This window comes from Nocardia veterana NBRC 100344, from assembly GCF_000308855.1.
Classification (GTDB): domain Bacteria; phylum Actinomycetota; class Actinomycetes; order Mycobacteriales; family Mycobacteriaceae; genus Nocardia; species Nocardia veterana.
In genome coordinates this window covers 1-54527 of the sequence record NZ_BAGM01000065.1, presented here as the reverse complement: position 1 = coordinate 54527, position 54527 = coordinate 1, and the positions used below count along the sequence as shown (strand labels likewise).

The following is a 54527-nucleotide window of genomic DNA, read 5'->3' as shown; positions in this document are numbered from 1 at the left end:
ACATCTCCCCGGCCGGAGCGCGGGCGCTGCCGTATCGGTCCAATATTCCGAAGCTGGCCGAATTCGCGTTCATCCGTATCGATCCGGACTATCCCCGGAAGGCGACCGAGATCGCCGCCACCACGGGTCATGTGATCGTCGGGGGCGACAACTACGGCCAGGGATCCTCACGCGAACACGCCGCGATCGCTCCACGTTATCTCGGGCTGCGGGCGGTCGTCGCGAAATCGTATGCCCGCATCCATTGGCAGAATCTGGCGAATTTCGGGATCGTGGCCCTGGAATTCGCCGATCCGGCCGATTACGACCGCCTCGGTGTCGGCGACATCCTGCGTATCGACGGCTTGCGCGCTGCGCTCGCCGCCGGCGATACGGTGATCGCGCGGAATACGGGTACCGATGTGGAAATCCCCCTGCGGCACCGGCTTTCCGAACGACAGGTCCAGGACGTGTTGGCCGGCGGCATCATCGCGCGACTGGCCGCGGGCCACCGGGACTGATCACTTCACCAGGTTCTCGCTCCGCAACCAGTCGTAGGCGACATCGGCGGGATCCTCGCCGTCGATATCGACGCGGCCGTTGAGCTCCTGCATCAGATCGTTGGTCAGACGTTCGGAGATGGTGCCCAGCAGCGTCCGCAGCTGCGGGTAGCGGTCGATGATCTCGCCGCGCACCACGGCCGCGCCGCTGTAGGGGAGGAAGAACTTCTTGTCGTCGTCGAGCACGACGAGATGCAGATTCTTCACTCGGCCGTCGGTGGTGTACACCATGCCGAAGTTGCAGGGCGCGCTCTTGGCGGTCGCCGTGTACACGACGCCGGCGTCCATCCGGGTGACGTTACCGGCCGGCACGCCGTTCGGATCGTTGTAGGGAATTCCGTACTTCTGCAGCATCGGGATGAAACCGTCGGCGCGGCTGAAGAATTCGTCGTCCACGCAGAAGGTGCGATCCCGCACCGGCAGGGCGGCCACATCCGACAGCGTCCGCACGCCGAGCCGTTGCGCGGTCGGGCCCGCCGCCGCGAAGGCGTAGGTGTCGTTGAAGTTCGCGGGCGGCAACCACTCCAGGTCGTAGTCGTGCTTCTCCACATCGTGCACGCGTTGCCAGAGCTGGTGAGGATCGGCGATCGTCTCGGTTTCGTTGTGGTAGTTGACCCAGCCGGTGCCGGTGTATTCCCACAGGATGTCGGCATCGCCGTTGAGCTGGGCCTGCCGCGACGACGCCGAACCCGGCGCCCCGGTCATATCGGTGACTTTCGCGCCGGCCGCCGCCAGATAGGTCGCGGTGATCTTGCCCAGCAACACGCCTTCGGTGAAACTCTTCGATGTCACAACCAGTTTCGCGCCGTCGAGCGGGCGGCTGCCGTCGGGCAGCCGGGCCTCGTGAAAGGTGCCCGACGAACTCACCAGCCCGCAGCCGGGCAGCATCGCCAGCGCGATGAGCGCGGTGAGCAGGGCGGCGACCCGGGTGCCGAACGCGGTCATGACACACCTCGCGGGGTGGCGGCCAATTCGACCAGCCGGCCCAGCCAGTCGATGGTCAACGCCAGCAAGCCCACCAGAATCGCGCCCGAGACGAGCAGTTTCGGCAGGAACAGCGTGACGCCGGTGGTGATGAGGGTGCCCAGGCTGGTCGCACCGATGAATGTGCTCAAGGTGGCGGTGCCGACCAGGATGACCAGCGCGGTGCGCACGCCGTTGAGGATGACCGGCACCGCCAGCGGCAATTCCACCTGCACCAGGGTGCGGGCCGCGGAGAAGCCGATCCCCCGCGAGGCCTCGATCGTGCGGCGGTCCACCTGCCGCAATCCGACGATCGTGTTCTGCAGGATCGGCAGGATCGCGTACACCACCAAACCGACGATCGCGGTCCGGAATCCGGTGCCCAGCCAGAACGTGAACAGCACCAGCAGACCCACCGCCGGAGCGGCCTGGCCGATATTGGCCACGTTCACCGCGATCGGTTCCAGCCGTCGCAGCGACGGCCGGGTGAGCGCGATCCCCAGCGGAATCGCGACGACCACCACGATCACCGTCGCCACCACGGTCAGCTCGATATGGGAGAGGATCGTGGTCCGCAGGTTGGCCCAGCCGAGGGAGGCCCGCTCGGTGGCGGTGAACGTCTGCGCGCGGTACCAGACGAGGTAGCCGATGCCGATCACCGCGATGACGAGCGGTTCGAACCACACATCCATCGGCAGGCGCCGCAGCCGGGTCATGACGGCTCGGCCGATCCGTGTTCGTCCTCGGCGGCCACGACCGGGGTCGGCGCCGGATCGGTGCCGTCGACATACGTTTCGTAGGACGTGTCGTCCTCGTCGGAGCGCACATCGGCGAGTTTGGCCCGGATCACCTCCGTCACCGAGCCGATGCTGAGCGAGCCGACGACCGCGCCCCGGCCGTCGGTGACCAGCGCGGCGCCCTGGCTGGTGGCGAGCATGGTGTCGAGGGCGTCGTTGAGCGTCGAGGAGCGCGCCACCACCGGAAGCCGGCGATCGAGGAAGTCGGAGACTTCGGGTTTGGTGGCGAGTTCGGCCAGTGTCGGCCACGAACGCGGCCGGCCGGCCTCGTCGACGACCACCACCCAGGTGTGACCGGCCGCCTTCGCCCGGGCGATCACCTCCCCCGCCGGCTCGCCGATCCGGGCGGTGACGACCTCGTCGCAGTCGACGTCGCGGACGCGCTGCACGGTCAGATACGCCAGCTTCGCGCCCGAGCCGACGAACTCCTCCACGAACGGCGTGGCGGGGGCGGTGAGAATTTCCTCCGGCCGCGCGTACTGCTCGACGTGGCCGCCCTCGGACAGGATCAGCACCTTGTCACCGAGTTTGGTGGCCTCCTCGAAGTCGTGGGTGACGATCACCACGGTCTTGCCCAGTTCGTGCTGAATGGCGATCAGGCTGTCCTGCAGGCGAATTCGAGTGATCGGATCGACCGCGCCGAACGGTTCGTCCATCAGCAGCACCGGCGGATCGGCCGCCAGCGCGCGGGCCACGCCGACCCGCTGCTGCTGACCGCCCGACATGTCCTTGGGGAGGCGGTCGGCGAAGGCGCCCGGGTCCAGACCCACCAGATCGAGCAGATATTCGGTGCGTTCGGCGATCCGCTTCTTGTCCCAGCCCAGCACACGCGGGATCGCACCGATGTTCTTGCGCACCGACCAGTGCGGAAACAGGCCGCCGGACTGGATGACATATCCGATCGACTGGCGCAGCTTGTCCGGATCCTCGCGGGTCACATCCCGGCCACCGATGAAGATGCGCCCGGACGTCGGCTCGATCAGGCGGTTGATCATCTTGAGCGTGGTGGTCTTCCCGCATCCGGACGGGCCGACGAAGGCGACGATCTGCCCGGCCTCGATCTCGAGATCGAGCCGTTCGACGGCCGGGCGGGGCTGGCCCCGGTACTGCTTGACCACCCCGTCCAGGGTGATGGCCGCCCCGGTCACCTTGCGTTCCGGGGCCGGCGGGGCGGGCCGGCTGCTCACATCGGTCATGACAGTCCCTTTGCGATCGTGAGGCGTCCGAGCAGGACGAGCAGCGCGTCGAACACCAGCGCGACGACGACGATGAGCAGGGTGCCCGTCAGTGCCATCTCGAGCGCGTTGGCGCCGCCGAGACGGGACAGGCCGTTGAAGATCAATGATCCCAGCCCGGGCCCGAGGACGTAGGCGACGATCGCGGCGACACCGACGATCATCTGGGTCGACACCCGGATGCCGGTGAGAATTACCGGCCACGCGATCGGCAGCTCCACGGTCAGCAGGATCCGCCAGCGCGAAAAGCCGATGCCCCGAGCCGATTCCACCACCGAGGCGGGTACCGACCGCAGCCCCACGATCGCATTGCCGATCACCGGCAAGGCCGCGAAGAACGACAGCATCACGAACGACGGGACCACACCCAGACCGAACGGCACCAACAGCAGCGCGAGCAGTGCCAGCGACGGAATGGTCAGCGCGACCCGGCTCGAGGTCAGCGTCAGCTGCGACAGCAGCGGCAGCCGGTAGACCGCGATCGCGATCGCGACCGCCACCACGGTGCCGACCAGAACCGTCTGAAAGGCCAGGGACGCATGCTGATACATGAGAAACGCCAGCACATCCCCCCGTCCTCGGATGTAGTTCCACAGGTTCACGGGACTCCCGTCGTCGGCCACAAGCTGTCAAAGACTAAATGACATGCCGCCACGACGCTGGACGGCACGCGGCCGATGCCGCGCGGGTCACATCGAGAACCCGCCGGTGCGGGCGTGCGGGGGAGCGGGGCGAAGGTCAGCGAGCGGCGGCCACCGCGCCGTCGAGCGCCCGCTGCATCCGCTCGGCGATCAGTCGCGTGATCTGCGCCGGGCGGTCGGGGTAGTCCAGCAGTGGCCGGTCGATGTGGAACGTCGCGCGTGGGCTCGCACCCGTGCCGGAGCCGTAACTCAGGCCGAGGAAGACGAAAGCCGGTGCGGCTCCGGCCTTGCGCGCCCGCGCGGCGATGTGACCGATGCCGGTGCCGATCGTTTGCACCCGAGTCGGATCGGTCTCGTTGCAGGTGCCCTCGGGGAACAGTGCCAGATCGTCGCCGTCGACCATCCGCTGCACGCAGACCTCCATCAACTGCTGGCCGGCGGCGTAGGCGGCGCGGGGACCGTGGTCCTTCCCGCGGAAGACCGGGATCGCGCCCATCGTGTCGATGCGGGCGCGCTGCTCCGGATCGGTGAACAGTTCGTCCTTGGCCAGCACCCGGATGCGGCCGATCCGGGGCCGGAACACGCTGCGCCACGCGCAGGCCGCCACCATCCGTGGATCCGCCACGCTCAGATGATTGATGGCGATGATCAGGCGGCGATCGGCGCGAATCAGCGCCCGGATCGATTCCCGGGCGTCGTCGGCGTAGCCGACGACCGGGCGCTTGCGATAGGCGAGAATCGCGTGCGACAGCTGCGCGCGCAGGCGCGACGGCCGATGCGTGCGGTAGTACTCGTAGACGGCGTCGCGGTTGTCGAAGTCGACCGGCGGGGGCTGAAGGGTGGCGGGCGCCACCGGGGCCGAGGAACTCATGCAACCTACGCTACCGTAGGTTACGGCTCCGTAGGTCGGAAGGTGCCGATTCGCCGGGGCGATCCGGTTCATCACCCTCGAGGCCGGGTACCACCTCGACGCCGTCACCGGAGTCCGGCCGAAGGGAGTGCACTGATGGCGAGCGCACGGCAGCAGGTCCGGATTCGCCGGATCTACGACGACCCCGACCCGGACGACGGCGCCCGGGTGCTGGTCGACCGGATCTGGCCGCGGGGAATGCGCAAGGAACACGCGCACCTCGACGAGTGGTGCAAACAGATCGCGCCGTCGACCGAGTTACGCAAGTGGTACGGCCACGATCCCGACCGATTCGAGGAGTTCGCCCGGCGTTACCACGCGGAGCTGCGCGACCCGGAACACGCCGAGGCGCTGACACATCTGCGCGACCTCGCCGCACAGGGACGGCTCACGCTGCTCTCCGCGACCAAGCGGATCGATATCAGCGCGGCCGCCGTCCTCGCCGACCTGATCGCCGAACTGATCGCCGACGGATCGGGCGGCCGCGGCTGAATCGCATCCCCGCGCTCACATCGACGCCGACGGGCGCAGTGTCCAGGTCGAGCCGCGGCCGTGCAGCGTGGTCACGCCGAGGGGCGCAATGTCGATGCGCCAGAACGATTCCGGTGGGGCGGCGAGAGCGACGAGCACGCTCGCGCGGACCACGGCGGGATGGGTGATCGCGAGTATCCGCCGCCCGTCCCGGAGGTGGTCGTCCAGCCACATCCGGACCCGGTGGATCAGATCGATGATCGATTCGCCGCCGTGCTCGCGGTAGCCGGGGTCCGACAGCCACGCCATGAGCTCGGCCGGGGCGAGCGAATCCATGGACCGCCCCGCCCAGCGACCGCAATCGAGGTCGCGCAGTGCGGGTTCGACCGTCACCGGCAGCTCCCACAGCGCCGCGGTCTGCGCCGTCCGCGCCTCCGGGCCGACCAGCGCGAGGTCGGCGCGCGGCGGCGGCGGGGCGGCGGCGGGCCGCTCGATCGGTTCGTCGACCGGGAATCGGGCGGCCCGCATCGCCTCGGTCATCGCATGGCTGATCAGTGCGAGCCGGGTGACGGATCCGCTCATACCGCCGATGCCGGTGCGGCCGTGCGGGATTCGCCCGACCGATCGAACAGCCGCGGCGCCACCGTCGCGAAGCCGAAGCCGATCACGCCCCACAGCAGGAGCTGCGCGGTGAACGCGTAGGCGCGGAAGTAGTACAGGTCGTCGGCCGGGAAGCCCGGATACACGATGTGCCCGGCCGAATCCGTCAGCGGCCGCGGCGTTTCGGTGGCCGCGTCCGCGAGCGCCCGGTTGGTGGCGAGTTCACCGAGTGCGGGCAGCAGTGCCGCGATCGCTGTCACCACGACCACGAAGGCCAGGCCGGCAACCAGGGTTGCGGACCAATTGCCCAGGCGCGCTTGCAGTCTACGGCCCAGCCAGACCGCCGCCAGTGCGGCACCGCCGGCGATGAGCATCACCGCCAACTGCAGCGCCGTGCGTTCCCCGATGGTGTCGGGATTGCCGATCGACGGCGGATTCGCCGGATACTTGGCGAACGGCACCGCATACAGCACGGCGAACATACCGCCGGCCACACACAGTGCGAGGCCGCGCGGGCTCAACCGGCCGACGCGCCCGAGAAACAGGCAGTACACGACGGCGAAGAGCGCACCCATCGCGGCGCCGAAGACGATCGTGCCGAAGCCCATTCCCGCCGTTGCCTGCACCGACCGGCTGAACAGCTCCGGCTCCGCCGTCCCGGACATCGCGTGCCCGGCCGCCGCGGCGATCTGTGCGTGGGCCTCGTCGCGGCCGCTTTCGTACGCGATGGCACGGTCGATGATGGGTTCGGCGAGAATCCGGGCGAAGACGAACGCCGCGAGGCCGCCGAGCGCGCCGAACAGCACGCCCCGGCCGATGATCCGTTTTTCCATTGTGCCGCTTCGTCCCGCGCTCAGTGGCAGGGGAAGCCGAGGAAATGCCGGGCGTCGTGCACGAATTCGTGGACGTGCATATCACTGCCGAAGATCGAGACCGCGCCCTGATCGATACCGACGAAGTAGTAGGCGAGCAGGGCCACGATCGTGGTTCCGGCCAGCCGCAGCGCGGTCGTGGGAATCGAGAGCCGAACCGACTCGGTACCGGATCGGGGGACGTACGACGTAGCCATGGGAGCACTCCTTCGGGGATTACGCGTCCCCGGTAGACGGTGATTACCGCGCGGCCCGAGTATCCGACTCACACCCGAAACCGGGTTCTCACGGTGGCGCGACCGTCCCGGATTCGCACCGGGTTCCTCGAACCGTCGCTCCCAGTACCTTACGAAACGGCTGGTCGAATGGTCAATCGCCGGCCGGCTCGAGCCCGGATGCGCGCCGGTAGCGACCGCCCCGCCGACGCCGCGGCCTCGCAGCAGGCAGCCAGGCGATCCGCGGCGCGGCGCGGACTCTCCGGCCCGGTTGCGCCGTAGCGCGACCGTTCACGGGTAGTAACTGAAAAGTAGCCCAACTGCGGAAAGGTGGGTTCGATGATCGAGCTGGACAGCAACCGCAGCGCCGTCTCCGGCACCGCTCGGTCGCGCCGCGGCGGCGAACCGCACGGATCGGCCCGGCGATGACCGGCCTGCCGCAGTACGCGGCCATGTCGGCGACCGCCGGGCCGTTGCCCGCGGACAGCGGGTCGTGGGCCTACGAGGTCAAATTCGACGGCATCCGGGCGATCGGCTACGTCGAGCAACAGTTGCGCCTGACCTCCCGCAACGGCAACGACATCACCGCCGCCTGGCCGGAACTGGCCGCTCTGGCCCCCGCGCGACCGCCGATCGTCGTCGACGGCGAGATCGTCGCCTTCACCGCCGACGGCCGGACCTCGTTCTCCGCGCTGCAGCCGCGCATGCATCAGCGCAACCCCGCCACGATCCGGGCGTTGACCAAGACGGTGCCGGCCACCTATCTGATCTTCGATCTGCTCCACATCGGCGATCGCCCGCTGATCGATCTGCCGTACCGGCAGCGGCGTGAACTGCTGGAACAACTCGGGCTGCGCGGACCACACTGGCGGATCCCGCCGCGGCTGCCGGGCACCGGCGCCGACGTGCTCGCCGAATCCGCACGGCTCGGGCTCGAGGGCATCGTCTGTAAACGCCTGGACAGCCCGTATCTGCCCGGCCGGCGCAGCCCGCTGTGGACCAAGGTCAAGAATGTCGACGATCAGGAGGTGGTGATCGTGGGCTGGCGGCCCGGCGCCGGTCGCCGCGCGGGCGGCATCGGTGCGCTGCTGCTCGGCGCCCACGACCAGAACGGCAACCTCGTCTACATCGGCAACGTCGGGACCGGCTTCACCCACGCCATGCTCGACGACCTGCAGGCCCGGCTGGGCCCGCTGCGCCGGACCACACCCACGGTCACCGCCCCGGTCAAGGACGCGGTCTGGGTCGAACCCGAACTCGTCGGCGAGGTTTCGTTCACCGAATGGACCGGTGACGGCCGACTGCGCCACCCCTCGTGGCGTGGCCTGCGCATCGACAAGACGCCGGGGGACGTCACCGTACCTTCCTAGCCATCGAATCCCACCCGGCCCGGGTCCCTGATGAAACCGCCGCCACGGGGAGCGGTTACGAGGACGAAGCCGGGCCGGGCCGCAGGCCGCTAACCGGTCGCTGCCGGACGGGAATTCGCCGTTGTCGCGCGCCGGCGGTGCAGGCCGAAGCGGGTGAGCACACCGGAGGCGGCCAGACCGAAAATTGTTCGCCCACCACCACGCGCCGGCGCGTCCTTCGCGGACGCGAACCAGACTTGGCAGTTCGACGGGTTCATCGGAATCGAGATGTGCTCGTGGGTTATCGCCCAGTTGTCGTCCGAGCGTCGCAAACAGACCGTCTCTCGCACCCAGATCGGCAGCTCGATCCCGCCTCGCCGCTTTCCCGAATCCAGATGCAGCATATTCGCGAAGGCCACGTCAGCACCGGCGACGATGGTCAGGTCGTGGGTTTCCAAGCCGATCGGGCCGACGTACCCGTCGAACCATCGAACGAAGTTGCGGCGCACCTCGTCGGCCCCGGTGAACCGCAGCGGCGCGACCGCGTCGTAATAGACGATGTCGGGTGAATAGCACGACATGAGGCGGTCGATGTCCTTCGACCGCTGTGCGTCGGTCCGGTCTTCCAGAAATGCTCTGATCCGCAACTCGTTCGAGGCCACCCTGTCTCCGTTTCACTCGCCGGGCCGACCCGTCGCCGGTCGCCCACTGGTGTGCTTGCGGTGGTCCGACGACGCAGCACCCGCGAATGTGAGGTGTCACCCGAAATCGTCGCTACGCGAGGCGTGATAGGAGGGTTCGGGCGCGGTGGTGGGGCGGGCACGGGTGATGTGCCTCACTGCGATCCCCAGCGGTCATAGGGATCGCTGCCGCCGACGCCGGATGCGAATTCGCGGCCGCGCAGCCGCCCGCCGGCATCTGCCGCCAGTGGAGGGGTATTGCCGCCGGCGCCGGTGCGCATGCCGGTGAGGACCTCGCGGAGCGCGGACAGGGCGTCGACGCGCGGGCTCCAGCCGAGATCCCGGCGGGCGCGGGCGGTGTCCATGATCGGCAACCGCAGCATCGCGTCGAACAATTCGGGCGGGGCGGGCACCAGATGTAGCCGCCACCCGACCGCCAGCGCGGCCCGCACGATGCCGGGCGGCACCGAAACCGTTGGCGCATCGAGTAATTCACCCAGCTTCGAGCGATCGATGACCGGTTCGGCGGCGAGGTTGAACGCGCCGCGGGCGGTCGGATCGAGCACCGCCAGGCTGTAGGCCTCGCCGATGTCGTCGCTGTGCACGGCCTGCAGGCGTAGCCCGGTGGGGACCGGGAGCACCGGAATCAGCCCGGGCCGCAGCAGCGAACCGGGCACCAGCGGTCCGGCGAACAACCGCCGCTGCTGACTCGCCGAGGCCTGCTGGAAGGTGAAGGCCGGCCGCATCCGCACCACCCGCCGATCCGGGTGGTTGCGCTCGAACAGATCCAGCAGCCGTTCCACATAGGCCTTCTCGCGCATGTAGCCGGCCGGCGCCCAGCCCTCGGTCGGCCAGTCCTCGCCGACCGGATCATCGTGCTGCACAGGGGAATACGCACCCACCGAGGAGGCGTAGATCAGCGTCGGAACAGCGGCCTTCGCCACCGCGTCGAAGACCCGCTCACTGCCGCCCACATTGGCCCGCCACGTCTCCAGCGGGCGGTGGGTGGGCTGGAACAGCCACGCCAGATGGATAACGACGTCGGCGCCGCGGAATATCGCGACCAGATCGTCGGAGCGCACATCGGCGCGTACCCACTCCACCCCGTCGACCGGATCACCGGGCAGCCGGCGGGCCAGCCCGACGATCGAGTCGACCTGCGGCCGCCGGGCCAGCGCCGTGAGGACGGCCGTTCCGACGTTACCCGTGGCACCCGCCACCACGATGCGCATGCGATCACCTCCCCGCCGAAGAGGCTTGCGCGACATGCAATTTCCGCGTCCGCGCCGCCAGATCGATGCCGAAGTTGTCGAATGTGATCGGCAGCGGCGCCCCCGGCTCCGGCCGCGGCCGCGAGGTGAGTTCGAGGTCGAGTTCGCTCAGGAGATGCGCGAGCAGGGTGGTGGTGAGGAACAGCACCAGGTCGCGCCCGGGACAGCGGGCCGGACCGGCGCTGAACGGAACCAGTTGCGGATACTGTTCGGCGCGCCCGTCGAGCCAGATCTCGGGTTCGAAGGAGTGCGCGAACGGCAGGGTCTGCGGATCGCGATGGAAGGCGGGGACCGCGATCAGCACCGCCGCACCCGCGCCGACGGTGAATCGGTCGGCGCCGTGCCCCCAGACGGTGTCCGCGGTGGTGTCACGCAGGATCGCCGGCGTGGTCGGCCACAGGCGCACCGATTCCAGGACGCAGGCGCGCAGATACGGTCGCGGCGTGACCAGATCCGGGTCCTGGGCGTCGAGGCGGGCGCGGCGCAACTGCTCCGGATGGGTTGCCAGGACGGCCAGTGTCCGGATCGTGGCCATCCCGGCCGCGTCGAAAGCGAACAGCCAGTGCGGGATCTGGCCCACCGGATCGACCGCACCGCCACTCGGTACGGATGCCAACGCCACGGCCAGAGTGTCGTCCTCGGCGGCGGCGACGTAGTCGTAGAGCTGTTCGTAGAAGCGCTCGCGCAGCCGCCGGTGCGGCCGGGCGAAATAGGACCAGTTCCCGGCCGCGCGCAGCCGCCACAGCCGATCGGTGATCGAATCGTCCACCCGGGCTCGGCGGCCGAGGGTGACGCGCCGGACCAGCCGCCACCATTCGGTGGTGAAACGCCCGGCGTCCAGGTGGCACTGCTGCACGGCGGTGCGGATCTGTTCGCGCGCCTCGTCGGCGACCACCGCGGCGAACGGTTCGGCCAGGTGATGCAGGGGCCGGTCGGTGTCGAGCGCCTGCTCGTTGACCCGGCGCCGTTGTTCGCGGGTCGTCCCGTCGGAGATGAGGACCCCGTGCGGCTGGAAGGTGCGCAGCGCGGCGATCTTCTCGCGATTGGCGGGGTGGAACGGGTTCGGTGCCGCGGCGAGGATATCCGCCACATCGGCCGGATCGGTGGGCACCAGGACCCGGCGGCCCGGCAGGACGAGTTCGACCGGGCCGGAACCGAATTCGGCGCGCAACCGGTGCATGCGGTCGATCGCGCGCCGGTCGGCGCCCGCTCGTTCCAGCAGACCCATCATGGCGCGCCGCCGGGCGATCACCCCCGCCGCGACCGAGGCCAGACCGAGATCGGCCAGCGCCGCCACGACGCGCGGCCCGGTGAGACGGTGGGCAGGTTCGCTGTGCACATCGGCCTCCTTCTTCTCGACGTCCGCCTACCCGGCACATCGGGGTCGAAACGGGCCGCCGTCGGGGGCCGAATATTCGCCGGCCTCCCGGGTAGTGCGACCCGTGACCGCCGGAACGACGCGCAGGGAGGTGGGGACCGTGGTCCGTGAGGTGAGCACGCGATGGAGTGATCCACCCAGTTTCCGGCGAGCGGCCGGCTTCGTGGTCGGCGTGCTGATCGTGGCCGCGGTGGTCGCCGCGGTGGCGCTGGGCTGGGCCGCCTCCCGGGCGCAGTGCGCCGACGCGGACACCGTGGCCTGTGACACCCCCGCCCGGCTGGCGGTGGGATTGGTCCCCGGAATCGTGTTGTTGCTCGGCGGAATCGGGGCCTTCGTGATCACCGTGCGGCAGTGGCGCGGCGGCCGGCCGTGGCCGGTCTGGCAGGGCGCGGGGTGGTTCCTGTTCGCCGTGATGGTCGTCTATCTGGCGATCGCCGGGGGCATCGGATGACGCCGGCCGCTCCGTTTGGCCGGCGCGGCGGCGGGTAGCACGTGCACGCAAGCAGTCGCCGAGACGATGACTGTCAGCGAGGAAGGAGACAATCGTGGCCAAGTCCTCCACGTCCACCGATCCGATCGCGACGGTGCTGGAGCCGGAGCAGCAACGGATCGCCGGGGATGCGCTGTGCGCGACCGTGGTCGATCTGATCGATCTGAGCCTGATCGGCAAGCAGGCGCACTGGAACGTCATCGGACCTCGTTTCCGCACGGTCCACCTGGCCTTGGACGAGCTGGTCGAGACCGCCCGCGGCTTCACCGATGCCGCCGCCGAACGAGCCACCGCGATCGGGGTCAGCCCGGACGGGCGTGCCCGCACGGTGGCCGAGGGGTCGAGCGCGGAGGATTTCCCCGCCGGCTGGCAGCAGGACGGCGATGTGATCGACGCGATCGTCGCGACCCTGGCCGCGGTCGTGCGCCGGCTCCGGGAACGGATCGACGCCTCGGAGAAGGCCGATCCGGTGACTCAGGATCTGCTCATCGACATCGCGGCGCGGCTCGAGCAGCTGCACTGGATGTGGCAGGCCCAAGCGGCCTGATGTCCGCGCCGCGCCGGTGGCTGATCCCCGTGGCCGCCGCGCTGGCGCCGGCCGGATGTGCCGCACCCGGGACGCGGCTGGAGTCTCCCGACGCCGTGGCCGTCGTGCGTATCGGCGCGGCGGTCCGGGCGCCGGTGTCGGCGGCCGCGAGGGCCGGCCTCGAGGTCATCCGGTTGTACGCGACACGACCGGGCGGCAAGTTCGTCGCCCTGGATCTCCGGCGCGACGGTTCGGGCCTCGAACGCCGAGCAGTTCCAGGTCGCTCCGCGCCGAGGAGCGCTCGGTCGTCATCATCTTCGGGCCACAGCTGAGATCGGCGGAGAAGGTCCGCACACGGCGGGTCGCCGCTGACGGAACCGGTTGTGCCACAGCCTGATCAGAGCGCGCTGCCATGATCCGGATAGGGCGGGAAGCGTCGATCGTTCCCTCGGGTACCGGTCGGGCGGACCGAACGAGCCCGCGCAGCGGCAGTCCGCTCCATTCTTCGATTCCGGACGACCCTGCACGCAGGTGTGCGGGGCACCTTGCGTGCGCGGTTCGCCCAGTGCACGGAGATCGTCCAGGGTCACCGTGCACGCCCGTCAGGCCGAGCATCGAGAGCACACCGGCCGCGGTGGTGGTCTTCGGCAGGTCGACGGCGAGGTAGCGGTGCCCGGGCAGCAGCCGAGCGACCGTCGAGCCGGCCGGTGAATACGTGCGCTCCACCCGGGTAGTGCCTCGACAGGGCGGAAAACCGCCGCCCCGGAACCGACGAAGGGACCATACGATGCCCAAGACCACGCGGCGCGGTGACCCGAAACTGTCCGAATTGCCCAGCACCATCCGCAAATCCGATGAACATGCGCAGCGGATCTTCGCGGAAGTGCACGATTCGGCCCTGGCCGAGTATCAGAGCGAACAGCGCGCGCATCGGGTCGCCTACGCGGCGCTCAAGCACAGTTACGAGAAGGTCGGCGACCACTGGGAGCCCAAGGACCACAAGGGCCCGTCGGACGAGCGCGCCCGCCACGGCGGCCCCGATGCGAGCGGTGCGACGGCCTCGGGCGTGAACGCCAATGCCTCCAAACAACATCTGCTCGATATCGCGAAACGGCTGGACATCAGCGGCCGCTCCCGGATGACGAAGCAGGAACTGATCGAGTCGATCGAGCGGACCAACGAGCGCGCCCGCCGGAAGTGACCGACGAACCGACCCGGCCCGGACCGGGCCCCGACCAACGGCGACGATCAGGAGTGGCGATGACACCGGTGATCGAGATGTTGAACACCCATCCGGCCGGACCGAGCGGGCACGCGGCGGTGACCACCGACGAACTGGCGGCCTGCGTCGAGGATTGCGCGGCCTGCGCGCTCACCTGCTCGATGTGCGCGGATGCCTGTCTGGCCGAACCCGAGGTGGCCGAGCTGCGGCAGTGCATCCGTCAGAATGTGGACTGCGCCGACATCTGCTCGGCCACCGCGCGCGTCCTCGCGCGCCGGACCGGATTCGATCCGCTGGTGGCCGCGGCGCTGCTGCAGGCGTGTACGACCGCGTGCGCGGCGTGTGCCGAGGAGTGCGCCTCCCATGCGGCGCACATGGCGCACTGCGAGGTGTGCGCCCAGGCCTGTCACCGCTGCGAACAGAGCTGTCAGGCGGTGCTGGCGAAACTGCAGCCCTCGGTCGGCGCCGGCGCCTGGCGGGCCGACTCGTGAGCCCGCACGAGCAGCCCTCGGTCGCCGAGAGCCTGGTCCCCGATATCGCCGACCGGCTGGCCGGGCGGCATCCGACGGTCGTCGTCCTCGGTGACGCCGTCCTGGACGTCTGGATGTGGGGACGCTCGGATCGGCTGTGCCGGGAAGCGCCGGTCCCCGTCGTCGACGTGCGGTCGACGAGCTACCTGCCCGGCGGCGCCGCCAACACCGCCGCCAATATCGCCGCCCTCGGCGCGCAGGTCCGGCTGGTCTCCCTGGCCGGATCCGACGAACGCGGCGCCCGGCTGCGAGAAGCGTTGCGGCGCAGCCGCGTCGACACCACTCATGTCCGCGCGGCCGCGGCGCCGACGGTGGCGAAATGCCGGGTCGTGGCCGCCGATCAGATCGTGGTCCGATTCGATCAGGACGCGGGGGCGCCGACCGACCCCGGCGATGCCGAGCGGGTGGTCGAGGCGCTGCCGGCGGCGCTCGACGGTGCGGACGCCCTGGTGGTCTGCGACTACGACGGCGTCCTGGGCGAGCGGGTGCGCGAGGCGCTGGCGGCGCGCCGCGGCGAGCTGCCGCTGCTGATCGTGGACACCCACCATCCCGAGCGGTGGGCGTCGCTGCACCCCGATGTGGTCACGCCGAATGCCGAGGAGGCCACGCGGGTGCTGGGGATGCCACCGGCCGAGCCGGGGGAGTCGCGCGCGGACTGGATCGATCGCCATCGGGGACAGCTGTTCGAAGCCACCGGCGCCCGGGCGATCGTGGTGACCCTCGATCGCGACGGTGCGGTCCTGCTGCAGGGCGATCGTCCGATGCACCGCACCTGGGCCGAACCCGTGCCCGACAGTCAATCGCCCGGTGCGGGCGATACGTTCGTGGCGGCACTGACGCTGGCGTTGCTCGGCGGGCTGCCCTCGACGGCTGCGGTGGAGGTCGCGCAGGCCGCCGCCGATGTGGTCGTTCACCGCACCGGCACCTCGATGTGCTCGACCTCCGAACTGCGGGATCGATTGTCGCGCAGCGCCGGTGCGGTGTTGTCGGAGCGGGACCTGGCCACCGTGATCGCTCATCAGCGCGCGGCGGGTAAGCGCATCGTGTTCACCAACGGGTGCTTCGATGTCCTGCACGCCGGGCATATCGCCTATCTGAACGAGGCCAAACGACTCGGGGACGTGCTGGTCGTTGCCGTCAACTCCGATCGCAGCGTGCGCAAACTCAAGGGCCCGGACCGGCCGGTGAACCCCGAACACGAGCGCGCCGCGATGCTGGCGGCGCTGAGCTGCGTGGACCATGTGACGATCTTCGACGACGACACGCCTGCGGCCGTGCTGCGCACCACCCGCCCCGACCTCTACGTCAAGGGCGGCGACTATCGGCCCGAGATGCTGCCGGAGGCGCCGATCGTGGCCGGCTACGGCGGCGAGGTTCGCGTGCTGAGTTATCTGGCCGATCATTCGACCTCCGCGGTCATCGAGCGGATTCGGTCGGGGGCGAGTTCATGACCGAACTCGATGTGCTGATCCCCACCCGCAATCGCCCCGTCGAGCTCGCCACCACGTTGTCCGGCCTGGCGGCCCAGGACTTTCCGGATTTCGACGTGGTGGTGAGCGATCAGTCCGACACCGCCGCGAGCTACGACAACCCGGCCTGTCGCACCTTGCGGCGAGTGCTGACCCGCGCCGGTCACCGTGTGCGAACGGGCAGTCATCGACCGCCCCGCGGAATGGCCGAACATCGCAGTCATCTGCTGGCTCAGTCCCGGGCGCGGTATGTGCTGTTCCTGGACGACGACGTCTGGCTGGAACCGGGCACCCTCACCCGATTACATTCGGCGATAACCGAATTGGGTTGCGGTCTGGTGGGCTGCGCCACGCAGGGGCTGTCCTATCTCGACGATTACCGCCCGCACGAGCTGGCGCCGTTCGAGCGCTGGGACGGCCGCCCCGAACCCGAGCGCATCGTGCGCGGGGATCGGGCCTGGCAGCGGTGGACCCTGCACAACGCGGCCAATCCCACCCATCTCGGCGACGCGGTGGCCACCGCGGACGAGTGGGTGCCCTACAAGGTCGCCTGGATCGGGGGATGTGTGCTGTTCGATCGCCGAATCCTGGTCGCGACCGGCGGATTCGACTTCTGGACCGAACTGCCGCCGCAACACAGCGGTGAGGACGTGCTCGCCCAGCTCCGGGTCATGGCTCGGGCGGGTGGGGCCGGGATTCTGCCCAGCGGCGCGGTACACCTCGAGGCGCCGACCACCGTGCCCGATCGGCCGATCGAGGCCTTCGATCTGGTGCCACCGGATTTCTGGCCGGCCGAGCGGTGCGGCCGCCCGGTCTGACCCGCCGCGGGGCGCTCATCCCCAGCCGAGCAACTCGTCCACCTCCGCGCGCACGTCCCCGACCGGCACGGCGGCGACGAACGAGTCGTCGTGCGGACAGCGCGGCGCGTGCTCGTCGGTGACATCCTGATCGCAGACCGGACAACGCGTGACCCAGGACATGAGGACCCGGTCGTTGCCCCGGCTGAGCGGGCCGGCGCTGATGACGTTGCCGATCCAGAACACCCCGACCGTCGGCGTGCCGAGCGCCCTGGCCAGATGCCGAGGACCGCTGTCGTTGCCGACCAGCACATCGGCGCGGGCCAGCACGCCGCACAGCGTCGACAGATCACTTCCCACGAGGGTACGGAGCGTGCCGAGGTGGGAATCGCCGTTCGACGCGGCCGCGACCCGGGCCTCGATATCGGCGACGAGCCGACGGTCGGCCGCTCCGCCCACCAGGACCACCGTGGCGCCCCGACTCAGACAATGGCGGGCGATCTCGGCGAACCGGGCGGTCGGCCAGCAGCGTCGCGGATCGCTGGCACCCGGATGGACGACCACCACCGGTTCCGGAACCGTACCCAGTGCGGCGGACGCGGCGGCCCGATCCGCCTCGGTGAGCGGCAGCCGCGGTTCCAGCAGGACCGGCGGCGCTCCCGCCAGTCCGGCCACCTCGAGCGCGCGCAGCATTTCGTGCTGGTAGTAGCGGTAGGGCAGATTCCGGTGCAGCGGTGCGGCGCCGGCCGCGCGTGAACCTACCGACAGTCTCGGATTCAGCTGCCGGAGAAAGGGATTGGACCAGGCTCCGCCGCCGTGCACCTGCACGGCGAGGTCGATCGGGGTCGCACGCAGGCGGCGCACGAACTCGGCCTCGTCGGCGTCGGGAGTGCCGGACCATTCGGTATGGGTGGCCGGCAGGACGGCGACCTCGTCGACCGGGCCCGGCCGACCGGCGAGCAATTCGGCGTGGATGGCCGAGCCGAGCAGCACGATCTCGGCCTCCGGATAGGCCGCGGCGAGGGCATACAGGGCGGGCACGGCGAACAGCAGATCGCCGAGCCCGCCGCCGCGCAGGACCGCGATCCGATGAACGCCCGGCAATCGCTCGCCGAGCCGCCCGACCGTGACCGGATCCGGGGTCGCAGCGGCGAACGGGCGCAGGGGTGAGGTCGTCGTGGTGGTGGAAGACATACCGCAGCCGTACCCGAGGTTCGGCGACTCAGTCACGGCAACCGATCGGCGAACGGCCCGCTGCTATTTTTGCTACTTCTTCTCCGCCATGCAGTTTGCCGGGATGGTCTGCGGGCATCACGAGCGCAAACAGGTCCGCGGCGAGGGTGCGATCGCGCCGGCCCGCGCGGCGTCCGCCGAGCGGCAACGCAGATCGGAGGAAGCGTGAAGATTGCGATGGTGTCCGAACATGCCAGCCCGCTCGCCCCGCTGGGCGGAGTCGACGCGGGCGGGCAGAATGTGCACGTCGCCGAGCTCGCCGCCGGCTTGTCCAGGCTAGGCCACGATGTGCGGGTCTATACGCGATGTGACGACGCGGAACTGCCGCCCGAGGTGATCGTGGGAGCGGGCTACCGGGTCGTCCACGTGCCGGCCGGGCCGGCGCGTCACCTGCCCAAGGACGAAATCCTGCCGTATCTCGGCGAGTTCGCCGCCTTCCTGCATCAGCAGTGGGCCGCCGACCTCCCCGATGTGGTGCACGCGCACTTCTGGATGTCCGGGGTCGCGGCCGAGAACGCCGCCCGCGACCTCGAGGTCCCCGTCGTGCTCACTTTCCACGCGCTGGGCACGGTGAAGCGACGGCATCAGGGGCTGGCCGACACCAGCCCGCGCTCGCGCATCGGATTCGAACGGGCGATCGCCGCGCACGCCACCCATATCATCGCCACCTGCTCCGACGAGGTGCACGAACTCGCGAAGATGGGGGTACCGGTGTCGCGCACCTCGGTGGTCCCCTGCGGGGTGGACCTGTCGATGTTCACCCCCGACGGCCCCGCCGAGGAACCCGAGTGCCCGCACCGCATCGTGTCGGTCGGGCGCATGGTGCCGCGCAAGGGTTTCGATACCGCCATCGCGGCCCTGTCCGAGCTGCCCGACACCGAACTCGTCGTCGCGGGCGGCTCCGACTGCGCCGAGGACGAGGCCGAGCAGGACCGGCTCCGGAAGATCGCCGCGAAATACGATGTGTCGCATCGTGTCCGGTTCCGTGGGCCGGTGCCGCGCGCGCAGATGCCGGCGCTGCTGCGTTCGGCCGACGTGGTGGTGTGCACACCCTGGTACGAGCCCTTCGGCATCGTCCCGCTGGAGGCGATGTCGTGCGCCAAACCGGTGGTCGCCACCGCCGTCGGCGGCATGCTCGACACCGTGCTCGACGGGGTGACCGGCCGCCTGGTTCCCTCCGGCGACCCGGCCGCCCTCGCCGGCGTGCTCGCGGGCCTGCTCGCCCAGGAGCGCGAACGACAAACCATGGGGGAGGCCGGATTACAGCGCGCTCGCAGCCGCTACTCGTGGGATCGGGTCTCCAGAGACACCTCGGCCGCCTACCGGCGCGCCACCGCCACCGCGGGCGCCGGCGGCGGTATCGCCTCGTCCGCCCGCTGACACAGGAGGAATTCGCGCATGAGCCAATCGATTCGGCCGCTCGGCACCGTCGTCGTCACCGGTGGCGCATCCGGTCTGGGCGCGGCCACGGTCGCCGCCGTCCGCGCCGCCGGCGGGACCCCGCTGGTGATCGATCGCAACGAGCCGGAGGCCGGCATCGCCTGGGAACGTGCCGATCTCGCCGATTCCGCGGCCGCCGAACAGGCGACCCGAGCGTTGATCGAACGGGCCGGTGGCCGCATCGACGGGGTGTTCACCGCGGCCGGCACCGATGCCTGCGGGCCGCTCGAGAAGGTCGACACGGCCGCGTGGGAACAGGTCGTGCGGGTGAATCTGCTCGGCACCGCCGCGGTGATTCGCGCGGCCCTGCCCGCGCTGCGCGCGAGCCACGGCACCGTCGTCACCTGCGCCTCCACCCTCGGGGTGCGGGCGCTGCCGGATGCGACGGCGTATTGTGCCTCGAAGTTCGGCGTCGTCGGCTTCACCCGGGCGTTGGCCGCCGAAACCGCCGGCGAGGTGGATGTCACGCTGCTGATTCCGGGTGGTATGGACACCCATTTCTTCGACGGGCGTCCCGAACAATATGCGCCGGGCCCCGATGTGCGCCTGGAGAATCCCGAGAACGTCGCCGAGGCCGTCGTTTTCGCGCTGACCCGGCCCGCCGGTTCGCCGGTGCGGGAAATGCTGGTCTGCGCGGCGACCGAATCGTCATGGCCGTGAATCCCGGCGCCGCAACCGATTCCGGTCCGCTGCGGGTGCTGGTGTGGCACGTGCACGGGTCCTGGATGACCTCGTTCGTCCACGGCCGCCATCGCTATCTCGTGCCCAGCGACGCCGACCGCGGCCAGTGGGCGCTCGGGCGCTGCGGACGCCCGTGGCCGGACAATGCCGTCGAGGTCGCCCCGGCCCGGCTGGCCGACGAACCGGTCGACGTCGTCGTGTTGCAGCGCCCCGAGGAATTCGAACTCGTACGGGACTGGCTGGGCCGGGTGCCCGGCCGGGAGATCCCGGTGATCTACGTCGAGCACAACACACCGCGCGACCACGCCGCCACCAGCCGGCACCCGATGGCCGACCGCAGCGACGTGACCCTGGTGCACGTCACCTCGTTCAACCGTTTGATGTGGGACAACGGTCGCTGCCGGGCGACGGTGATCCCGCACGGCGTGGTCGACCCCGGCTACCGCTACACCGGCGAACTCGAACGGGGCGTCTCCATCATCAACGAGCCGGTGCGACGGTGGCGGATCACCGGCACCGACCTGCTGGGACACCTGTCGAAGGTCGTCCCGATCGACGTGTTCGGCATCGACACCGGCGAACTGCACAAATGGGAGCACTGCCCGGAAACCCAGGTCTACGGCGCGGGCGACGTCGATCAGGAGCGGCTGCACACCGAGGTCGGGCGCCGCCGGGTCTTCGTGCACACCGCGCGCTGGACCTCGCTGGGACTGTCACTGCTCGAGGCGATGCACGTGGGGATGCCGATCGTGGCGGTGGGCGCGACCGAGGCGCCGTGGGCGGTGCCCGAACAGGCCGGCGTGGTCTCCACCGACCCCGCCGTGCTGTGCGAGGCCATCCAGCGGTTCGTCGCCGACCCCGATCTCGCCCGCAAGACCGGCGCCGCGGCACGAGACTGGGCGACAACACATTTCGGCCTCGACGCCTTCACCCAGCGATGGGACCGGCTGCTGGCCGAGACGGTCGCCGAATTCCGGGCGGGGAGGCGGGTATGAGCGGTCACGTCCTGGTGGCCCGCCTCGACAGCGCGGGTGACGTTCTGGTGACCGGTCCGGCCGTGCGCGCGATCGCGGCCCGCGCCGAACGGGTGACATTCCTGGCCGGACCGCGCGGACGGGCGGCGGCGCAGCTGCTGCCCGGGGTGTCCCAGGTGCTCGAATTCCACGCCGGCTGGGTCGATTTCGACGCGCCGCCGGTGAACGCGGACACCATCACCGAATTGGTGAAGCTCATCGACGCGCAGCAACCGGACGAGGCGATCATCTTCACCTCGTTCCATCAGTCCCCGCTGCCGCTGGCCCTGGTCCTGCGAATGGCCGGGGTACCCCGCATCTGCGCCATCAGCCCGGACTATCCGGGTTCGCTGCTGGACGTGCGGCATCGGGTGGACGACGACCTGCCCGAACCGGTGCGGGCCCTGTCCCTGGCCGCGGCTGCGGGATATCCCTCGCGTGGGCACCGGCTGCGGGTGAGCCCCGATCTTCCCGACGTCGGCGAGCTGACCGGGGCACCGGGGTACATCGTGCTGCATCCCGGCGCGGCCGTGCCGGCCCGCCGGATGTCGGCGCAGCGCTCCCGGGAGGTGGCGGCCGCGTTGGACGCCGCCGGCTATCGGGTGGTGGTGACCGGCGGACCGGACGAGCGGGAACTGACCGCCTTCGTGGCGGCCGACCACGCACACGACCTCGGTGGCGCCACCGATCTGCCGCAGCTGGCGGCGGTCCTGCGTGGTGCGGATGTGGTCGTCGCGCCCAATACCGGCGCGGCGCATCTGGCGGCGGCCGTCGCCACCCCGGTGGTGTCGCTGTTCGCCCCTGTCGTGCCGGCCCGGCGATGGGCGCCGCACGGCGTGCCGACCGTCGTCCTGGGCGATCGGTCCGCGGCCTGCGCGGGCAGCCGAGCGCGGGAATGCCCGGTGCCCGGCCACCCCTGCCTCAACGGCATCACCGACGCCGAGATCATCGACGCGGTGGCGCATCTGCGGGGCGAGCGGTCCCGCGCCGACCGGCGGCGGGGCGCGCGTACCGGACCGCCCGCGGTGCTGTTCGATCGCGACGACACCCTCATCACGGATGTGCCGTACCTGTCGGATCCGCGGCTGGTGCGGCCCGTGTCGGGTGCGGCCGCACAACTGGACCGGCTGCGCCGCGCCGGTGTGCGCGTCGGTGTGGTGAGCAATCAATCCGGCGTGGGCACGGGTGCGATCACACCGGATCAATTGGCGGCGGTCAACGCCCGGGTGGAGGAACTGCTGGGCCCGTTCGACACCTGGCAGATCTGCCCGCACCGCCGCGACGAAGGCTGCCGATGCCGCAAACCCCAACCGGGACTGGTCTTTTCGGCCGCCGAGGCATTGGGGACCACGCCCGATCGCTGCGTGGTGATCGGTGATATCGGCAGCGATGTCGAGGCGGCCACCGCCGCCGGCGCCAAGGCGGTACTGGTGCCGACCGCGCGGACGCGGCCCTCGGAGATCGCCTTCGCCGCCGTCGTCGCCCATGTCGCGCCCGATTTGCAGAGCGCAGTGTCCCTGGCTCTGGCCGAAGTCGACGGGAAGGACATACCGCCATGAGCGCCCCGCACAACGAATATCGACGCCACGACGTCGCGACGATCGGCGCCGAGCTGGAGCAGCATTTCGAGGTGCTCGGCACGGCGCTGCGCAAGAACCTGAAGCCCTCGGTCGCCCACATCTGGGAATGGGGGGAGCGCCTGGCTCGCGTCTATCGCGACGGTGGCCGGCTGTTCGCGTGCGGTAACGGCGGCAGCGCGGCCGAGGCGCAGCATCTGACCGCCGAACTGACCGGCCGCTTCCGCGAGGAACGGCGTCCGCTGTCGGCGGTGTCGTTGCACGCCGACACCTCCAGCGTGACCGCGATCGCCAACGACTACGGATTCGACGAGATGTTCGCCCGGCAGCTGCGGGCGCACGGCCGGCCGGGCGATGTGCTGGTCGCCCTGTCCACCAGTGGCAGCAGCGGCAACGTGGTCGCCGCCGCGAAGGCCGCCTCGGAGATCGGGTTGGTCAGCTGGGCGCTGACCGGGCCCGCGCCCAATCCGCTGGCCGCACTGTGCGACGACGCGGTGACGGTGGAGGCGGAATCGACGGCGACCGTGCAGGAGATGCATCTGGTGCTGGTGCACGCGCTGTGCACAGCCCTGGACACCGCGCTGCGGGAGGCCTCATGACCGGGCCACTGGTCGTCGTCGGTGACGTCCTGCTCGACAGCGATGTCGCCGGCCGGGCCGACCGGCGCAGCCCCGATGCCGGTGTGCCGGTCGTCGACGTGGACACCCGGGTCTGGCGACCCGGTGGCGCCGGGCTGGCCGCACTGCTGGCCGCCCGCGACACCACCGAGGTCGTGCTCGTCGGCGGATTCGCCGACGACGACGCGGGCCGGCGGTTGCGTCGGCTGCTCGCGGGCCGGGTGCGGGTGGCGGCGCTGCCGCTGCGCGGAAGTACGGTGTGCAAGCAGCGCGTTCGGGCGGTGGGGCGGTGTGTGCCGCCGGTCGGCGACGGCGCCCAGTCCGGCCCGGTCTCCCTGCTGCGGATCGACTCCGGTGACGGCCGGGTCGGCCCGGACCCGCTACCCGACGGACTCGAAGCCGTATTCGACTCCGCGAGTGCGATTCTCGTGGCGGACTACGGTCGCGGCGCGGCCGCCCATCCGGAGATCCGGGAATGGCTGACTTTGCGCGGCAGCGACGTCCCGCTGGTCTGGGATCCGCATCCACGCGGTCCGGAGCCGGTGCCCGGCGCCACCGTCGTCACCCCGAATCGCGACGAGGCGGCCGGATGGGTGAGCGGCGGTGGCGATTTCGGCGACCGGGCTCGTGAGCTCGCCCGCCGGTGGTCGGCCCGGGCGGTCGCGGTGACCCTGGGCGCCGAGGGGGCGGTGCTGTATCGCAGTGACGCCAAAATCAGTGTGCCGGTGCCGATTCCGTCGCAGCTGCGCTGTGGCGCCGGGTACGACGTGTGCGGCGCGGGCGACCGGTTCGCGGCGGCGGCCGCCACGGCACTCGGCGCGGGCGAGCCGATCGCCGCCGCGATCCGATTCGCGGTCGACTCCGCCGCGCGCTTCGTTCGCTCGGGCGCGGCCTCGGCCCTGGCGGTCCCGCCGGTGCGCTCGGAACACGGTGCGGCCGAGCCTGATACCGGCCGGGCCGCGCTGCTGTCGCCGTGACCGTCCTGGTGCTGCGTGCGCTGGGACTGGGTGATCTGCTCACCGCGGTCCCGGCGCTGCGGGCGGTGCGGGCGGCCCGGCCGGGGGAGTCGTTGGTACTGGCTGCGCCGGACTGGCTGCGGCCGATCGTCGACCTCGTCGGTGGAGTCGACCGCCTGCTGCCGACCGCGGGTCTGGGCGCGCTGCGCTGGGACGGCGAGCCACCCGACCTGGCGATCAATCTGCACGGCAGCGGGCCACAGAGCATCGCCGACCTGATCGCGACGCGGCCGCGACGGCTCCTGACCCATCGCCATCCGGCCTTCCCCGCCATCGACGGCCCGGCGTGGCAACCGGACACGCACGAGGTCGTCCGGTGGTGCCGACTGCTCGGATCGGCCGCAATCGCGGCGGACCCCACCGCTCTCGGCATTCGCCCGCCCGGCACCGACGCGGCCGCGACCGGCCATATCGTCGTACACGCGGGCGGGAGTTCGCCGGCGCGGCGGTGGCCCGCCGAGCGCTTCGCGATCGTCGCGGCTCGGCTCCGGCGCGCCGGATATCGGATCGTCCTCACCGGTGACGCCGGCGAGGTGGAAACCGCCACCGCTGTCGCCGACGCCGCGGGCCTGAGCCCGGATTCGGTGCTCGCGGGCCGCCAGTCGTTGACCGAGCTGACCGGTACGGTGGCCCGGGCCGCGTTGTTGATCAGCGGTGACACCGGTATCGGACATCTGGCAACCGCGGTGGGCACCCCGTCGGTGCTGATCTTCGGGCCCAATCCCCCCGCCTGGTGGGGGCCACCGCGCGATCCGGCTCATATCGCGCTGTGGGCCGGCCGGATCGGCGATCCGCACGCCCCCCGCCCCGATCCGGGGCTGTTGCTGATCGAACCCGACCAGGTGCTCGCCGCCGCGGCGCGGCAACTGCGTTGTTTCGGCTCCCGCCGGGGTGGTACTGCCCCCACGTCCCACTGGCGAACGACAACGCTCGGAAAGGAATAACGATGGGTCAGAAGGTCAATCCGATCCAGATCCAGAAGTATCTGTCCGGCGTGGACTATCCCTGCGACCGGGACGAGATCGTGGCGGCGGCCAGGAGCAACGGCGCCGGCGACGACGTGATCAGCGCTCTGGAGGACATGCCGGACCGCACGTTCAACGGACCCAACGCGGTCAGCGAAGCAATGTCCTGATCCGACGTCGGCCCGGCCGGTCCCACGCGGACCGGCCGGGCCGGCCGGTGTCAGTCGAAGAATCGCGCCATGTGTTCGGGGGTCGGCGCCTCGGCGCCGGGCTCGACCCGGCGCAGATCCGCGAAGACACCGGCCCCGTCGCAGCCGGCGTGCAGCGGAAACCAGTTCCGTCCGGCCGTGTTCCGGGCGCAGATGCCTTTGAAGGTCTGAACATCGAGCAAGCGCAGGTGCGTCGGGTCGGCCACCGCATTCACATACCGCCACCACGGCGAGAGGATGTGCAGGATGCCGCCCGGCCGCAGCACCCGATGGCAGTCGTCGACCAGCGGCAGGAAATCGGCCAGGTGTTCGAGTACGTGCACGGCGAAGATCCGGTCGAAGCTGTTGTCCGCGAACGGAATCCCGCCCTGGAGGTCGGCCACCACGTCGACGGCCGGTCCCGGAGCCAGATCCACCCCCACATTCTCCGGATACTGTTTGGTGGCCCCGCACCCGAGGTCGAGCAGGCGCGGCGCCCGGCCGCCGACCCGCACCCGATCCCAGACCGCGAACACTCCCGCGAGCCGCCCGATCAGTTCCCGAGCCAGCATGAGCTGCCGCTCCTGGTCCACCGCGCCGGTGAGATGGGCGACGCCGCCGTCGAAATCGACGTCGATCTCGGTCCCGGCGAGACGGGCGTCGTGGCACAGCAATTCGCGCGCCGCGGCGCGCAGATGCGCATCGTGCAGCCGTAACCGGCGCTCGGAAATCTCCACCACCGGCGCTGTCATCGGGCCCCCGCCGGCCGGGACCGCAGCGGCGCCGAGATCAGCTGCCCCGCTTTCGCCTTCACCGCATCCGGCACCACCCGGCTGACCAGGCCCATCACCTTGATCGGCAGTGAGGCCGCGACCACCTGCTGCCGGCCGGCCAGCAGGGCGTCGACGCCTTGCCGCGCGACATCGGCCGGATCGTCCTTGGGCATCCGGCCGATCCGGGTGTCGAGCATCTTCGCGCGCCGGAAGAAGTCGGTGTCGGTGGGGCCGGGCAGCAACGCGGTCACGGTGATGCCCTTGTCGCGCAGTTCTTCTCGCAGCGCTTCGGCGAACGACTGCACGAACGATTTCGAGGCGTGATACACCGCCTGCTCCGGGCCCGGCAGCATCGCCGCGATCGACGAGGTGAACAGCAATCGGCCCGATCCGCGCGCGGCCATGCCGGCGACGACGAGTTTCGCCAGCCGCACCGTGGACCGGACGTTGAGGTCGATGACATCGAGTTCGTCGTCGAGATCGGTGGTCAGGAATTCACCCCCGCGACCGACCCCGGCGTTCAGCGCCACCGCGTCGAGTGCCCGGCCGTCCTCGGTCGCCGCGGCGTACAGGCGCTGCGGCCCGGTATCGGTCCGCAGATCGACCCGCACCGTGCGCACCTCGGCCCGCGATGCGCGCAGCGAGGCGGCGGCCACCTCGACGGCGGCGTCCTCCGCGGTGATCACCAGGTCGTAGCCGCGCCGGGCGAATTGGTCGGCGAGTTCGAATCCGATCCCGCTCGACGCCCCGGTCACCAGGGCGAGTGGTCGTTGCTCGGTCATAATTCCCGCCTACCCGGGTATCGCCTTCCCATGCCTGTGCCGACCGTGCGAACGCTGGACGAACTCACCGAACTCGTCCTGAGCCGCCCGGTGTATCTGCGCTTCTCGACCGGACCGGCGGCCGATGCGGAGGGACCGAGTCTCGACTACGAGTCGGGTGTGGCGCTGCCCGGGCTGTCGGTGACGACGCCGGCGCCGGAGCCGTGGTGGCCGGGACCGGCGCGGGAGTGGGTGGCTCGCCGATTGTGCAAGTACGCCGAACTCGGCGCGGTGGACGGCCGCTTTCCGTGGCTGCTCACCGGTACCGAAGTAGGTCGGGGACCCGATCACGAGCCGATCGTGACGCAGGTCGAGCCCGTCGCGATCGTGGGCGAGGAGGTGCTCGCCGAGGCGCAGCGGGTCTATCGCGAGCGGTTCGTCGTCGGGCGCGACTCGCGGGGCTGACCGTCGTCGTTTGCGGAGGTGCGGTGGGGGTAGCCGCCGCACATCCGTGTCCCGACGACATGATTCGAGGGATTCATGTTCACTCACAACAAGGAACTTCAGTTCGAGGTTCGAGTCGATCGCCCCGATCCCCGGTTCGCCACCCTGCTGCAGGAACAATTCGGCGGCGCGAACGGTGAATTGAAGGCGGCGATGCAGTACTTCAGTCAGGCGTTCGTGCTGCGGCGCAAACACCCCAAGACCTACGACCTGTTCATGGACATCGCGACCGAGGAATTCAGCCACCTCGAAATCGTGGGGTCGATGATCACCATGCTGCTCGACGGCCTGAACGACGATCTGAAGCAGGCCAACGAGCGTTGTGACTGGATGCCGGTGGTCTCCCGATCGGACGGCCGGGAGGCCGCGATTCACCAGGTGGCGGCCGACCCGCTGTTCTTCGCCCTGCGCGGCGGCGGCCCCGACGTGGGTAATTCGGCGGGGGTGCCGTGGTCGGGGGCCTACGTGAATTCCAACGGCGAGCCGTCGGTGGATCTGCGCAGCAATCTCGCCGCCGAGACGCGCGCGAAGATCGTCTACGAATATCTGAAGCAGTTCACCGACGATCCCGGCGTACAGGACACCCTGACCTTCCTGATGACGCGCGAGGTGGCGCATTTCCAGCAGTTCACCGCGGCGCTCAACGAATTGCCGGTGAATTTCCCGCCCGGAGCGCTGCCCGGTGACGATCGGTTCCAGAACCTGGCGTTCAACATGTCCGACGGCGATTCCAGCCGCGGGCCGTGGAACGAGGGTCAGGGGCCGTGGCCGCAGGGAATGAGCTGGGATTACGTGGCGGATCCGGCATCGGACTGGCTGGGCAGCGGCAAATCTCGCAACAAGGGCGCGGATTCCAACCCGCAGGGCCAACCCGCTGTCGACGGAACCAAGCCGTTCACCCACGAACAGCACATCCCCGGCTGACCGGGGTATCACGTCCGGCGTGTGAAGGAGGCAGAGATGGACGCGATTACCTTTCTGCGCAACGATCACGAAAGCGTGCTGGGCATGCTCGAATCGTTGGAACGCGGCCGTGGCACCGGCGACGCCGAGCTGCGGACGCGCAAGGATCTGGTCACGAGTCTGGTGATGGCGGAATCCCAGCACGAGGCGATCGAGGAGCAGTTCTTCTGGCCGACCGTGCGCCGGGTGCTACCCGACGGCGACGACCTCGCCGACCGCGCTGTCTCCCAGGAGGATTCGGCCAAGGAACTGCTGCAGCAGATGGAGGAATCGGGCGCGGGTAGCCCGGAATTCGAACTCGCGCTGGACCGGTTCATCCCGGCCGCTCGGGCGCATATCGAATTCGAGCAGTCCCAGGTGTGGCCGCGGCTGCAGTCGGCGCAGAGCTCCGACGAGCTCGAGCGCCTGGGCGCGAAGATGCAGGCGGCCAAGAAGTTCGCCCCCACGCGCCCGCATCCGGACACTCCGTCCGCGCCCGCGGCGCTGAAGTCGGCCGGCCTGCTGGCGGCGCTTGTGGACAAGGCCCGCGATTTCGTCACCGGCCGGCGTGCCCAGCAGCCCCCGACGCCGCCGCCTACCTGACGGCCCAGAGACCCCGCCCGGCCCGCGATTGACCGTGGGCCGGGCGGGTATGGGCTGGAGTACGAGCGACCGATCAGCAGGGGCGGTGGGCGCCCCGGATGGGACGAGTTATGTCTGCGATGGATCCTGATCCGGCCAGGACTCCCGACCTCGAGTCCGGCGGGGGAGTGGCGCCGGGTGCCACGCCGCCGGAAACCGCTCAGACGTCGGGACTGTCCGCTCCCGAACCGAGTACTCGACACCACTTTCCGGCCAGCGGGATCACGGTGATCATCGCGGTAGCCGCGGTCGTGATCGTCTTCCTCGTTGTCGCCGTGGCGCTGATCGTGTCATTGGCCTGACTCGACGGTTCGACAACTCGCCGGTTCGACAACTCGGAACGCACTCGTTCGCCCCGGGATCGGCCTCGGGGCGAAACATTGTCCCGCTCAGCCGGATTCACCGTTTCCGCGGGGACCGGGGCGGGTACCCCCTGATATCGCTCAGCTGCGGTCGGCAGGAGGTCACGAGATGTCAACCCCGCAACAGCAATCCACCCCGCGGCCCCGCGCCGCCGCCCTGGTCCTGCCGGCCGTGGACGCCCATCGCGGCCATCGGGTCGTCGAGTTGCCGGGATCGGGGCGGTGTGGCAGCGCCTTCGCGCCTCGCGAACGGGTACGCCGCGCGTACGGGATTCATCGGCCGGCACATCCGTCTCCGCCGAGCTCGAGTGGAATCACCCCGCGGAAAATCTTCTGGCACAACGTTCTCGGCGTACTCGGCCGGCACCGGCCCTGACGCGCCGATACCGGCCGTCTGCGACCGGGGGCGCAGTGCGCGCCCACCGCCTCGACCAGATGGACAACCCGGCCGTCGGGCCTCGCTCCCGCTCGCCGCACGCCGTTGTGCTCGTCGGGTATTCGTCGCCGTTGACGAATCTCGGCCGCCGTTCGGATTGTTCCCGGTATAGAAGAAGTACCCCAGGTTCTCGTCGGTAACCGTCCCCGCCCGGTCTCTTCGCGACAAGCCTGTGGGCGCCGACGTCAACCGACAACGGCTGGGGCTCAAGGATTTACGGACCGCAGACACCGAGAGCACTCGGGTGGCGGTCCCGGGCGAGCGCCCGGTCGCGGCGCCGGCGGGTCAGCGCTGATCATCGTCCGAGGCGGCGTCGCGGGGCTGCTCGACGGTCGGGGGTCCGGCCGGTCCCGATGTCGCGATGGCCGGATCGTCGTCGGCGGGCGGCTCCGGGTCGCGCCATTCCTCGGCCCGGCTGGAGCGGTTTCCGTGCAGAGTGCCCTGCAATTCGTGGCGTAACTGATCGTCGTGCCGGGCACCGTGTTTGGCATTGCCGCGGTCCATGTCGATCTCCTTCCTCGTGGTGCGTCAGCGGTGCCGTAACACCGCGCCGACGCCCTCGGTGAGTCCGGGCTCCCCGTCGGTGGTCACGATCTCGGCGTCGGCGGCCAAGGCGGCCAGGGGTAGCGCCTCGTCGGCTCGGCGCAGCGCACTGCGGCCCGACGGCAGGCTCGCCGCCTCCACCTCGGTCGGATCCGCGCCCACGTGCACCGCGCGCTCGCCGATCGCGGCCGGATCGATGAGCAGGGTCTCGATATTGCGCTGCGACAACGCCTCGGCCGCCGCGGCGACACCCTGAACCGCCAGCCCGTGCGCCCGGCCCTGCTCGAAGCGGCCGACGATGTCGAGGAAGCGGTCGTGCCACTGCTCGCTCAGTACCTCGTCGACGCGCCGTTCGAATTCGGCCCGGTCGTACGGTGTCTCGCGGGTGAAGCCCTCGATCTGGACGATATGGCGTCGATGGGAGGCCAGGGCCCCGGCCAGCGCGGTACGGGCACCGATCTCACCGGCCACCACGATCACCGTGGCATCGGCACGATCGGCCAGCCGGGCGACCTCCTCGGCCGTGGCGTCGATGGTGCGGCGCACGGTCTCCTCGACCCGGCTCTGCATCGAGCGGTGCGCCGTGCCGCCGCCGTGCACCTTGTGCTCCGGGAACGGGGCGCTCTCGGTCCGGCGATCGGTGCGCCGGCCGGTGGCGTCGACGGTGTAGAGGTCGGCTCCGCGATCGTCCACCACCACGACCGCATAGGCCACCGGCGGGCGACGCAACTGCAGCAGCGGCAGCAGATAGGGCATCGCCGACAGGCGCACCGTGGTCCGCGCGGGCGGCTCCGGCAGTGGTTCGGACAGCAGCAATCCGTCCGCATCGGCGATGACGGCCTGCCCGGCGCGGCCCGGCGGGGGGTCGCCGAGGCCCTGTTCGACGGCGTCGAGCACCGCCTCGGTCGCGCCCTCCTCGCGCAGGGCGTCGCGCACCGCGCGCACCCGCAGCCGCTGCTGGTGAGCGGCGTCCTCGGTATCGCTGACGGTGCCGATGTACACCGAGGCGAACGGGCCCCGGTGGTCGGTCAGCTCTCGCAGTCCGGAAATGGTCACATCGATCGGCTACCCGGATCCGGTCGCCGAAACCACTCCCGACGCCCCGCATCGCAACTCGTTGCCCGAGCCCCGCCGCGCACCCGGAGACCTCGTTTGGCGGCCCGGGCGCCGGGGCATCTTCGACCCATGACCGGATGCCGATACCAGCCCGGCAGCGGTGCGCGCGCCGAGGTGGTCCGACCGTGCGGATCGTGATCACCGGCGCGAGCGGGAATGTGGGCACGGCAGTACTGCGGGCACTCGCCGATACCGACGACGACATCCTCGCCCTCGCCCGCCGCCCGCCCGGCACCGAGCACCCGCCGTATGCCCGCGCCCGCTGGCTGGCCTGCGATATCGGCGCTCCCGCGGCCGCGACCGAACTGGACGCGGCGATGCGGGGTGCCGATGCCGTGGTCCACCTGGCCTGGGCGGTGCATCCGCATCGGGACGATCCACCGCTGCGGCGGACCAACCGCACCGGCACCGATCAGGTGTTGCGGGCGGCCGTGCGGACCGGGGTACGGCAGCTGATCGTGGCGTCCTCGGTCGCCGCCTACGCGCCGGCGCCGCGCTGGGACCGCGTCGACGAGCTGTGGCCGCGCACCGGCGTCGCCGGGAGCGCCTACAGCCAGGGCAAGGCGGAGTTGGAGGCCATGCTGGACACCTTCGCCCGCACGCATCCCGAGATCGGGCTGGCCCGGATCCGGCCGTGCGGAATCGCGCAGCGGGCCGCGGCCGCCGAATTCGGCGATTGGCTGCTGAGCCCCTGGTTGCCGCGCGCGCTCATCGGCCGGCCGTGGCTGCCGGTGCCGCTGTGGCACGACCTGCGCCTGCAGTTGGTGCACGCCGACGACGTGGCGGCCGCGATCGTCGCCATCCTCACCCGCCGCGCGGTCGGACCCTACGACCTCGCGGCCGAGCCGGTACTGACCGCGCCGATGCTGGCGAGCGTCTTCGGCGGCTTCCGGCTCCCGGCCTCACGCGTCGCACTGACCGCCGCCGCGCTGGCCGGCTGGCGCGCCGGACTACAGCCCATCCACCCCGGGTGGCTGCGCCTGGCAGATCGGGCGAGCCTGGTCCGAGCCGATCGGGCTCGCCGCGAATTGGATTGGCGGCCCGCGCATTCCGCGCTCGAGGTGGCGACCGAACTGGCGGACGGACTGCACTCCGGCGTCACGGGCGACAGTCCCGCCCTGGCACCCGGACGGCCCCGCGGCGGCCTCGGCCGACCCACTCATCAGAGTCAGCTGCCGTAGTGGGCGGCCACCAATTCACACAACCGGTTCAGCGATTCCTTGTTGCGCGGCACGAGGGCCAGCGACTGTACCGGGCCGGGTACCAGCCGGCCCGGACCGCGAATGAGCTTTTCGCTCATCGTGACCTCGGTGGTGTCGGCGTCGATCGGATTCATCGCCATCCTGATCCAGGCCACGCCGAGCGGCCACAACTGGGCGTCCAGCTCGATGCTGTGGGGCGGATCCACCGCCCGCACCGTCGTCGCCTGCTGCACCGTGACCGGCCACGCGCCCACGCTGTGGTGAATGCGGGAGCCCACCTGCGGCCAGTCGGCGTCGACGTCGCGGATATGGGTGGAACCGACCACCCAGTGCCCGTAGGACCAGCCGTCGGCCAGGACCGCGAACACCTCCTCCACCGTGCCGGGCACTTCCATGCGCACATCGGTCATCAGCACACACCCATCGCGTCGCGGATCAGGGCCAGATGATGTTCGACGACCGGCGTGGCGGCCTGCGCCACGGCCGTGACCTGGGGAGCGCTGCCCTCGCCGAGTTCGCGGGTGGCGGCCTGCAGGGTGTCGGTGTGGAAGCCCTCCTGCATGCGCAACCAGGCCAGGTCGTAGTCGCGGCCGGATTTCATCCCGGTCTCCGTCAGCTGCCGGCTCTGATCGGGGGTGGGCGTCAACGGCAGGGCGATACCGTTGGTGACCGCGACCGCCCCGCCCATGGCTTCCAACCGGGCGTGGTCGGCGACCAGCATCGCGCCGATATCGCGTACCGGCTGACAACTGCCCAGGACGGCGGCGTGCGCACCGGACGCCAGCTCGGTCAGGTTGCCCTGATGGGCGGCGACCAGAAAATCGCTGTCCTGCGCGGTCGGGGGCGGTGGCTGCGCCGAGCCGATCGCGGTGGGACTCGAGGCCACTGCGGCCGCCACGGCCGCGGCGAGGGCCAGTCGATGCCGAGATCTCATGATCCACTCCTGTTCACCGGGTATTTGCCGCCCGAATGCCCACCTTGCCGCGTGATACACCGCCCAGCGGTACGCGGCGTCACAGCACGGCCGTTCCACCACGGGCCAGCTCGACGATGCGACCGCCCCACCCGTGCTGCCGCATCCCGGTCCGGAAATCGCTGAGCGGCAAGACAGGTCCATCGCGGTCTGCGTCCGGCTCGGCGCCGGGTCAGTCGCCGTACAGCACGGCCGTGAGTGTCGCGGCCGCCTTCCGCCGCGGCCAGCCCGTGCGGCGCTGCGCGGCCAGCGCCGCCCGCGCCGCGTTCGCCCCACAGGTGCCGTGCACGCCGCCGCCCGGGTGGGCCGACGACGATCCCAGATACAGTCCCGGAATCGGGGTTTCGGGTCGGCCCAGGCCGGGCACCGGTCGAAAGATCAGCTGCTGGTGCAACTGTGAGGTGCCCCCGTTGACCGCACCGCCGACGAGATTGGCGTCGGCGGCGTGCAGATCGCCGGGCCGCTGCACGATCCGCGCCCGGATCCGGTCGACGAAGCCGGGGGCGTGGGCCTCCAGCACGGCGTCCACGCGTTCGGCGAGCAGATCGGCGGCGGCGTCGTCGGTGATTCCGCGCGGCAGATGGGTGTAGGCCCAGGCCGACTCCGTTCCGGGTTCGGATCGGCTGCGATCCGCGGTGGTCATCTGCCCGAACAGCAGGAACGGCGTGTCCGGTACGACTCCGGTGCCGAGGTCGGTGGTCCACCGCGCCAGCCCGTTGCGGTCGGCGCCGAGGTGGACCGTGCCCGCCGACCGCAACACCTCCGACCGCCACGGCACCGGCCCCGACAGCGCGTAGTTCACCTTGACGGTCGGCGCGTCCCAGCCGAAGCGGGTGAGATCGCTGCGCAGCCGGGCGGGCAGCTGCTCCTGTGCGAGCAGCTCGGTGTAGAGCGTCGGCGCGTCCACGTCGGCGATCACGGCCCGGCGGGCCCGCACGACGGTGCCGCCCACGGTGACCACGCCGCCGGCTCGCCCACCGCGCAACACGATCCGGTCCACCGGCTGCCCGCAGCACACTCGGGCCCCGGCCGCCTCGGCTCGGCGCGCCAACGCCCGGCTCAGCTCGCCGGCCCCGCCGACCGGTACCGGGAAACCGACGTCCTGGGCGAGCATGGTCAGCAGATAGCCGTAGACGCCGCTGCCCGGGGCGTCCACCGGCACGTCCGCGTGCATGGCGTTGCCCAGTAGCAGCAATTTCGCCGCCTCGTCGTGGAACAACTCGTCGGTCATCCGTCCGACCGGCAGTACCAGGAATCGCAGGTAGCGCAGCAGCTCGGCGGAACCGAGGCGGCGCAGCAGACCGAGGGGACCGCGCACCGGTGGGAACGGACCGAGAAAGGCGCGCAGCAGATGCGGTTTCACCGTCTGCCACTGCTCGGCCAATCGCAGCCAGGTGCTGCCGTCGCGGGGGTCGCGACGGGCCAGCGCCGCTGCGGTGGCGTCCAGGTCGGGATACACCGCGACCGCATCGTCGTCCTCGGCACAGGTCGGATGGCCGTAGACCACCGGCGCCCGGCTCCACCGCAGTCCGTGGTCCTCCAGCGCCAGCCGGCGCAGGCTGGGTGAGGCCGCGGCCAGCGGGTAGAACGCGCTGAACAGGTCCATCCGGAAGCCGGGCACGAGTTCGGCGCTGCGCACCGCGCCGCCGACCTCGTCCTGGGCTTCGAGCACCACCACGTCCCATCCGGCATCGGCGAGCAGGGCGGCGGCGACCAAGCCGTTGTGTCCGGCGCCCACGATCACCGCGTCGGCCTCGTCACCGCCGGCCATCTGGCGAACCTCCTGATTGTCGGTGCCCGAGCGAGCGCGCTCCGCCGACGCGATACCCGGTGCGGTCTCGCGTACACCGCTCACTCCACGCTCGCCCCGAGCGCGCGCAGCGACCGCACCACCGACAGCAGTGCGGCATGTTCGGCGTGGCGGGGGACGCGGCGGGCCGGGGTGTCGCGGATCAGAACGGACAGGTCGGCGTGGGCGCTGCGCAATCGGCTCAGATAGGACTCGACCTGTTCCGGCTGGGCGTGCGTGGAGTCCAGACAGGAGACCGCATCGGCCAGGATCGCGGTCAGCTCGCCGAAGCGGCCGGCGAAATCGCGGCGGAATTCGTCGTATCCGGAACCGGTCGACAACGCCTCGGCCATCCGCTTCACCTGCTCACTCACCTCGGTCAGGGTGCGCAACGGAGATTCGGTGAGCCCGGGATGCCAGTCGCGGTCGCGCCGCCGGCGCACCAGCCAGCGCGGGTTCCAGCGCAGGCTCTCCCGGCCCTGGCCCAGTGCCTCGTCGGCGCGCCGGACCGTCGCGTCGAGCAGCCGGGCCTGCCGGAGCCAGCTCGCCGTGGTGGCTTCGTCGCACTGCTCGCGCAGCCCGTCGGAGATGGCGCGCAGCAGGTCGCGCAGTTCCCCGGCGAGGGCGTCGACGGCTTCGTGGGTGCGGCGCAGATGCATCGGCGGCAACACGAGCATGTTCACCGCCACCCCGATCGCCGACCCGAGCAGGATTTCGGCCATCCAGTAGGCGAGATAACGCAGATCGTCGGCCTTGCCGTAACAGATCATGAGCAGGGCGGTCACCCCGGTCCAGATGCCGCTGGTGCCGAACCGGTGCCACTGGCCGAGAACCATCCCGATGAAGACGGCCACGCCCAGGGCGACGACCGGCAGCGGCACCGCGAGCGAGGTGAGGTAGGCGATCGCCAATCCCGCCAGCAGGGCCAGCGTCTGCTGCACCGCACTGGTGAACGAACGATAGACGGTGGTCGTCATCAGGAACACCGCGGCGTAGGGCGCCATGAACGACTGCGCCGCAGGGATCACCGCACGCGCCAGCAGCCAGGCCGCGACGGCGGCAACGGCCATTTTCGCCGCCTGCACCACCGCCTCGCGTTCGCGTCCCGACCGGGTCCAGGCTCGCACCGGCCAGCTGACGGCCAACCGCTGCGCGATTCGGGTACGGATGTGGTCGTCCGGTGGGGTCATCGACAGCGTCCGGGTCAGCGGGTGCCGACCATCCCGCCGGTCACCGCGACCGTTTCACCCGTGATGAACCCCGAATCCGCGTCGGAGGCGAGGAAGACGTAGGCCGGTGCGATCTCCTCCGGCTGACCGGGCCGGCCGAAGAGGGTCTCGGCGCCGAGCTTGCCGATGTAGTCCTCCGGCATCCCCTGATCGGCGAGGTTCAGCGGGGTCCACGTCGGCCCGGGCGCGACGATGTTGACGCGGATGCCGTCCTTGGCCAGATGGATCGCCAGCGACCGCGACAGCGCCACCACCGCCGCTTTGCTGGCGGCGTAGTCGACCATCACCCGGTCGCCGGTCAGCCCGACCTCCGAACCGGTGGCGATGATCGCCGCGCCCGGCTGCAGGTGCGGCAGCGCCGCGCGTACCAGGTAGAAGTAGGCGTAGATATTGGTTTTGAAGGTGCGATCCCAGTCGTCGGGGGTCATCTGCGCCAGCAATTCGGTCTCGCTGTTCATATACGCGGCGTTGCTGACCAGAACGTCGAGGCGGCCGAACTCGGCGACCGTGCGCTCGACCAGCTCCGCGCAGTAGCCGGGGTCGCAGAGATCGCCGGGAACCAGCAGGCAGCGCCGCCCGGTCGCGCTGATTTCACGCTGCACCACTTCGGCATCGGATTGTTCCTGCGGCAGGTACCCGATGGCCACATCGGCGCCCTCGCGCGCGTAGAGCAGGGCGACCGCCCGGCCGATGCCCGAATCGCCGCCGGTGATCAGCGCGATCTTGCCGCCGAGCTTGCCGGCCGGGCGGTAGTTGCGCGCCGCATAGCGCGGCGGCGGATCCATCTGCGACTCCAGCCCCGGATGGGAAAGGCGCTGCTTCGGGAACGGCGGCGCGGGCTCGGCGGTGGCCGGTGCGGTCGGTGCGGGTGTCGCGCTCGGACCTTCCACGGGCTTTCCCTTCGTCGACATCGGCCGGGAGCTTCCCCGGCCGACCTACCCGGGCGCCCGCTGTCGAAACCTCGTGCTACCAGGTCACGACGGCCTTCGCGACATCTCCGGTGCGGTGGTCGGCCAGAGCGGCGTGGATTTCGGAGTTCACCGGTGCGGCCCGGATGGACGGCGCCATCCTGGTCGTGGCCGCCACCGGCGGCGCGATGCCCGCAGTAGGGGCCGGTGCGCACCAGCCGATCCAGCGGGAGTTGCTGGGCGCAGTACCGGCTCGAGCGGCCGCGGGGTGAACCGAGCGGTACCGGATCGCCCTCGAGGCAGCGGTGAATCATCTTGCGGCCCAGGACCATAGCGCGCAGCTCGCGCGGCTCGCAGGTGGTTTCGCGCACTCCCGCGACACGACGCCCGCCGGGTAGTCGCGTCGCGGGGATGACGCGGCCGCGGGGTTTGTCCGGCCCCGAGGCGGGTAGCGCGATGCATGTCGGGACAGTGGACGAATTCATCGAGATCCGAGGAGGACGATCGTGGCTATCGATCAGGAAACCGGACAGATCACCGGGACGATGGACAAGGACTACAACCTGGTCTGGTTCACCGAACAATGTATGAGCAACGCGTTGCGGATGGAGATCTACTGCCGTGACGCCGAACGCGCGGGAGATACCGAGCTAGCCGACTTCTTCCGTAAGGCGCAGGCGGAGAGCCGCAAGGGCGCCGATCAGGGCAAGGCCCTGCTGAGCCAACGCCTCAGCGCCGCCGGCGCGCACTGACCCGAGCACCGCACTGAGAACACCACATCTCGACGGGAGGTCGGTATGGGTTTTCCGGAACAACAGCAGGAGGTGCCCGGTCTGCAGGCGCGGATGTCCCCGCCGCCGGACTGCGGTGAGGACAGCTACCGTGGCTCGGGCAAGCTGACCGGAAAGTCGGCGGTGATCACCGGCGCCGACAGCGGGATCGGGCGGGCGGTGGCCATCGCGTTCGCCCGCGAGGGCGCCGACGTCCTGATCTCCTACCTCGACGAGCACGAGGATGCGCAGGAGGTCGTCGCGCTGGTGGAGCAGGCCGGCCGCAAGGCGGTCGCGGTGCCGGGTGATCTGTCCGATCCGGCGCACTGCCGCGCGGTGATCGACCGAGCGGCAACGGAATTCGGCAAGATCGACATTCTGGTGAGTAATGCCGCGTTCCAGATGACCCACCAGGACCTCGACGAAATCTCCGGCGAGGAATGGGACTACACGTTCAAGCTGAACGTCGGCGCGCTGTTCCATCTGGCGAAGGCGGCGGTTCCGCATATGCCGCCCGGTTCGGCGATCATCGGCAGTTCCTCGGTGAACTCCGATATGCCCTCACCCACCCTCGCCCCGTACGCCGCCACCAAGGCGGCCATCGCCAACTTCTGCGCCAGCCTGGCGCAAATGTTGGGCGACAAGGGGATTCGGGTGAACAGTGTCGCGCCGGGACCGATCTGGACGCCGCTGATCCCGTCGACGATGCCGGTGGAGAAGGTCCGCAATTTCGGCGACGACGTCCCGCTCGGGCGGGCCGGACAGCCCGCCGAGCTGGCCGGCGCCTACGTGTTGCTGGCCTCCGACGAGGGCAGCTACATCTCCGGTGCTCGCCTCGCGGTCACCGGTGGCCGTCCCATCCTGTGACCCCCCTCTCCTACCGCGCGGGGGGACGTGCCGACGGCCGCGACCAAGCGCCGATCGACCGGCGCTAATCGGTCGGCCCGCGGCCCGTCCCCGGCGGGGCGGCCTCCGGGCGCCCGGGTTGCGGTGAACCCTCGAACAGGATCGGCCGGTCGGCGGGTCCGAGGAACAACCCCAGCAGGAGCATCGCGGCGCCGAGCCCCAGATGCAGCCAGTTGTCCGGGGTGTTGACCGGGATGACGTTCGCCCGCGAGTCCTGATCCACCACCAAGCCGTAGACCCAGAGGGCCAGATAGATGACGCCGCCGCCGATCAGATAGGTCCGCGCCGCGACCGTGGTGCGCCCCATCGCCAGTCCGGCCAGGCCGAACACCAGGTGCACGATGTTGTGCAGCGCCGACACCTGGAACACGCCGAACAACTTCGCGCCGGAATGGTGACCGGACCAGCTCAGCATGTCGTAGTCGGTGGTCACACCCGGAATGAAGCCGAGGATGCCGACCAGGAGGAACGCCGCTCCCACCAGATAGGCCGCAGCCTGGACGGGGGAGACCCGGGCGCGGTGCCGGGGAACAGATGCAGTGGCCATCGCCGCCTCTCCTTTCGAGTGCCGCTGATTCACCCGTATGTCGGAGGTATCCCCCGGCGAGCCCCGCAAACCGGGCGCAACGTGGGCGTTATCGGGTCAGGTCGGCGGGTATGCGTCCAGGAGCAGTTCGCCGATGTGGTCGGTCGATTCCTTCGTCCCGAGAGGTGATACATGTCCGAGTCCGCCGCCCGTGTCAGGCCCGCTTCGTGAGCGCCGACGACCGGATCACCCATCCCTGGGGTGCCCGCACCCCGTACGCGCCGGGGGACACCTGGCCGGAACGCGTGGATATGCACCTGGTCGACGGGGTCACCGAGGACATGGTGCAGCGATGGGTGCCCACCGCCTCGCTCCTGCATTCCAACGGGGACGCGATGGATATCGCGGTCCGGGCCGGTCGCATCGTCGGAGTGCGCGGCCGGGCCGGGGATCGCGTCAATCGGGGCCGGCTGGGCCCGAAGGATCTGTTCGGCTGGCAGGCCAACAATTCCCGCGACCGGCTGACCACGCCGCTGATCCGGCGCCGCGGACGGCTGGTCGAATCCGACTGGGACACCGCGATGTCGCTGATCGCCGCGCGCACCCGGGAAACGCTGAACCGACGTGGACCGGGTTCGGTCGGTTTCTACACCACCGGTCAACTGTTCCTCGAGGAGTACTACGCGTTGACCGTGCTCGCGCGTGGCGGCATCGGCACCAATCACCTCGACGGGAACACCCGGTTGTGTACCGCGACGGCCGGTGAGGCGCTCAAGGAGTCCTTCGGCTGCGACGGCCAGCCCGGCAGCTATGCCGATGTCGACCACGCCGACGTCATCGCCCTCTACGGCCACAACGTCGCCGAAACCCAGACGGTGCTGTGGAGCCGCATGCTGGATCGGCTCGAGGGCGCCGACCCGTCGGCGCTGATCTGTGTCGACCCGCGAACCACCCCGGTGGCCCGTGCCGCGACGATCCATCTGGCGCCGCGACCGGGGACCAACCTGATGCTGATGAACGCGCTGCTGCACGAGTTGATCCGCAACGACTGGGTCGACCACGACTACATCGACGCGCATACGGTCGGTTTCGAGGAGTTACGCAAACAGGTCGCCGACTGCACGCCCGAACAGGCCGCGCGGATCTGCGATGTGCCCGCCGACGATCTGCGGGCCGCCGCCCGGCTGATCGGGACCGGTGAGCGCGTGTTGTCGACGGTGCTGCAGGGCTTCTATCAAGCGCACCAGGCCACGGCGTCGGCGGTCCAGGTGAACAACATCCATCTGATCCGCGGCATGCTCGGTCGCCCGGGTTGTGGTGTGCTGCAGATGAACGGGCAGCCGACCGCCGAGAACACCCGCGAATGCGGTGCCGACGGCGATCTGCCGGGTTTCCGCAACTGGGCCAACGACGCGCACGTCGAGGAGCTGGCCCGGATCTGGAATGTCGATCCGAAACACATTCCGCACTACAGCGCACCCACGCATCTGATGCAGATCCTGCGCTTCGTCGAGGACGGCTCGATCCGGTTCCTGTACGTCAGCGGAACGAATCCCGTGGTCTCGCTGCCGGAGCTGGCGCGTATCCGCTCGATCCTGTCGCAACGGCGGCTGTTCCTCGTGGTGCAGGACATCTTCCTGTCCGAGACCGCGCAGTTGGCCGATGTCGTGTTGCCCGCGGCGACCTGGGGCGAGAAGACCGGTACGTTCACCAATGCCGATCGCACCGTGCACCTGTCGGAGCAGGCCGTCGAGCCACCGGGGTCCGCGCGACCCGATCTGGACATTTTCCTCGACTACGCCCGCCGCCTGGATCTGCGTGATGCCGACGGGCAACCGCTGCTGCCGTGGCGGACCCCGGAGGAGGTCTTCGAGCAGTGGAAGCGCTGCAGCGCCGGACGGTTGTGCGACTACTCCGGACTCGGCTACGCGAAACTGCGTGCCCGCGGCGGGATCCAGTGGCCGTGCACCGAGGACAGCCCGGACGGCACCGAACGGCTCTATACCGACGGGAAATTTCGTGCAGCGCCCGAGGATTGCGAGAACTACGGGCGCGATCTGATCACCGGCGCACCCGTGGAGCCCACCGAGTACCGGGCGATGAATCCGGAGGGCCGCGCGATCATCAAAGCGGCACAATATCTTCCGCTGCACGAACCGCCGGACGAGCGGTATCCGTACGCGCTGATCACCGGTCGCACGCTCTACCACTTCCACACCCGCACGAAAACCGGCCGGGTGCCGCAATTGCGGGCGGCCGCACCGGAAGTATGGGTGGAGATGGCGGCCGAGGATCTGCGCCGCGAAGGGTGGTCGGAGGGCGATCTGCTGCGCATCCGCACCGTTCGCGGGCAGGTGGCCGCGCGGGTACGGACCGGCGGTATCCGTCCGGGCGTGATCTTCCTGCCGTTCCACTACGGCTACTGGGACACCGCCGCGGGCCATCGCCCGACCGGCAAGGACGGGACCGCCGCCAACGAGCTCACCCCCACCGAGTGGGATCCGGCGTCGAAGCAGCCGCTGTTCAAATCCGGTGCCGCGGCGGTGGAACTGCTCCGCCCGGCCGGCCGCTTCGAGACCACGGGCACCCCGGCCGCGGTCGAGCTCGAGCGGAGCACCCGATGAACGATCTGGACGCGGTGCTCGGCGAGATCCACCGCAGCGAGACCCGGGTCGGCCGCCTGCTGATCCGCACCGCCGACCGGCACCGCACCGATCACGAGGTACACCATGTCTGCCGGGATCTGCTGGTGTGGACCGACGAGCATCGCCGGAGCCTGGCCGAGACCGGCCACCGCCGGGGCGTACGCCTGAATCCCGCGCCGTTGAGCTCCGGTGGGCCGGTCGAGGCGCTGCGTCGTCGGCTCGCCGATCTGGTCGGGCGCCGGCACGCGCCGTCGCTGCTGCTCCTGCGTGACCTGCGCTCGATCCACAAACAGGCCGCGGTCGTCTCGGTGAACTGGGAGATCCTGGCGCAGGCGGCACAGGCCGCCGAGGATTCCGATCTGCTCGAGCTGGCCTCGCGCTGCCATCCGGAGACGTTGCGGCAGCTGCGCTGGGCCAACGCCAAGATCAAGGAGACCGCCCCGCAGGCCGTCGCCACCCCGTGAATAGCGCGGCGGGCCCCGGGTATGCGGCCGTTATGACCGCGTCGATCGAGCAGCTGCTGCAGACCCTCACCCGGGTGGTGAACGCGCTGCTGGCCGAGGAGGTCGCCTTCGCGGTCGGTGGTGGGTGCGCGGTCTACGCGCGCGGCGGTCCGGCCACCGACCACGACGTGGACATCTACATCAAACCCGCCGACGCCGACCGGGCCAAGGAGATCCTGATCCGGGCGGGACTGCGGGCCGGGCATCCGCCGGAGGACTGGCTGACCAAGGTCTACGACGGAGACACGTTGGTGGACTTGATCTTTCGGCCCAACTATCGCAACGTCGACGACGACCTGCTGGGCCGGGCGAGCTGGATGCGGATCGGTCCGGCGGCGGCCCCGGTGCTCAGCGGCACCGATCTGATGGTGGACAAGTTGATGGTTCTCGACCCGCACCGGCTCGACTTCACCCGGCTGCTGGCCATCGCCCGCGACCTGCGCGAGCAGGTCGATTGGCGACGTACCCGGATGGAGACCGCGGTATCACCCTATGCCCGAGCCTTCCTGGCGCTGGTGGAGGATCTCGGAATCGGTCACGGAGGTGACGATATGACCCACGACCCGGACGCCGAAGTGTTGCCGCAGTACCTGGTGGCGAATCTGCGGCGTGCCTTCGCCGAGGATCCGCGCACCGCGGAACTTGGTGTGCAGGTGACCATCCGCGGGGGTGTGGTGGTGCTGTGCGGGGAGGTCGGCAGTGCGCAGCAGCGCAGCGACCTCGAGGACATCGTGCGCGAGCGGGTGCCGAAACTGCGTATTCACAACGACATCCGCGTGGCCACGGCGCAGGCGCCGACCGTCGATCACGAACGGTTGAGCTGATGACGGGCCCGCAGCAGTCGAACGACGACATCGTCCGCATCGCCGCGGTGGCCGATATCCATCTGGGCGCCGATTCCGCCGGATCCCTGCGCCCGGCGCTGGCGCGTCTGCCCGAGGAGGCGGACGTGCTGCTGGTGGGAGGCGATCTGACCCGGCACGGGACCCTCGACGAGGCCCGGGTGGTCGCCACCGAACTGGCGGATCTCGGCGTGCCGGTGATCGCCGTCCTCGGCAACCACGATCATCACTCCGACGCCCAGGACGAGATCACCGCCCTGCTGTGCGAGCACGGGATCCGGGTCCTCGAGGGTGAGTGCACGACGGTCCCCGTCGGCACGCACACCCTCGGGGTGGCGGGGACGAAGGGGTTCGGCGGTGGGTTCGCCGGCAAATGCGCGAGCGTGTTCGGTGAGCGGATAATGCGCGAATTCGCCTCCTACACCGTCGATCTCGCCGATGCCCTGCACGTCGCGCTGTGCCGGCTGGACACCGACGTGAAGGTGGCGCTGACCCATTACTCGCCGTGTGGCGACACCCTGCACGGCGAGCCGCCCGAGATCTACCCGTTCCTCGGTTCCTATCTGCTCGGCGAGGCCATCGACACCTGCGGTGCCGATCTCGCGATCCACGGTCATGCTCATGCCGGGTACGAACGCGGGACGACACCGGGTGGTGTGCGGGTGCGCAATGTCGCGCAACCGGTGATCCGCGCGGCGTACACGGTCTACGATCTGCCGATCCCGGTCGCGGCGAACGGCAGCGGCGATGTCGAGGTCGGCGTCGCCGAAGGCAGTCGTACGTGGTGACGCCGACCCGGGATGTCGGAGAGTATCGGTCCCGGTGGACCGTGACCGGCTCGGGAAAATGTCCCGGGAAATCTCCCGGGCCGCGTGCGAGCGACGAGTCGGGAAAAGTTATGGTAATTCACCCCGGGGTGGGCATTCATTTGTGGAGAATACCCGATCGATGGGCGCGGGAACCCCGCCCCGGCGGTATCGGTGAAAACGTTCGCCGATCGTCTCTCGGGCATTGCCCGGAGCGTCCTGCGGACGGGCGAGGTGACGGTCTCCCGGGGCGGGTGGGGGAGATGAGCGAGGGTGGTGGATGCCGGTTCCGGCGCGGCAGGCGGTCGGCCCATGGGTGTGCTGAGCTCGCTCGACGGTAGTCGGCGGGGTACGGTGAACGCAAGGACGCACGTGCAGAATCGCGAACGTTCATCCGTGCAAATGTGCTTGCATTCGTAATTGAATTCGTGAAACGCAATAATGCGTCCGGTTGCGGATTGTTGTGATTGTCGTTAATGTGTCCGCATCCCGGTGGCGTACATGTGACGTTTTCTTCCCAGGCGATGCGTCGATGCCTGTGTCCACATGTGATCGGGTGCGAGCGTGTACTGCGGGGAGGAATGCGGTAGATATCGGGCAGGGGGAACAAAGATTGGTATTCGATGACAACGAATTCTGCATCGGTGAATTTTCGAGGATATCGGGGCAGGGATATCGCGACCGGTGCCGGTAGGCCCGCGCTGTTGTTCAGCGCGGTCACCACCGCCATGCGGATGCGGCCGTACGCCAGCGTGTCGAGCATGCACGACAGCAGAACCTTCGGCGATCTGCTCGGCGAGGTCGCCGACAAGTCCGCCCGGCTCGGCACGGTGCTGCGCCGCCCTCGGTCGAGAGTCCTTGTGGCGCTGGGGAATTACCCCGGCTACATTTCGACCATGCTGGCATTGCTGGCCCGCGGCGATGTGCCGATTCTGGCCAATCCGGCGCTGCCGCTCACCGCCGTGCGCGAGCTGATCGAGGAGTGTGGGATCGACGCGATCGTCGCCTCCGGGCAGACGGGCGGTATCCGGTTGGACGAACGGTCCTGGGCGCAGCGCACCGATGTCGACGGCGAGCGGCCCGCCTTGCATCGCGACACCGAACTGTGCCGGGTGGCCTCGGCGCCGTCGCGCCGGCTGGTGTGCCTGGAGTATTCGGCCACCGCCGTGCTCAACGCCGCCACCGCCTGGGTGGGTGCCAGCAAATTGCGCGAATCCGATCGGACCCTGTGCTTCGCGGGACTGTTCGGCCGCTTCGGATTCCATACCGCCACCGTCGCGAATCTGGTCGCGGGCGCCGATCTGGTGTTGCCCGCCGGAACTCACGCGCCGGGCAACATCCATCGCCATCTGGCCGCGGAATCGCCCACCGTACTGGTCGCCGATCCGGCGGTGTACCAGGCTATGGTGCAGGGGACGCGGGAGGATCTGTCGGTCGATGTCGCGGCCGCGCTGCGGCGGATCCGGCTGCGGCTGTCGCCGCATTCGGTGGCGTCGTCGGTGGCGACCCGGGTGCGCGCGGTGTCGGGGCCGATCACGATCTGCTATGGCCTCGACGAGACCGGTCCGGTCGCCTACGGCTTCGACGGGCCCGGCGGCGGGGGTGTGCACCTGCTGTCGGGGGTGCGGGTGGCGGCGCGATCGGCCGACGGTGAACAGTTCGCCGAGGTGCACACCAAATCGCTGGCCACCACCTATCTCAACGACCCCGCGGAATTCGAACGCGCTCGTGCCGGGGACGGCAGCTATCTGAGCCGCAGCCTCGCCGACTTGCCCGCCGCGATCGTCACTTCCTGAGCTGCGGGATCGGCACACATGCCACAGCCCCCGCGCGGGACGAGGTCGCGGAGGCTGTGGCGTGGGTACCGAGGGGATCGGTCCGATCAGGTGGCGGGGCGTGCCGGCCGGGATGGTTTCATGATCGCCTTCCACCACGACTCCAGCCGGCTGGGCTCGGGCCAGTGCACGATCATCGTGTCGTCGAAATGCTGCGTGGCCGTCCGTGATTCGCGGTCGCTGACATGAGGTGACGCTGTCACGAATATCCTCCGATCTCCTGCCATATGACGCAATAATCTATGTTTCTGGAGACAGATTTCTTATATCCCGAACCACGGGAGAGCGCAACCCCTCACCCCACGATCATCCGCGGTGGGTGATGGCGGTCGCGGCGGTTCGGCGGACAGTCGACTGGCCGGTATCCGACGGCCGACGTGGCGCGCCGTCGGGCCGGTGGAGGAGCGGCGATGGGGCACCGGCGAACACGGCGAACGGCCGATCGGACGGCGGCCGTGCTGCGCTACGTGCGCAGTGCGCCGTGGACCTTCGGCTGGCTGGCGGTGTTGCTGCTCACCACCGTCGTCCAGCACGCGGTTCCGCGCAGCGAGCTGAAGGTCCTTCTGGGCGAACGGTCCACGAATCTGTCGCATCTCCACAGCGATCCGGTGCACGTGCTGGTCACCAGCCTGCTGTGGATCGACGGTTACTTCTGGCTGCCCTATCTGATCCTGTATTGCGTGTTCCATGCGCCGGCCGAGCGATGGCTGGGTGCGCTGCGCTGGGCGAGTGTCGGATTGGTCGCGCATGTGACGGCGACCTATATCAGTGAGGGGTTGCTGGCCTGGGCGATCCGGCACGGGCACGCCGACCCGGCGATGGTGGACGTCCGGGACATCGGAGTCAGCTACTTCCTCGCCGGAATCATCGGCGTGCTGACCTATCACATCGCCTACCCGTGGCGGTGGTGGTACCTGCTGGGTGCGACGGCCTGTTTCGCCACGCCGCCGCTGATCCACCTGACCTTCACCGGAATCGGGCACCTCTCGGCCTTCCTGATCGGCTCGGCCTGCTATCCGATCACCCGATCGCGGTCGGCGCCGCTGTGGGAGCCGCGCCGGTCCCGCGCGCGGGCGGGCCGGCCCACCGGGTGGTTTCGGAAGGCGAAGTGGCGCTGACGGTTTGCGGCGTGCTAAGAGAGTGGACGTGTTGTGGTCTGTTCGCGTTCGTCTCCACCCTCCCGTGTCGCTGTCGGCGCCCGAATGCGGGAACCGGCAGCGCCCGTGGTAGCCGGAGACCTCACGCGCGCAGCACGTTCCGCACCGGCGACCGAAATCCGAGGTGGCGGCACCGCCACCGGAACCCGGTCCGTCTACCGCGACGACCTGGACGGACTGCGCGGTGTCGCGATCGCGCTGGTCGTCGCCTTCCACATCTGGTTCGGGCGGGTCTCGGGCGGGGTGGACGTCTTCCTGGTGCTCTCGGGCTACTTCTTCACCGGACTGCTGGTGCGGCGGGCGGAATCGGGCCCGGTCGGGGTGGGATTCACCGTTCGCCGCACCCTTCGCCGCCTACTGCCGGCGATGGTCGTGGTCCTGGTCGCCGTCGTCGTCGCGACGATCTGCACCCGCCCGTACACCCAGTGGTCGGAGCTGGCCGGGCAGACGCTGGCCGCGCTGTTCTACTACCAGAACTGGCGGTTGGCACTGAGCTGGTCGGACTACCTGGCGGCGGACCCGTCGGTGAGCCCGCTGCAACATCTGTGGTCGATGGCCGTGCAGGGACAGTTCTACCTGCTCGCCCTCCTCGTGGTCGCGGTCGTGGCCGTGTTACTGCGTCGTAGCGGCCGCATCGCGCTGCTGCGCCCGGTGCTCGGCGCGCTCGTCGCACCGGCGGCGGTGGCCTCGTTCTGGTACGCCGCTCACGGCGCGGCCACCCATCAGGGCTGGAACTACTACGACAGCGGCGCGCGGCTGTGGGAGTTGCTGGCCGGTTCCGCGCTGGCCCTGGCCGGACCCGCGCTGCTGGTGCCGCGCCTGCTACGGACCGTGACCGCGCTGGCCGGTGTGGTGGGTGTGGTGGCCTGTGGCTGGCTGATCGTGGACGGCGCCAATCGGTTTCCCGGCCCGGCGGCACTGCTGCCGGTGCTGGCGGCGGTGGCGGTGATCGTCGCCGGCAACGCGGTGCCCGCGGCCGAACGGCCGTGGCCGAACCGGCTGCTCGCGTCGCGGGCGGCTCAATGGCTCGGCGGTGTGGCCTATCCGCTCTATCTGTGGCACTGGCCGTTGCTGATCTTCTATCTGGCCGAGTCCGGGCATTCGCGCGCGGGGCTGCGCGACGGCGCGGCGGTGGTCGTGGTCTCGCTGGTCTCGGCCTGGGCGACGCACCACGCGGTGGAGCAGCCGTTGCGCCGGGGCACCGGTACCGCGCCGGTCCTCGGGGCCGCCCTCGCCTACCGGCGCGTGGCCGGCACGGTGATCGCGATGCTGGCCGTCGCGGTGGTGGCGACCACCGCCGCATGGCAGTTCGGCGTCGTTCGGATGCAACCGGCACAACCGGACCGCATCCTCGACCCGGTCAGCTATCCCGGCGCCGAGGCGTTGGCCGGCGGTGCCGTGACCCCGCAGGCGCCGATGCGACCGACGGTGCTGCAGGCCCCGAAGGAGCTGCCGCCACCGACCCTGGACGGTTGCATCGCCGACTGGGACACCCGCGCCGTGGTCACCTGCACCTACGGGGACCGAACCGCCACCCGGACGCTCGCGGTCGTGGGGAGTTCCCATGCCGAACACTGGGTTCCGGCGTTCCAGGAACTGGCCGCCCAGTATTCCTTCCGTATCCAGGTGTATCTGAAGATGGGCTGCCCGCTGACCCTGGCGGCCGACGCCACCTACAAGGGCGAACCCATTCCGGACTGTCGGGATTGGTCGCGCGCGGTGCTGGATCGGCTCGCCGTCGACCGGCCCGACTGGGTGTTCACCACCGGTAGCCGGCCGCGGGCCGGTGCCGGCGACGAAACCCCGCCCGAATACGTCGACGTGTGGGCGGCGCTGGCCGAACGCGGGCTGAACGTGATCACCGTCCGCGACTCACCCTGGTTGCGCCGCAACGAGATTCGCTATACCGCCGCCGACTGCCTGGCGGGCGGCGGCGATCCGATCGGCTGTGGGATGCGCCGGTCCGACGCGCTCGATCCGGTCGATCCGCAGGCCGAACCCGCCGCGCGCTACCCGAACGTCTTCCCGATCGATCTGAGCGACGCGTTCTGTGACGCCACGGTCTGCCCGGTGGTGGTGGGCAATGTGCTCGTCTACCACGACGAACATCACCTGACAGCCAGCTATTCGCGCACGCTCGCGGGCCCGCTGGGCCGTGCCGTGGAGCCGTTGCTGCACTGGTGGTAGTGCCGCGCATCACTGTGCGGGGCACGGCGGCTCGATTGCCAGTACGGTATCTGCGAGTGGCTCGAGCAGGAGGTGCCCGCACGTGGTGGGCGTGGAACACGGCGCTGGGCGCCGTTGGGTCATGGCCGCGGTTCTCGCGGTCGTCGTGGCGGCGATCGGATTCGGTGCCATGGAACCGGCCGCACCGGACGGGGTCGCGGGTCCGCCTGTTCCGGGCATGATCGCCGAACCCGTCGGCGCGCCGATCCGGATCGCCTACGGCCGGGAGGCGGACACCTTCGGTGACCTGTATCTGCCGGCGGGCGGCCCGCTGTCCGGTTCTTCGGGGCGCTGCCCGGTGGTGGTCCTGATCCACGGCGGTGGCTGGGCCCAATACCGTGACCTGAGCCAGTTCGCCCCGCAGGCCCGGCAACTCGCCGAGTCCGGTATCGCCGTGTGGAACATCGAATATCGGCGGGTCAACGGAGCCGGCGGCTGGCCGGTCACGCTGACCGACGTCGAGGACGCGGTCGGCGCTCTCGCCACCGTCGTCCAGCAGCGCGCGGGCGGCCGGCTGGACCTGAACCGAGTGCATCTGGCCGGCCACTCGGCGGGCGGCCAGTTGGCGGCCTGGGCGGCGGGCCGCCGCACCACCGGCGCGGCCGGACCGCAGGGGCTGCGCATCCGCAGCCTCACCCTGATGGCCGCGGTCCTGGATCTCGACTACGCGGTCGCACACGGCCACGACGGTTTCGCCCGGAAGCTCCTCGGCGGTCTGCCGTCGGAGGTGCCGGAGCGGTACCGCTACGCCTCTCCGATCGCGAATCTCCCTGCGGGCGTACACATCACGGCCGTGCACGGCGACGCGGACCGAGTGGTCGCGGTGGAGCAGAGCCGGCGCTACATCGAGGCCGCACGCCGAGCGGGGGACAGTACCGATCTGCGGATCCTGCCCGGTACCGGACATGCCGAATTCACCGATGCGGCGTCACCGGCGTGGGCCGTGGCCTACGAGGCGATTCTGGCGCAGGTCGCCTCCTCGGCGTGAACCGCGCGCGGGAGGTCCCACGACCTGCTGCCACGATCGGTGACGCCCGATAGTGTGGGTCCGTGACGATCGCGGACAGACAGTACGGCGGCCGTGCGGTGACCGAACGTCGGGCCGAACGCCGTCAGCGCTTCATCGTCGCCGCGACGAAGGTTTTCGCCGAACGCGGCTACGCCGACAGTTCGCTCGCCGATGTCTGCGCCGCCGCCGGCCTGTCCAAGAGGCAGTTCTACGAGGAATTCCGCACTCGTGAGGATGTGCTGATCGCCGCCTACGACCGGGTGCAGGACGAGGCGGCCGCGGCGGTGATGCGGTCGCTGGGTTCGCTGCCCACCGACGATCCGGCCGCGGCGATGGCGGTGGTGCTCACGGCCTATCTGGATTCGATCACGTCCGATCCGTACCGCGCCAAATTGGCGTTCATCGAAGTCGTCGGCGCCAGCGATCGGATGGAACGGCATCGGCGCGAACGCCGTCACGGCTGGGTCGCCCTGCTGGAGATGGTGGCCGTGCCGATCGCCGGCAGCGGTGCCCGTCTGCGCGGTAGCGCGGCTCTGTCGGCCAGTGTGCTGATCGGTGCCGTGAACGGCCTGGCGCACGAGTGGTTGCTGACCGAGCCCCGGCCGGAGGTCCCGGAGTTGACCGATCTGCTCGTCCCCGTGGCGCTGTCGCTGATCGTGACCTGACCCGGCGTCGGGTCGAGGGAACCGGGACGCGCCTCAGCGCGACGGCTCGAGGGCTTCCAGTTCGGCCCGCAGCCGGGCGACCTCCGCGGCGAGTTCGTCGCGGAGTTCTTCGCGTTCGGACAGGCTCAGCCGCAGACTCTCGATGGTCTCGTTCATCGCGGCCAAGCGGCGATCGGCACCCTCGAGGTGCCACTCCAGTACGGAACGGCGATCGACATCGGTGCTGGCCCGGCGGACCCAGTCGAGCAGGTACTCGAGCCACTGCGGTTGCTTCGGCATCGGTTCGTCGTCGTTCCAGCCCCGGCGCAGGGCGGGCTTGGGTGAGAGCACGCGCTCGCGCTCGGATCGGGCGCCGGGCTCGTGCAATTGCACGAGACTCAGCTTGCCGGCGCTGGTCACCACCGCGGTGACCCGATACCGTCCGGCCAGATGCATCCGTAGCTCGGCCGTGCCCCGGCCGTCGGCATCCATCGCACCCAGCCACGGGCCCTCGGCCGCAGTGATGATCGATTCGAGAATGCCGAGCTGACCGACGCCGCGCCGCAGCCGGGTCGCGCGCTTGCGCAGCTCATCGGGTGTGGCCGTCATCTGATCCCAGTGCATACCCACGAACATAGTGGGCCCGCCGCCGCGGTTCCCCACCTCGGGCGAAGCGGGGAACCGGCCGGACTACCGGGTCGGGGCGGTGGCCTGCGCGCTCCCGCTGGCCAGCGCCTGCAGCAGATCGGTCACGCCGGAGGAGGAGCCGGTGCCGCTCGGATTCGGCTCGCCCGGCGCCACCACCGGAGTCGCGGAGCCGGGCCGGTCCGCGGCGGCGGTACCGGCGCCGCCGCACAGGACGGCCGCCGCTGCGGCACCGATCAGGGTGAGAGTTCCGATCTTCTTCATTCGGATGAATTCCTATTCCGTGGATCTGTTGTGGATGCGATTGTCGCACCGTCCAATTCACTACATCCGGGGCGATTCGGACAGCCCCGAGTGTCCGGGGCATCGCCGGTCGGGCCGGTACGTCACCGCCCGGTGCCGTGCAAGGCGGTCGCGGTGCGGGAATTCGGCGTGGCCGCCGGATCGGGACAGGTGCCGAGCAGGCGGTCCGCCGTGCCGGAGCTGGTGACGGTGAACCAGTAGTGCTCGTTCTTGAAATGGTGCAGCCGATGGTTGCGGCGGATCGCGGTGTAGAGCCGGCTCCGCGGCTGATAGTCGGTGTGGATCAGACAGTGCGTCCACTCGTAGGCCAGCCCCAGTGCGCCGAGTACGAGCAGGAAGGTCAGCCCGAGTCCGATGCGCGGAAACCCCAGCGCCGCAACGGCGATCAGGATCGGGAACAACCAGAGGAAGGTCTGCCACGGGATGAAGATCAGGTCCACCCGGCGCGGATCGGCATGGTGTTCGCGGTGTTTGCGAGCGAGCAGCGAATCCAGGGTGAACCGGCCCAGATGCCGGGGACGCCAGTGCAGTACGCAGACGTGAATCAGCCACTCGGTCAACGGAAACGAGGCGAGCATGACGCCGGCGACCAGTGCGTCGGTCGGCTGCCAGTCGCCGACCGCGATCCGGGCCGCCAGCGCGCCCGCCGCCAGCGTGGCGATGATCCACGGCGACGGGCGCCGGACGAACACGCCGAAGGCCCCGGGCAGGGTCGTGGTCCGGCGGCGGGAGCGGGCCTCAGCTGTCATCGTTCGCACCTTCCATCGTGTGCATGACGGTTTCGAATCGGGTTGCCGCCAAACGCAGCAGCGTATCCGCGGCGGTACGGGCCGCCGCGGCGTCGCCGTCGGCGACAGCGGTGGCCACTGCGCGGTAGTGGTCGATGCTGCCGACCTCCGGAGCCATCACCTCGGCCAAGGCGACGATGGCGGGTTCGTAGACCTCGCGCAGTGTGTTGAACAGCAAGCGGAACACGATCGAGCCGGTGCCGTCGACGACGTGGTCCCAGAACGCCAGCGCTTCGAGCTGCTGGGCGACCGGACCCTGTTGCGCGGCAAGGGATTCGACACTGTCGGCGAGCGCGGAAAGGTGCTGTGCCTCGCTGTGTTCGGCGGCCAGGGCCGCGACCTCACGACCGAGGATCAGCCGCGCCTGCAGAATGCTCGCGACCACGGTGAGATCGACCTGGCCGTTGCGCACGAGCAGCCGCGGCAGCAGGTCCAGGCCGGCCGCGCGCCGATAGTCGCGCACCGTGGTCGCCCCGCCCTGGCGCACATCGATCAGGCCGGTGTGGGCGAGTTTGCGTAACGCCTCCCGCACCGTGGGCCGGGAAACGCCGAGTGCCTCGGCCAGTTGTCGTTCCGCGGGGAGGGTGGCGCCGGCGGGCAGGTCACCGTCGAGCACTTCGGCGACCAGTTGGTCGAATACCGCGTCGGGGACCGTCTGCCGGTCGATGCGCTGAAAGGCCATATCCGGACGGTAGGCGCAGGATGGTAAGAGGTCAAGTGGTCAGACCAATTTTGTCCGCGATCGGCCGACAGGTGCGGCTACTATCGGAGCTGTCTCGATCGTGCGGTTCGTGCTCGATCATGGGCCGAGCTACGGAGGTCGGGACGGGAGTGGCGGTATCCGGAGCTACCGATGACGCGGCAGGGCGGTCGGGGGAGTGCGGCGAAAACGAGACCGCCGCAATCCGATTCGGTTCCGCGCTTGCTGGGCGACCATCGCGGACGCGGCGTCCGCATCGGTATGCTGCTCGGTTCCGCGACCGCCGCCCCGCTCGGCACCGTCGAATACCCGATCATGGTGGTGCGCCGTAGCGGCGCGCCACGACGCTCGACCCAC

The 54527-nt window shown here is 70.0% G+C and carries 63 protein-coding genes and 1 riboswitch (1 of these 64 running past the window's edge); of the genes, 35 read left to right on the top strand and 28 right to left on the bottom strand.

The window, feature by feature from the left end:
- Positions 1-500, top strand: the final stretch of a protein-coding gene (locus ON37_RS10885) for an aconitate hydratase (protein WP_083892887.1). The gene continues 1489 nt to the left of window position 1, outside the view; the window shows 500 of its 1989 coding nt (coding positions 1490-1989); its start codon lies beyond the left edge, outside the window; it ends in the stop codon at positions 498-500.
- On the opposite strand, the gene ON37_RS10880 is transcribed toward ON37_RS10885, so the two are convergent.
- The 5 genes from ON37_RS10880 to ON37_RS10860 form a co-directional block, all read right to left on the bottom strand.
- Positions 501-1484 (bottom strand): glycine betaine ABC transporter substrate-binding protein, encoded by a 984-nt coding sequence (locus tag ON37_RS10880; protein WP_040718800.1) that lies wholly within the window; start codon positions 1482-1484, stop codon positions 501-503. It lies immediately after the preceding gene.
- A complete protein-coding gene (locus ON37_RS10875; protein WP_040718799.1) occupies positions 1481-2218 on the bottom strand; it encodes an ABC transporter permease in 738 nt (245 codons plus the stop codon). The genes ON37_RS10880 and ON37_RS10875 overlap by 4 nt, the downstream gene beginning before the upstream one ends.
- Complete coding sequence (locus ON37_RS10870; RefSeq protein WP_040718798.1) at positions 2215-3495, bottom strand: ABC transporter ATP-binding protein; 1281 nt, start codon at positions 3493-3495, stop codon at positions 2215-2217. The genes ON37_RS10875 and ON37_RS10870 overlap by 4 nt, the downstream gene beginning before the upstream one ends.
- Positions 3492-4085 carry an ABC transporter permease gene (locus tag ON37_RS10865; protein WP_085997269.1) on the bottom strand — a complete coding sequence of 198 codons (594 nt, stop codon included), beginning with the start codon at positions 4083-4085 and terminating at the stop codon, positions 3492-3494. The genes ON37_RS10870 and ON37_RS10865 overlap by 4 nt, the downstream gene beginning before the upstream one ends.
- 187 nt (positions 4086-4272) lie before the next feature.
- On the bottom strand, positions 4273-5046 hold the full coding sequence (locus ON37_RS10860) for a 1-acyl-sn-glycerol-3-phosphate acyltransferase (RefSeq protein ID WP_051031450.1): 774 nt from the start codon (positions 5044-5046) through the stop codon (positions 4273-4275).
- A 135-nt stretch (positions 5047-5181) separates the two neighbouring features.
- Between ON37_RS10860 and ON37_RS10855 the strand changes: the two genes are divergently transcribed.
- On the top strand, positions 5182-5577 hold the full coding sequence (locus ON37_RS10855) for a DUF488 domain-containing protein (RefSeq protein WP_040718797.1): 396 nt from the start codon (positions 5182-5184) through the stop codon (positions 5575-5577).
- A 15-nt stretch (positions 5578-5592) separates the two neighbouring features.
- On the opposite strand, the gene ON37_RS10850 is transcribed toward ON37_RS10855, so the two are convergent.
- From ON37_RS10850 to ON37_RS10840, 3 genes are read right to left on the bottom strand one after another with little or no spacing between them, the layout of a single operon-like run.
- A complete protein-coding gene (locus tag ON37_RS10850) occupies positions 5593-6138 on the bottom strand; it encodes a histidine phosphatase family protein (protein ID WP_040718796.1) in 546 nt (181 codons plus the stop codon).
- Positions 6135-6989, bottom strand: coding sequence for a CbtA family protein (locus ON37_RS10845; RefSeq protein ID WP_040718794.1), 855 nt, complete (start codon positions 6987-6989; stop codon positions 6135-6137). Before ON37_RS10845 ends, ON37_RS10850 begins: the two co-directional genes overlap by 4 nt.
- 20 nt (positions 6990-7009) lie before the next feature.
- On the bottom strand, positions 7010-7225 hold the full coding sequence (locus tag ON37_RS10840; protein WP_040718793.1) for a CbtB domain-containing protein: 216 nt from the start codon (positions 7223-7225) through the stop codon (positions 7010-7012).
- A 39-nt stretch (positions 7226-7264) separates the two neighbouring features.
- Positions 7265-7401: riboswitch (cobalamin riboswitch) on the bottom strand.
- Positions 7402-7668: 267 nt separating this feature from the next.
- On the opposite strand from ON37_RS10840, the gene ligD reads away from it, so the two are divergent.
- Positions 7669-8613: a non-homologous end-joining DNA ligase gene (ligD, locus tag ON37_RS10835; protein WP_040718792.1), complete on the top strand. Its 945-nt coding sequence runs from the start codon at positions 7669-7671 to the stop codon at positions 8611-8613.
- 89 nt (positions 8614-8702) lie between these two features.
- Here the strand turns inward: ligD and ON37_RS10830 are convergent, their stop codons facing one another.
- The 3 genes from ON37_RS10830 to ON37_RS10820 all read right to left on the bottom strand — a co-directional run bounded on the left by ON37_RS10830 (position 8703) and on the right by ON37_RS10820 (position 11882).
- Positions 8703-9254 carry a YybH family protein gene (locus ON37_RS10830; protein ID WP_051031449.1) on the bottom strand — a complete coding sequence of 184 codons (552 nt, stop codon included), beginning with the start codon at positions 9252-9254 and terminating at the stop codon, positions 8703-8705.
- Between the two features lie 173 nt (positions 9255-9427).
- Positions 9428-10504, bottom strand: a complete 1077-nt coding sequence (locus ON37_RS10825) for an NAD-dependent epimerase/dehydratase family protein (protein ID WP_040718791.1) — start codon at positions 10502-10504, stop codon at positions 9428-9430.
- A 4-nt stretch (positions 10505-10508) separates the two neighbouring features.
- A complete protein-coding gene (locus tag ON37_RS10820) occupies positions 10509-11882 on the bottom strand; it encodes a cytochrome P450 (RefSeq protein ID WP_040718790.1) in 1374 nt (457 codons plus the stop codon).
- Positions 11883-12021: 139 nt separating this feature from the next.
- On the opposite strand from ON37_RS10820, the gene ON37_RS10815 reads away from it, so the two are divergent.
- From ON37_RS10815 to ON37_RS10785, 6 genes are all read left to right on the top strand, one after another.
- Entirely contained in the window at positions 12022-12372 is a 351-nt protein-coding gene (locus tag ON37_RS10815) for a hypothetical protein (protein ID WP_040718904.1), read from the top strand.
- Positions 12373-12466: 94 nt separating this feature from the next.
- A complete protein-coding gene (locus ON37_RS10810; protein WP_040718789.1) occupies positions 12467-12958 on the top strand; it encodes a Dps family protein in 492 nt (163 codons plus the stop codon).
- Between the two features lie 766 nt (positions 12959-13724).
- Positions 13725-14138, top strand: coding sequence for a ChaB family protein (locus ON37_RS10800; RefSeq protein WP_040718787.1), 414 nt, complete (start codon positions 13725-13727; stop codon positions 14136-14138).
- Between the two features lie 59 nt (positions 14139-14197).
- The gene (locus ON37_RS10795; RefSeq protein WP_051031455.1) at positions 14198-14650 is read left to right on the top strand and encodes a four-helix bundle copper-binding protein; all 453 of its coding nucleotides are present in this window, start codon (positions 14198-14200) and stop codon (positions 14648-14650) included.
- Complete coding sequence (gene rfaE2 / locus ON37_RS10790; RefSeq protein WP_051031447.1) at positions 14647-16140, top strand: D-glycero-beta-D-manno-heptose 1-phosphate adenylyltransferase; 1494 nt, start codon at positions 14647-14649, stop codon at positions 16138-16140. The genes ON37_RS10795 and rfaE2 overlap by 4 nt, the downstream gene beginning before the upstream one ends.
- Positions 16137-16976: a glycosyltransferase family A protein gene (locus ON37_RS10785; protein WP_040718786.1), complete on the top strand. Its 840-nt coding sequence runs from the start codon at positions 16137-16139 to the stop codon at positions 16974-16976. Before rfaE2 ends, ON37_RS10785 begins: the two co-directional genes overlap by 4 nt.
- A gap of 15 nt (positions 16977-16991) precedes the next feature.
- On the opposite strand, the gene ON37_RS10780 is transcribed toward ON37_RS10785, so the two are convergent.
- Entirely contained in the window at positions 16992-18149 is a 1158-nt protein-coding gene (locus ON37_RS10780) for a glycosyltransferase family 9 protein (protein WP_083892886.1), read from the bottom strand.
- On the opposite strand from ON37_RS10780, the gene ON37_RS32870 reads away from it, so the two are divergent.
- Genes ON37_RS32870 through ON37_RS10740 form a run of 9 tightly spaced genes read left to right on the top strand, consistent with a single transcriptional unit; the run spans position 18133 to position 25667 of the window.
- Entirely contained in the window at positions 18133-18357 is a 225-nt protein-coding gene (locus tag ON37_RS32870; RefSeq protein WP_157171413.1) for a hypothetical protein, read from the top strand. The genes ON37_RS10780 and ON37_RS32870 overlap by 17 nt on opposite strands.
- Positions 18354-19568: a glycosyltransferase gene (locus ON37_RS10775; protein ID WP_040718785.1), complete on the top strand. Its 1215-nt coding sequence runs from the start codon at positions 18354-18356 to the stop codon at positions 19566-19568. The genes ON37_RS32870 and ON37_RS10775 overlap by 4 nt, the downstream gene beginning before the upstream one ends.
- A gap of 18 nt (positions 19569-19586) precedes the next feature.
- A complete protein-coding gene (locus ON37_RS10770) occupies positions 19587-20288 on the top strand; it encodes an SDR family oxidoreductase (protein WP_174362094.1) in 702 nt (233 codons plus the stop codon).
- Positions 20279-21304: a glycosyltransferase gene (locus ON37_RS10765; protein WP_210741896.1), complete on the top strand. Its 1026-nt coding sequence runs from the start codon at positions 20279-20281 to the stop codon at positions 21302-21304. Before ON37_RS10770 ends, ON37_RS10765 begins: the two co-directional genes overlap by 10 nt.
- The gene (locus ON37_RS34575) at positions 21301-22881 is read left to right on the top strand and encodes an HAD-IIIA family hydrolase (RefSeq protein WP_083892885.1); all 1581 of its coding nucleotides are present in this window, start codon (positions 21301-21303) and stop codon (positions 22879-22881) included. The genes ON37_RS10765 and ON37_RS34575 overlap by 4 nt, the downstream gene beginning before the upstream one ends.
- The gene (locus ON37_RS10755; protein WP_051031446.1) at positions 22878-23498 is read left to right on the top strand and encodes a D-sedoheptulose-7-phosphate isomerase; all 621 of its coding nucleotides are present in this window, start codon (positions 22878-22880) and stop codon (positions 23496-23498) included. Before ON37_RS34575 ends, ON37_RS10755 begins: the two co-directional genes overlap by 4 nt.
- Positions 23495-24493, top strand: coding sequence for a PfkB family carbohydrate kinase (locus tag ON37_RS10750; RefSeq protein WP_051031445.1), 999 nt, complete (start codon positions 23495-23497; stop codon positions 24491-24493). The genes ON37_RS10755 and ON37_RS10750 overlap by 4 nt, the downstream gene beginning before the upstream one ends.
- Entirely contained in the window at positions 24490-25476 is a 987-nt protein-coding gene (locus ON37_RS10745; RefSeq protein WP_051031444.1) for a glycosyltransferase family 9 protein, read from the top strand. The genes ON37_RS10750 and ON37_RS10745 overlap by 4 nt, the downstream gene beginning before the upstream one ends.
- 2 nt (positions 25477-25478) lie before the next feature.
- Positions 25479-25667 (top strand): DUF2795 domain-containing protein, encoded by a 189-nt coding sequence (locus ON37_RS10740; protein WP_040718783.1) that lies wholly within the window; start codon positions 25479-25481, stop codon positions 25665-25667.
- 50 nt (positions 25668-25717) lie between these two features.
- On the opposite strand, the gene ON37_RS10735 is transcribed toward ON37_RS10740, so the two are convergent.
- Complete coding sequence (locus ON37_RS10735; RefSeq protein WP_040718781.1) at positions 25718-26437, bottom strand: methyltransferase domain-containing protein; 720 nt, start codon at positions 26435-26437, stop codon at positions 25718-25720.
- The gene (locus tag ON37_RS10730) at positions 26434-27240 is read right to left on the bottom strand and encodes an SDR family NAD(P)-dependent oxidoreductase (RefSeq protein WP_040718779.1); all 807 of its coding nucleotides are present in this window, start codon (positions 27238-27240) and stop codon (positions 26434-26436) included. Before ON37_RS10730 ends, ON37_RS10735 begins: the two co-directional genes overlap by 4 nt.
- A gap of 30 nt (positions 27241-27270) precedes the next feature.
- Here ON37_RS10730 and ON37_RS10725 point away from each other — a divergent pair, with 30 nt between their 5' ends.
- The 4 genes from ON37_RS10725 to ON37_RS10710 all read left to right on the top strand — a co-directional run bounded on the left by ON37_RS10725 (position 27271) and on the right by ON37_RS10710 (position 29609).
- Complete coding sequence (locus tag ON37_RS10725) at positions 27271-27684, top strand: DUF6098 family protein (RefSeq protein ID WP_040718777.1); 414 nt, start codon at positions 27271-27273, stop codon at positions 27682-27684.
- 75 nt (positions 27685-27759) lie between these two features.
- Positions 27760-28647 (top strand): manganese catalase family protein, encoded by an 888-nt coding sequence (locus ON37_RS10720; RefSeq protein ID WP_040718775.1) that lies wholly within the window; start codon positions 27760-27762, stop codon positions 28645-28647.
- 36 nt (positions 28648-28683) lie between these two features.
- Positions 28684-29268 carry a hemerythrin domain-containing protein gene (locus tag ON37_RS10715; RefSeq protein WP_040718773.1) on the top strand — a complete coding sequence of 195 codons (585 nt, stop codon included), beginning with the start codon at positions 28684-28686 and terminating at the stop codon, positions 29266-29268.
- 119 nt (positions 29269-29387) lie between these two features.
- Positions 29388-29609 (top strand): DUF6480 family protein, encoded by a 222-nt coding sequence (locus ON37_RS10710; RefSeq protein WP_373282005.1) that lies wholly within the window; start codon positions 29388-29390, stop codon positions 29607-29609.
- A gap of 172 nt (positions 29610-29781) precedes the next feature.
- On the opposite strand, the gene ON37_RS32865 is transcribed toward ON37_RS10710, so the two are convergent.
- From ON37_RS32865 to ON37_RS10695, 3 genes are all read right to left on the bottom strand, one after another.
- Entirely contained in the window at positions 29782-29946 is a 165-nt protein-coding gene (locus tag ON37_RS32865) for a hypothetical protein (protein ID WP_157171412.1), read from the bottom strand.
- Between the two features lie 444 nt (positions 29947-30390).
- The gene (locus tag ON37_RS10700) at positions 30391-30609 is read right to left on the bottom strand and encodes a hypothetical protein (protein WP_040718767.1); all 219 of its coding nucleotides are present in this window, start codon (positions 30607-30609) and stop codon (positions 30391-30393) included.
- Positions 30610-30633: 24 nt separating this feature from the next.
- Complete coding sequence (locus ON37_RS10695) at positions 30634-31704, bottom strand: baeRF2 domain-containing protein (RefSeq protein ID WP_040718765.1); 1071 nt, start codon at positions 31702-31704, stop codon at positions 30634-30636.
- A 185-nt stretch (positions 31705-31889) separates the two neighbouring features.
- Here ON37_RS10695 and ON37_RS10690 point away from each other — a divergent pair, with 185 nt between their 5' ends.
- A complete protein-coding gene (locus ON37_RS10690; RefSeq protein ID WP_040718763.1) occupies positions 31890-32945 on the top strand; it encodes an NAD-dependent epimerase/dehydratase family protein in 1056 nt (351 codons plus the stop codon).
- Here ON37_RS10690 and ON37_RS10685 read toward each other — a convergent pair.
- The 5 genes from ON37_RS10685 to ON37_RS10665 all read right to left on the bottom strand — a co-directional run bounded on the left by ON37_RS10685 (position 32933) and on the right by ON37_RS10665 (position 37742).
- Positions 32933-33376 carry an SRPBCC family protein gene (locus tag ON37_RS10685; protein WP_040718888.1) on the bottom strand — a complete coding sequence of 148 codons (444 nt, stop codon included), beginning with the start codon at positions 33374-33376 and terminating at the stop codon, positions 32933-32935. The two genes, ON37_RS10690 and ON37_RS10685, sit on opposite strands and share 13 nt — an antisense overlap.
- Positions 33376-33900: a DUF4142 domain-containing protein gene (locus ON37_RS10680; RefSeq protein WP_157171411.1), complete on the bottom strand. Its 525-nt coding sequence runs from the start codon at positions 33898-33900 to the stop codon at positions 33376-33378. The genes ON37_RS10685 and ON37_RS10680 overlap by 1 nt, the downstream gene beginning before the upstream one ends.
- A 211-nt stretch (positions 33901-34111) precedes the next feature.
- On the bottom strand, positions 34112-35710 hold the full coding sequence (locus ON37_RS10675; protein WP_040718884.1) for a phytoene desaturase family protein: 1599 nt from the start codon (positions 35708-35710) through the stop codon (positions 34112-34114).
- Between the two features lie 80 nt (positions 35711-35790).
- The gene (locus tag ON37_RS10670; RefSeq protein WP_157171410.1) at positions 35791-36918 is read right to left on the bottom strand and encodes an FUSC family protein; all 1128 of its coding nucleotides are present in this window, start codon (positions 36916-36918) and stop codon (positions 35791-35793) included.
- A gap of 14 nt (positions 36919-36932) precedes the next feature.
- Entirely contained in the window at positions 36933-37742 is an 810-nt protein-coding gene (locus tag ON37_RS10665) for an SDR family oxidoreductase (protein ID WP_245553154.1), read from the bottom strand.
- 269 nt (positions 37743-38011) lie between these two features.
- Here ON37_RS10665 and ON37_RS34455 point away from each other — a divergent pair, with 269 nt between their 5' ends.
- The 3 genes from ON37_RS34455 to ON37_RS10655 all read left to right on the top strand — a co-directional run bounded on the left by ON37_RS34455 (position 38012) and on the right by ON37_RS10655 (position 39502).
- A complete protein-coding gene (locus ON37_RS34455) occupies positions 38012-38137 on the top strand; it encodes a hypothetical protein (RefSeq protein ID WP_281004682.1) in 126 nt (41 codons plus the stop codon).
- A 240-nt stretch (positions 38138-38377) separates the two neighbouring features.
- The gene (locus ON37_RS10660) at positions 38378-38617 is read left to right on the top strand and encodes a hypothetical protein (RefSeq protein WP_217999925.1); all 240 of its coding nucleotides are present in this window, start codon (positions 38378-38380) and stop codon (positions 38615-38617) included.
- A 45-nt stretch (positions 38618-38662) separates the two neighbouring features.
- Positions 38663-39502 carry a glucose 1-dehydrogenase gene (locus tag ON37_RS10655; RefSeq protein ID WP_040718758.1) on the top strand — a complete coding sequence of 280 codons (840 nt, stop codon included), beginning with the start codon at positions 38663-38665 and terminating at the stop codon, positions 39500-39502.
- A gap of 64 nt (positions 39503-39566) precedes the next feature.
- Here ON37_RS10655 and ON37_RS10650 read toward each other — a convergent pair whose 3' ends face one another.
- Positions 39567-40088, bottom strand: coding sequence for a DUF4383 domain-containing protein (locus ON37_RS10650; protein ID WP_051031442.1), 522 nt, complete (start codon positions 40086-40088; stop codon positions 39567-39569).
- Positions 40089-40294: 206 nt separating this feature from the next.
- Between ON37_RS10650 and ON37_RS10645 the strand changes: the two genes are divergently transcribed.
- The 5 genes from ON37_RS10645 (at position 40295) to ON37_RS10625 (ending at position 46659) form a co-directional block, all read left to right on the top strand.
- Entirely contained in the window at positions 40295-42691 is a 2397-nt protein-coding gene (locus ON37_RS10645) for a molybdopterin oxidoreductase family protein (RefSeq protein WP_051031441.1), read from the top strand.
- Positions 42688-43176, top strand: a complete 489-nt coding sequence (locus ON37_RS10640; protein WP_040718756.1) for a hypothetical protein — start codon at positions 42688-42690, stop codon at positions 43174-43176. Before ON37_RS10645 ends, ON37_RS10640 begins: the two co-directional genes overlap by 4 nt.
- Positions 43177-43208: 32 nt before the next feature.
- Entirely contained in the window at positions 43209-44039 is an 831-nt protein-coding gene (locus ON37_RS10635) for a BON domain-containing protein (RefSeq protein ID WP_040718753.1), read from the top strand.
- Positions 44040-44068: 29 nt separating this feature from the next.
- A complete protein-coding gene (locus tag ON37_RS10630; RefSeq protein ID WP_217999924.1) occupies positions 44069-44845 on the top strand; it encodes a metallophosphoesterase family protein in 777 nt (258 codons plus the stop codon).
- A 662-nt stretch (positions 44846-45507) separates the two neighbouring features.
- Positions 45508-46659: an AMP-binding protein gene (locus ON37_RS10625; protein ID WP_040718752.1), complete on the top strand. Its 1152-nt coding sequence runs from the start codon at positions 45508-45510 to the stop codon at positions 46657-46659.
- A gap of 86 nt (positions 46660-46745) precedes the next feature.
- Here ON37_RS10625 and ON37_RS32860 read toward each other — a convergent pair whose 3' ends face one another.
- Complete coding sequence (locus ON37_RS32860; RefSeq protein ID WP_157171409.1) at positions 46746-46901, bottom strand: hypothetical protein; 156 nt, start codon at positions 46899-46901, stop codon at positions 46746-46748.
- A gap of 207 nt (positions 46902-47108) precedes the next feature.
- On the opposite strand from ON37_RS32860, the gene ON37_RS10620 reads away from it, so the two are divergent.
- The 4 genes from ON37_RS10620 to ON37_RS10605 all read left to right on the top strand — a co-directional run bounded on the left by ON37_RS10620 (position 47109) and on the right by ON37_RS10605 (position 51755).
- The gene (locus tag ON37_RS10620; RefSeq protein WP_051031439.1) at positions 47109-47816 is read left to right on the top strand and encodes a rhomboid-like protein; all 708 of its coding nucleotides are present in this window, start codon (positions 47109-47111) and stop codon (positions 47814-47816) included.
- Positions 47817-47921: 105 nt separating this feature from the next.
- A complete protein-coding gene (locus ON37_RS10615; protein WP_306306471.1) occupies positions 47922-50042 on the top strand; it encodes an acyltransferase family protein in 2121 nt (706 codons plus the stop codon).
- A gap of 82 nt (positions 50043-50124) precedes the next feature.
- Positions 50125-51069 carry an alpha/beta hydrolase family protein gene (locus ON37_RS10610; protein ID WP_245553148.1) on the top strand — a complete coding sequence of 315 codons (945 nt, stop codon included), beginning with the start codon at positions 50125-50127 and terminating at the stop codon, positions 51067-51069.
- Between the two features lie 62 nt (positions 51070-51131).
- Positions 51132-51755, top strand: coding sequence for a TetR/AcrR family transcriptional regulator (locus ON37_RS10605; RefSeq protein WP_040718750.1), 624 nt, complete (start codon positions 51132-51134; stop codon positions 51753-51755).
- A gap of 33 nt (positions 51756-51788) precedes the next feature.
- On the opposite strand, the gene ON37_RS10600 is transcribed toward ON37_RS10605, so the two are convergent.
- From ON37_RS10600 to ON37_RS10585, 4 genes are all read right to left on the bottom strand, one after another.
- Complete coding sequence (locus tag ON37_RS10600) at positions 51789-52358, bottom strand: hypothetical protein (protein WP_157171408.1); 570 nt, start codon at positions 52356-52358, stop codon at positions 51789-51791.
- Positions 52359-52424: 66 nt separating this feature from the next.
- A complete protein-coding gene (locus ON37_RS10595) occupies positions 52425-52643 on the bottom strand; it encodes a hypothetical protein (protein ID WP_040718748.1) in 219 nt (72 codons plus the stop codon).
- Between the two features lie 122 nt (positions 52644-52765).
- The gene (locus ON37_RS10590) at positions 52766-53431 is read right to left on the bottom strand and encodes a sterol desaturase family protein (protein WP_040718747.1); all 666 of its coding nucleotides are present in this window, start codon (positions 53429-53431) and stop codon (positions 52766-52768) included.
- The gene (locus ON37_RS10585; RefSeq protein WP_040718746.1) at positions 53421-54152 is read right to left on the bottom strand and encodes a FadR/GntR family transcriptional regulator; all 732 of its coding nucleotides are present in this window, start codon (positions 54150-54152) and stop codon (positions 53421-53423) included. Before ON37_RS10585 ends, ON37_RS10590 begins: the two co-directional genes overlap by 11 nt.
- Between the last annotated feature and the right edge of the window lie 375 nt (positions 54153-54527).

What these genes read in the sequence shown, in the direction of transcription:
- ON37_RS10795 (WP_051031455.1), top strand. Translation starts at nt 14,198, where the DNA reads ATGACACCGGTGATCGAGATGTTGAACACCCATCCGGCCGGACCGAGC.
- ON37_RS10845 (WP_040718794.1), bottom strand. Translation starts at nt 6,989, where the DNA reads ATGGAAAAACGGATCATCGGCCGGGGCGTGCTGTTCGGCGCGCTCGGC.
- ON37_RS10725 (WP_040718777.1), top strand. Translation starts at nt 27,271, where the DNA reads ATGCCTGTGCCGACCGTGCGAACGCTGGACGAACTCACCGAACTCGTC.
- ligD (WP_040718792.1), top strand. Translation starts at nt 7,669, where the DNA reads ATGACCGGCCTGCCGCAGTACGCGGCCATGTCGGCGACCGCCGGGCCG.
- ON37_RS10780 (WP_083892886.1), bottom strand. Translation starts at nt 18,149, where the DNA reads ATGTCTTCCACCACCACGACGACCTCACCCCTGCGCCCGTTCGCCGCT.
- ON37_RS10750 (WP_051031445.1), top strand. Translation starts at nt 23,495, where the DNA reads ATGACCGGGCCACTGGTCGTCGTCGGTGACGTCCTGCTCGACAGCGAT.
- ON37_RS10720 (WP_040718775.1), top strand. Translation starts at nt 27,760, where the DNA reads ATGTTCACTCACAACAAGGAACTTCAGTTCGAGGTTCGAGTCGATCGC.
- ON37_RS10785 (WP_040718786.1), top strand. Translation starts at nt 16,137, where the DNA reads ATGACCGAACTCGATGTGCTGATCCCCACCCGCAATCGCCCCGTCGAG.
- ON37_RS10860 (WP_051031450.1), bottom strand. Translation starts at nt 5,046, where the DNA reads ATGAGTTCCTCGGCCCCGGTGGCGCCCGCCACCCTTCAGCCCCCGCCG.
- ON37_RS10865 (WP_085997269.1), bottom strand. Translation starts at nt 4,085, where the DNA reads ATGTATCAGCATGCGTCCCTGGCCTTTCAGACGGTTCTGGTCGGCACC.
- ON37_RS10595 (WP_040718748.1), bottom strand. Translation starts at nt 52,643, where the DNA reads ATGAAGAAGATCGGAACTCTCACCCTGATCGGTGCCGCAGCGGCGGCC.
- ON37_RS10840 (WP_040718793.1), bottom strand. Translation starts at nt 7,225, where the DNA reads ATGGCTACGTCGTACGTCCCCCGATCCGGTACCGAGTCGGTTCGGCTC.
- ON37_RS10850 (WP_040718796.1), bottom strand. Translation starts at nt 6,138, where the DNA reads ATGAGCGGATCCGTCACCCGGCTCGCACTGATCAGCCATGCGATGACC.
- ON37_RS32865 (WP_157171412.1), bottom strand. Translation starts at nt 29,946, where the DNA reads ATGAATCCCGTACGCGCGGCGTACCCGTTCGCGAGGCGCGAAGGCGCT.
- ON37_RS10730 (WP_040718779.1), bottom strand. Translation starts at nt 27,240, where the DNA reads ATGACCGAGCAACGACCACTCGCCCTGGTGACCGGGGCGTCGAGCGGG.
- ON37_RS10600 (WP_157171408.1), bottom strand. Translation starts at nt 52,358, where the DNA reads ATGCACTGGGATCAGATGACGGCCACACCCGATGAGCTGCGCAAGCGC.
- ON37_RS10740 (WP_040718783.1), top strand. Translation starts at nt 25,479, where the DNA reads ATGGGTCAGAAGGTCAATCCGATCCAGATCCAGAAGTATCTGTCCGGC.
- ON37_RS10680 (WP_157171411.1), bottom strand. Translation starts at nt 33,900, where the DNA reads ATGAGATCTCGGCATCGACTGGCCCTCGCCGCGGCCGTGGCGGCCGCA.
- ON37_RS34455 (WP_281004682.1), top strand. Translation starts at nt 38,012, where the DNA reads ATGGACGGCGCCATCCTGGTCGTGGCCGCCACCGGCGGCGCGATGCCC.
- ON37_RS10855 (WP_040718797.1), top strand. Translation starts at nt 5,182, where the DNA reads ATGGCGAGCGCACGGCAGCAGGTCCGGATTCGCCGGATCTACGACGAC.
- ON37_RS10635 (WP_040718753.1), top strand. Translation starts at nt 43,209, where the DNA reads ATGACCGCGTCGATCGAGCAGCTGCTGCAGACCCTCACCCGGGTGGTG.
- ON37_RS10800 (WP_040718787.1), top strand. Translation starts at nt 13,725, where the DNA reads ATGCCCAAGACCACGCGGCGCGGTGACCCGAAACTGTCCGAATTGCCC.
- ON37_RS10870 (WP_040718798.1), bottom strand. Translation starts at nt 3,495, where the DNA reads ATGACCGATGTGAGCAGCCGGCCCGCCCCGCCGGCCCCGGAACGCAAG.
- ON37_RS10650 (WP_051031442.1), bottom strand. Translation starts at nt 40,088, where the DNA reads ATGGCCACTGCATCTGTTCCCCGGCACCGCGCCCGGGTCTCCCCCGTC.
- ON37_RS10640 (WP_040718756.1), top strand. Translation starts at nt 42,688, where the DNA reads ATGAACGATCTGGACGCGGTGCTCGGCGAGATCCACCGCAGCGAGACC.
- ON37_RS34575 (WP_083892885.1), top strand. Translation starts at nt 21,301, where the DNA reads ATGAGCGGTCACGTCCTGGTGGCCCGCCTCGACAGCGCGGGTGACGTT.
- ON37_RS10675 (WP_040718884.1), bottom strand. Translation starts at nt 35,710, where the DNA reads ATGGCCGGCGGTGACGAGGCCGACGCGGTGATCGTGGGCGCCGGACAC.
- ON37_RS10655 (WP_040718758.1), top strand. Translation starts at nt 38,663, where the DNA reads ATGGGTTTTCCGGAACAACAGCAGGAGGTGCCCGGTCTGCAGGCGCGG.
- ON37_RS10590 (WP_040718747.1), bottom strand. Translation starts at nt 53,431, where the DNA reads ATGACAGCTGAGGCCCGCTCCCGCCGCCGGACCACGACCCTGCCCGGG.
- ON37_RS10880 (WP_040718800.1), bottom strand. Translation starts at nt 1,484, where the DNA reads ATGACCGCGTTCGGCACCCGGGTCGCCGCCCTGCTCACCGCGCTCATC.
- ON37_RS10715 (WP_040718773.1), top strand. Translation starts at nt 28,684, where the DNA reads ATGGACGCGATTACCTTTCTGCGCAACGATCACGAAAGCGTGCTGGGC.
- ON37_RS10755 (WP_051031446.1), top strand. Translation starts at nt 22,878, where the DNA reads ATGAGCGCCCCGCACAACGAATATCGACGCCACGACGTCGCGACGATC.
- ON37_RS10700 (WP_040718767.1), bottom strand. Translation starts at nt 30,609, where the DNA reads ATGGACCGCGGCAATGCCAAACACGGTGCCCGGCACGACGATCAGTTA.
- ON37_RS10585 (WP_040718746.1), bottom strand. Translation starts at nt 54,152, where the DNA reads ATGGCCTTTCAGCGCATCGACCGGCAGACGGTCCCCGACGCGGTATTC.
- ON37_RS10670 (WP_157171410.1), bottom strand. Translation starts at nt 36,918, where the DNA reads ATGACCCCACCGGACGACCACATCCGTACCCGAATCGCGCAGCGGTTG.
- ON37_RS10770 (WP_174362094.1), top strand. Translation starts at nt 19,587, where the DNA reads ATGAGCCAATCGATTCGGCCGCTCGGCACCGTCGTCGTCACCGGTGGC.
- ON37_RS10710 (WP_373282005.1), top strand. Translation starts at nt 29,388, where the DNA reads ATGGATCCTGATCCGGCCAGGACTCCCGACCTCGAGTCCGGCGGGGGA.
- ON37_RS10685 (WP_040718888.1), bottom strand. Translation starts at nt 33,376, where the DNA reads ATGACCGATGTGCGCATGGAAGTGCCCGGCACGGTGGAGGAGGTGTTC.
- ON37_RS10665 (WP_245553154.1), bottom strand. Translation starts at nt 37,742, where the DNA reads ATGGATCCGCCGCCGCGCTATGCGGCGCGCAACTACCGCCCGGCCGGC.
- ON37_RS10765 (WP_210741896.1), top strand. Translation starts at nt 20,279, where the DNA reads ATGGCCGTGAATCCCGGCGCCGCAACCGATTCCGGTCCGCTGCGGGTG.
- ON37_RS10825 (WP_040718791.1), bottom strand. Translation starts at nt 10,504, where the DNA reads ATGCGCATCGTGGTGGCGGGTGCCACGGGTAACGTCGGAACGGCCGTC.
- ON37_RS10620 (WP_051031439.1), top strand. Translation starts at nt 47,109, where the DNA reads ATGGGGCACCGGCGAACACGGCGAACGGCCGATCGGACGGCGGCCGTG.
- ON37_RS10875 (WP_040718799.1), bottom strand. Translation starts at nt 2,218, where the DNA reads ATGACCCGGCTGCGGCGCCTGCCGATGGATGTGTGGTTCGAACCGCTC.
- ON37_RS10735 (WP_040718781.1), bottom strand. Translation starts at nt 26,437, where the DNA reads ATGACAGCGCCGGTGGTGGAGATTTCCGAGCGCCGGTTACGGCTGCAC.